The sequence below is a fragment of the Cupriavidus sp. GW822-FHT02D05 genome (genome assembly GCF_058802485.1).
The window spans coordinates 286,160-341,658 of the sequence record NZ_JBXAOE010000002.1 but is presented as its reverse complement, the minus strand read 5'-3'; the positions used below and the strand labels follow the sequence as shown (position 1 = coordinate 341,658).

At 66.7% G+C, this 55,499-nt stretch carries 53 protein-coding genes and 3 tRNA genes (1 of these 56 cut by a window edge); 32 read left to right on the top strand and 24 right to left on the bottom strand.

Annotated features, from left to right (window positions below):
- From cysS to AC1RQK_RS03955, 6 genes are all read left to right on the top strand, one after another.
- Positions 1–914 carry the 3' portion of a cysteine--tRNA ligase gene (gene cysS, locus AC1RQK_RS03980; protein ID WP_492807749.1) on the top strand. It extends 475 nt beyond the left edge of the window, so the window shows 914 of its 1,389 coding nt (coding positions 476–1,389); its start codon lies beyond the left edge, outside the window; it ends in the stop codon at positions 912–914.
- The gene (locus tag AC1RQK_RS03975) at positions 899–1,846 is read left to right on the top strand and encodes a DNA-3-methyladenine glycosylase family protein (RefSeq protein WP_492807748.1); all 948 of its coding nucleotides are present in this window, start codon (positions 899–901) and stop codon (positions 1,844–1,846) included. Before cysS ends, AC1RQK_RS03975 begins: the two co-directional genes overlap by 16 nt.
- A 114-nt stretch (positions 1,847–1,960) precedes the next feature.
- Positions 1,961–2,932, top strand: a complete 972-nt coding sequence (locus AC1RQK_RS03970; RefSeq protein ID WP_253932783.1) for an acetyl-CoA carboxylase carboxyltransferase subunit alpha — start codon at positions 1,961–1,963, stop codon at positions 2,930–2,932.
- On the top strand, positions 2,898–4,364 hold the full coding sequence (tilS, locus tag AC1RQK_RS03965; RefSeq protein WP_492807747.1) for a tRNA lysidine(34) synthetase TilS: 1,467 nt from the start codon (positions 2,898–2,900) through the stop codon (positions 4,362–4,364). The genes AC1RQK_RS03970 and tilS overlap by 35 nt, the downstream gene beginning before the upstream one ends.
- Positions 4,365–4,505: 141 nt before the next feature.
- A complete protein-coding gene (locus AC1RQK_RS03960; RefSeq protein WP_174422792.1) occupies positions 4,506–5,756 on the top strand; it encodes an aspartate kinase in 1,251 nt (416 codons plus the stop codon).
- A 150-nt stretch (positions 5,757–5,906) separates the two neighbouring features.
- Positions 5,907–6,000 (top strand) — tRNA-Ser (locus tag AC1RQK_RS03955).
- 313 nt (positions 6,001–6,313) lie between these two features.
- Here the strand turns inward: AC1RQK_RS03955 and AC1RQK_RS03950 are convergent.
- The 12 genes from AC1RQK_RS03950 to AC1RQK_RS03895 all read right to left on the bottom strand — a co-directional run bounded on the left by AC1RQK_RS03950 (position 6,314) and on the right by AC1RQK_RS03895 (position 20,007).
- Positions 6,314–7,477, bottom strand: a complete 1,164-nt coding sequence (locus AC1RQK_RS03950; RefSeq protein WP_492807864.1) for an FAD binding domain-containing protein — start codon at positions 7,475–7,477, stop codon at positions 6,314–6,316.
- Positions 7,478–7,545: 68 nt separating this feature from the next.
- Positions 7,546–9,810 (bottom strand): xanthine dehydrogenase family protein molybdopterin-binding subunit, encoded by a 2,265-nt coding sequence (locus tag AC1RQK_RS03945; protein WP_492807746.1) that lies wholly within the window; start codon positions 9,808–9,810, stop codon positions 7,546–7,548.
- Entirely contained in the window at positions 9,807–10,316 is a 510-nt protein-coding gene (locus AC1RQK_RS03940) for a (2Fe-2S)-binding protein (RefSeq protein ID WP_492372642.1), read from the bottom strand. Before AC1RQK_RS03940 ends, AC1RQK_RS03945 begins: the two co-directional genes overlap by 4 nt.
- Positions 10,313–11,593 (bottom strand): c-type cytochrome, encoded by a 1,281-nt coding sequence (locus AC1RQK_RS03935; protein WP_492372641.1) that lies wholly within the window; start codon positions 11,591–11,593, stop codon positions 10,313–10,315. Before AC1RQK_RS03935 ends, AC1RQK_RS03940 begins: the two co-directional genes overlap by 4 nt.
- Positions 11,594–11,861: 268 nt before the next feature.
- Positions 11,862–12,974, bottom strand: coding sequence for an alkene reductase (locus AC1RQK_RS03930; RefSeq protein ID WP_492372640.1), 1,113 nt, complete (start codon positions 12,972–12,974; stop codon positions 11,862–11,864).
- 184 nt (positions 12,975–13,158) lie between these two features.
- Positions 13,159–14,082, bottom strand: a complete 924-nt coding sequence (locus AC1RQK_RS03925; protein WP_492372639.1) for a LysR family transcriptional regulator — start codon at positions 14,080–14,082, stop codon at positions 13,159–13,161.
- A gap of 45 nt (positions 14,083–14,127) precedes the next feature.
- Complete coding sequence (locus AC1RQK_RS03920) at positions 14,128–14,811, bottom strand: TetR/AcrR family transcriptional regulator (RefSeq protein WP_492372638.1); 684 nt, start codon at positions 14,809–14,811, stop codon at positions 14,128–14,130.
- A 121-nt stretch (positions 14,812–14,932) separates the two neighbouring features.
- Positions 14,933–16,573 (bottom strand): cation/acetate symporter ActP, encoded by a 1,641-nt coding sequence (actP, locus tag AC1RQK_RS03915; RefSeq protein WP_492807742.1) that lies wholly within the window; start codon positions 16,571–16,573, stop codon positions 14,933–14,935.
- Positions 16,570–16,932: a DUF485 domain-containing protein gene (locus AC1RQK_RS03910; protein WP_492372636.1), complete on the bottom strand. Its 363-nt coding sequence runs from the start codon at positions 16,930–16,932 to the stop codon at positions 16,570–16,572. The genes actP and AC1RQK_RS03910 overlap by 4 nt, the downstream gene beginning before the upstream one ends.
- 49 nt (positions 16,933–16,981) lie before the next feature.
- Complete coding sequence (locus AC1RQK_RS03905) at positions 16,982–18,205, bottom strand: FAD binding domain-containing protein (RefSeq protein WP_492807740.1); 1,224 nt, start codon at positions 18,203–18,205, stop codon at positions 16,982–16,984.
- A gap of 2 nt (positions 18,206–18,207) precedes the next feature.
- Positions 18,208–18,696 carry a VOC family protein gene (locus tag AC1RQK_RS03900; protein WP_492372634.1) on the bottom strand — a complete coding sequence of 163 codons (489 nt, stop codon included), beginning with the start codon at positions 18,694–18,696 and terminating at the stop codon, positions 18,208–18,210.
- Positions 18,697–18,849: 153 nt separating this feature from the next.
- The gene (locus AC1RQK_RS03895; protein WP_492372633.1) at positions 18,850–20,007 is read right to left on the bottom strand and encodes an FAD binding domain-containing protein; all 1,158 of its coding nucleotides are present in this window, start codon (positions 20,005–20,007) and stop codon (positions 18,850–18,852) included.
- 226 nt (positions 20,008–20,233) lie between these two features.
- Here AC1RQK_RS03895 and AC1RQK_RS03890 point away from each other — a divergent pair, with 226 nt between their 5' ends.
- The 5 genes from AC1RQK_RS03890 (at position 20,234) to AC1RQK_RS03870 (ending at position 23,795) form a co-directional block, all read left to right on the top strand.
- On the top strand, positions 20,234–20,884 hold the full coding sequence (locus tag AC1RQK_RS03890; protein WP_492807739.1) for a DsbA family oxidoreductase: 651 nt from the start codon (positions 20,234–20,236) through the stop codon (positions 20,882–20,884).
- A gap of 59 nt (positions 20,885–20,943) precedes the next feature.
- The gene (locus AC1RQK_RS03885) at positions 20,944–21,585 is read left to right on the top strand and encodes a DsbA family protein (protein WP_492372631.1); all 642 of its coding nucleotides are present in this window, start codon (positions 20,944–20,946) and stop codon (positions 21,583–21,585) included.
- A gap of 193 nt (positions 21,586–21,778) precedes the next feature.
- A complete protein-coding gene (locus AC1RQK_RS03880) occupies positions 21,779–22,321 on the top strand; it encodes a gamma carbonic anhydrase family protein (RefSeq protein WP_492372630.1) in 543 nt (180 codons plus the stop codon).
- 152 nt (positions 22,322–22,473) lie between these two features.
- Positions 22,474–22,977: a hypothetical protein gene (locus AC1RQK_RS03875; protein WP_492807737.1), complete on the top strand. Its 504-nt coding sequence runs from the start codon at positions 22,474–22,476 to the stop codon at positions 22,975–22,977.
- A gap of 11 nt (positions 22,978–22,988) precedes the next feature.
- Complete coding sequence (locus AC1RQK_RS03870; protein WP_492807735.1) at positions 22,989–23,795, top strand: DUF2145 domain-containing protein; 807 nt, start codon at positions 22,989–22,991, stop codon at positions 23,793–23,795.
- A 21-nt stretch (positions 23,796–23,816) separates the two neighbouring features.
- Here AC1RQK_RS03870 and AC1RQK_RS03865 read toward each other — a convergent pair whose 3' ends face one another.
- From AC1RQK_RS03865 to wrbA, 3 genes are all read right to left on the bottom strand, one after another.
- Positions 23,817–25,238 carry an FAD-binding oxidoreductase gene (locus AC1RQK_RS03865; protein ID WP_492807733.1) on the bottom strand — a complete coding sequence of 474 codons (1,422 nt, stop codon included), beginning with the start codon at positions 25,236–25,238 and terminating at the stop codon, positions 23,817–23,819.
- 86 nt (positions 25,239–25,324) lie between these two features.
- Entirely contained in the window at positions 25,325–25,774 is a 450-nt protein-coding gene (locus AC1RQK_RS03860) for a DUF2069 domain-containing protein (protein ID WP_492372626.1), read from the bottom strand.
- Positions 25,771–26,376, bottom strand: a complete 606-nt coding sequence (gene wrbA, locus AC1RQK_RS03855; protein ID WP_043344989.1) for an NAD(P)H:quinone oxidoreductase — start codon at positions 26,374–26,376, stop codon at positions 25,771–25,773. The genes AC1RQK_RS03860 and wrbA overlap by 4 nt, the downstream gene beginning before the upstream one ends.
- 159 nt (positions 26,377–26,535) lie before the next feature.
- On the opposite strand from wrbA, the gene AC1RQK_RS03850 reads away from it, so the two are divergent.
- Complete coding sequence (locus AC1RQK_RS03850) at positions 26,536–27,882, top strand: YihY family inner membrane protein (protein WP_492807730.1); 1,347 nt, start codon at positions 26,536–26,538, stop codon at positions 27,880–27,882.
- Between the two features lie 13 nt (positions 27,883–27,895).
- Here AC1RQK_RS03850 and AC1RQK_RS03845 read toward each other — a convergent pair whose 3' ends face one another.
- The 3 genes from AC1RQK_RS03845 to AC1RQK_RS03835 all read right to left on the bottom strand — a co-directional run bounded on the left by AC1RQK_RS03845 (position 27,896) and on the right by AC1RQK_RS03835 (position 30,684).
- A complete protein-coding gene (locus AC1RQK_RS03845; RefSeq protein ID WP_492807728.1) occupies positions 27,896–28,213 on the bottom strand; it encodes an Mpo1-like protein in 318 nt (105 codons plus the stop codon).
- 336 nt (positions 28,214–28,549) lie between these two features.
- Entirely contained in the window at positions 28,550–29,374 is an 825-nt protein-coding gene (locus AC1RQK_RS03840) for an alpha/beta fold hydrolase (RefSeq protein WP_492374748.1), read from the bottom strand.
- Entirely contained in the window at positions 29,374–30,684 is a 1,311-nt protein-coding gene (locus AC1RQK_RS03835; RefSeq protein WP_183031501.1) for an O-acetylhomoserine aminocarboxypropyltransferase, read from the bottom strand. The genes AC1RQK_RS03840 and AC1RQK_RS03835 overlap by 1 nt, the downstream gene beginning before the upstream one ends.
- 202 nt (positions 30,685–30,886) lie before the next feature.
- Here AC1RQK_RS03835 and AC1RQK_RS03830 point away from each other — a divergent pair, with 202 nt between their 5' ends.
- The 5 genes from AC1RQK_RS03830 (at position 30,887) to AC1RQK_RS03810 (ending at position 36,571) form a co-directional block, all read left to right on the top strand.
- Positions 30,887–31,333 (top strand): CBS domain-containing protein, encoded by a 447-nt coding sequence (locus tag AC1RQK_RS03830; protein WP_174422769.1) that lies wholly within the window; start codon positions 30,887–30,889, stop codon positions 31,331–31,333.
- Between the two features lie 163 nt (positions 31,334–31,496).
- Positions 31,497–33,395, top strand: a complete 1,899-nt coding sequence (locus tag AC1RQK_RS03825) for an MFS transporter (protein WP_492374747.1) — start codon at positions 31,497–31,499, stop codon at positions 33,393–33,395.
- 22 nt (positions 33,396–33,417) lie between these two features.
- Complete coding sequence (locus tag AC1RQK_RS03820; protein ID WP_492374746.1) at positions 33,418–34,137, top strand: glutathione S-transferase C-terminal domain-containing protein; 720 nt, start codon at positions 33,418–33,420, stop codon at positions 34,135–34,137.
- Positions 34,138–34,224: 87 nt separating this feature from the next.
- Positions 34,225–35,343, top strand: coding sequence for a chorismate synthase (gene aroC / locus AC1RQK_RS03815; RefSeq protein ID WP_492807725.1), 1,119 nt, complete (start codon positions 34,225–34,227; stop codon positions 35,341–35,343).
- Position 35,344: 1 nt separating this feature from the next.
- Entirely contained in the window at positions 35,345–36,571 is a 1,227-nt protein-coding gene (locus tag AC1RQK_RS03810; protein WP_492807723.1) for an MFS transporter, read from the top strand.
- 30 nt (positions 36,572–36,601) lie between these two features.
- On the opposite strand, the gene AC1RQK_RS03805 is transcribed toward AC1RQK_RS03810, so the two are convergent.
- Complete coding sequence (locus tag AC1RQK_RS03805; protein WP_492374743.1) at positions 36,602–37,708, bottom strand: NAD(P)/FAD-dependent oxidoreductase; 1,107 nt, start codon at positions 37,706–37,708, stop codon at positions 36,602–36,604.
- 104 nt (positions 37,709–37,812) lie between these two features.
- Positions 37,813–38,511, bottom strand: a complete 699-nt coding sequence (locus AC1RQK_RS03800) for a FadR/GntR family transcriptional regulator (RefSeq protein WP_492374742.1) — start codon at positions 38,509–38,511, stop codon at positions 37,813–37,815.
- A gap of 305 nt (positions 38,512–38,816) precedes the next feature.
- Here AC1RQK_RS03800 and AC1RQK_RS03795 point away from each other — a divergent pair, with 305 nt between their 5' ends.
- Together AC1RQK_RS03795 and AC1RQK_RS03790 are read left to right on the top strand one after the other, a co-directional pair.
- The gene (locus AC1RQK_RS03795) at positions 38,817–39,707 is read left to right on the top strand and encodes a flagellar brake protein (protein ID WP_492374741.1); all 891 of its coding nucleotides are present in this window, start codon (positions 38,817–38,819) and stop codon (positions 39,705–39,707) included.
- 148 nt (positions 39,708–39,855) lie between these two features.
- On the top strand, positions 39,856–40,317 hold the full coding sequence (locus AC1RQK_RS03790; protein ID WP_492374740.1) for a hypothetical protein: 462 nt from the start codon (positions 39,856–39,858) through the stop codon (positions 40,315–40,317).
- Between the two features lie 53 nt (positions 40,318–40,370).
- Here the strand turns inward: AC1RQK_RS03790 and AC1RQK_RS03785 are convergent, their stop codons facing one another.
- On the bottom strand, positions 40,371–42,056 hold the full coding sequence (locus tag AC1RQK_RS03785) for an electron transfer flavoprotein-ubiquinone oxidoreductase (RefSeq protein WP_492374739.1): 1,686 nt from the start codon (positions 42,054–42,056) through the stop codon (positions 40,371–40,373).
- Positions 42,057–42,403: 347 nt separating this feature from the next.
- On the opposite strand from AC1RQK_RS03785, the gene AC1RQK_RS03780 reads away from it, so the two are divergent.
- From AC1RQK_RS03780 to AC1RQK_RS03755, 6 genes are all read left to right on the top strand, one after another.
- Positions 42,404–43,189, top strand: coding sequence for an SDR family oxidoreductase (locus tag AC1RQK_RS03780; RefSeq protein WP_043345010.1), 786 nt, complete (start codon positions 42,404–42,406; stop codon positions 43,187–43,189).
- A gap of 318 nt (positions 43,190–43,507) precedes the next feature.
- Positions 43,508–44,116, top strand: a complete 609-nt coding sequence (locus AC1RQK_RS03775; RefSeq protein WP_492374738.1) for a TRAP transporter small permease — start codon at positions 43,508–43,510, stop codon at positions 44,114–44,116.
- Positions 44,113–45,417: a TRAP transporter large permease gene (locus tag AC1RQK_RS03770; RefSeq protein ID WP_492374737.1), complete on the top strand. Its 1,305-nt coding sequence runs from the start codon at positions 44,113–44,115 to the stop codon at positions 45,415–45,417. Before AC1RQK_RS03775 ends, AC1RQK_RS03770 begins: the two co-directional genes overlap by 4 nt.
- 69 nt (positions 45,418–45,486) lie before the next feature.
- Positions 45,487–46,515 (top strand): DctP family TRAP transporter solute-binding subunit, encoded by a 1,029-nt coding sequence (locus AC1RQK_RS03765; RefSeq protein WP_492374736.1) that lies wholly within the window; start codon positions 45,487–45,489, stop codon positions 46,513–46,515.
- Between the two features lie 238 nt (positions 46,516–46,753).
- Positions 46,754–47,458: a DUF2968 domain-containing protein gene (locus AC1RQK_RS03760; RefSeq protein WP_174422757.1), complete on the top strand. Its 705-nt coding sequence runs from the start codon at positions 46,754–46,756 to the stop codon at positions 47,456–47,458.
- A 210-nt stretch (positions 47,459–47,668) separates the two neighbouring features.
- Positions 47,669–48,070, top strand: a complete 402-nt coding sequence (locus tag AC1RQK_RS03755) for an acyl-CoA thioesterase (protein WP_492374735.1) — start codon at positions 47,669–47,671, stop codon at positions 48,068–48,070.
- Between the two features lie 10 nt (positions 48,071–48,080).
- Here the strand turns inward: AC1RQK_RS03755 and AC1RQK_RS03750 are convergent, their stop codons facing one another.
- Positions 48,081–48,626 carry a PAS domain-containing protein gene (locus AC1RQK_RS03750; protein WP_492374734.1) on the bottom strand — a complete coding sequence of 182 codons (546 nt, stop codon included), beginning with the start codon at positions 48,624–48,626 and terminating at the stop codon, positions 48,081–48,083.
- 173 nt (positions 48,627–48,799) lie between these two features.
- Here AC1RQK_RS03750 and AC1RQK_RS03745 point away from each other — a divergent pair, with 173 nt between their 5' ends.
- Both AC1RQK_RS03745 and AC1RQK_RS03740 read left to right on the top strand, forming a co-directional pair.
- On the top strand, positions 48,800–49,501 hold the full coding sequence (locus AC1RQK_RS03745) for a CoA transferase subunit A (protein ID WP_492374733.1): 702 nt from the start codon (positions 48,800–48,802) through the stop codon (positions 49,499–49,501).
- An 11-nt stretch (positions 49,502–49,512) separates the two neighbouring features.
- A complete protein-coding gene (locus tag AC1RQK_RS03740) occupies positions 49,513–50,151 on the top strand; it encodes a CoA transferase subunit B (protein WP_150983922.1) in 639 nt (212 codons plus the stop codon).
- A gap of 73 nt (positions 50,152–50,224) precedes the next feature.
- Here AC1RQK_RS03740 and AC1RQK_RS03735 read toward each other — a convergent pair whose 3' ends face one another.
- Together AC1RQK_RS03735 and AC1RQK_RS03730 are read right to left on the bottom strand one after the other, a co-directional pair.
- A complete protein-coding gene (locus AC1RQK_RS03735) occupies positions 50,225–50,698 on the bottom strand; it encodes a DUF411 domain-containing protein (RefSeq protein ID WP_492374732.1) in 474 nt (157 codons plus the stop codon).
- A gap of 26 nt (positions 50,699–50,724) precedes the next feature.
- Positions 50,725–51,501 (bottom strand): 3-hydroxybutyrate dehydrogenase, encoded by a 777-nt coding sequence (locus AC1RQK_RS03730; protein WP_492807719.1) that lies wholly within the window; start codon positions 51,499–51,501, stop codon positions 50,725–50,727.
- Between the two features lie 202 nt (positions 51,502–51,703).
- On the opposite strand from AC1RQK_RS03730, the gene phaZc reads away from it, so the two are divergent.
- From phaZc to AC1RQK_RS03705, 5 genes are all read left to right on the top strand, one after another.
- Complete coding sequence (gene phaZc / locus AC1RQK_RS03725) at positions 51,704–52,591, top strand: 3-hydroxybutyrate-oligomer hydrolase PhaZc (RefSeq protein ID WP_492374730.1); 888 nt, start codon at positions 51,704–51,706, stop codon at positions 52,589–52,591.
- Positions 52,592–52,653: 62 nt separating this feature from the next.
- The gene (locus AC1RQK_RS03720) at positions 52,654–53,016 is read left to right on the top strand and encodes a RidA family protein (RefSeq protein ID WP_416048153.1); all 363 of its coding nucleotides are present in this window, start codon (positions 52,654–52,656) and stop codon (positions 53,014–53,016) included.
- A 15-nt stretch (positions 53,017–53,031) separates the two neighbouring features.
- Complete coding sequence (locus tag AC1RQK_RS03715) at positions 53,032–55,254, top strand: RelA/SpoT family protein (RefSeq protein ID WP_492374729.1); 2,223 nt, start codon at positions 53,032–53,034, stop codon at positions 55,252–55,254.
- Positions 55,255–55,275: 21 nt separating this feature from the next.
- A tRNA-Val gene (locus AC1RQK_RS03710) sits at positions 55,276–55,352 on the top strand.
- A gap of 69 nt (positions 55,353–55,421) precedes the next feature.
- Positions 55,422–55,498, top strand: a tRNA-Val gene (locus AC1RQK_RS03705).
- The last annotated feature ends 1 nt before the right edge of the window (position 55,499 follow it).

Genomic DNA, 55,499 nt, shown 5'->3' with positions numbered 1-55,499 from the left:
GCAAGTCGCTGGAGGACCTGCGCGCCGGCGAGCGCGTGGCCACCAACGAAGCCAAGCACGATCCGCTCGACTTCGTCCTGTGGAAGTCCGCCAAGGAAAGCGAGCCCGCCGAAAGCAAGTGGGATTCCAGGTGGGGCTCGGGCCGCCCGGGCTGGCATATCGAGTGCTCGGCGATGAGCTGCGCCTTGCTGGGCGAGCATTTCGACATCCACGGCGGCGGCGCCGACCTGCAGTTCCCGCACCACGAGAACGAGATCGCACAGTCCGAGGGCGCCAGCGGCAAGACGTTCGTCAACCTGTGGATGCACAACGGCTTCGTGCGCATCAATGACGAGAAGATGTCGAAGTCGCTCGGCAACTTCTTCACCATCCGCGACGTGCTGAAAGAGTATGACGCCGAGGTGGTGCGCTTCTTCATCCTGCGCGCGCACTACCGCAGCCCGCTGCACTACAGCAACGTCCACCTGGAAGACGCCCGTCACTCGCTGACGCGTCTGTACACGGCGCTCAAGGACGTGCAGCCCGATGTCCTGCCGCTGGACTGGGAAGAGGCGCATGCGCGGCGCTTTATCGACGCAATGGGCGATGACTTCAATACGCCGATCGCCATGGCCGTGCTGTTCGACCTGGCCAGTGAAGTCAATCGCACCGGCTCCAGCGCGATGGCGCGCCAGCTCAAGGGCCTGGCCGCCACGCTGGGCCTGCTCGGGCGCGACGCCCATGCGTTCCTGCAAGGCGGCAAGCCGGCCGATGGCCTGGAGCCGGAGCAGATCGAGGGGCTGATCGCGGCGCGCAAGCAGGCCAAGGCCGAGCGCAATTTTGCCGAAGCCGACCGCATCCGTGCCGAGCTGCTGGCGGGCGGCGTGGTTCTCGAGGACAAGCCCGGCGGTGCTACCGAGTGGAGGCGCGCTTGAACGCTGCCGTGCGCAAGACGGCGACGCCCGCGGCGCCGTCCAAGACTGCTGCGACCACCAAGGCCAAGCCCGCGGCCAAGCCGCCGGCGCCCGCGAAGCTGCCTGCAAAGCCGCCAAAGCCGCAGAAGGCAAGCCCGGCGGCGAACGTTGCCAGGCCTGTGAAAGCGCCCGCCAAGGCTGCCGGCAAGTCATCTGGCCCGGTGCTCAAGGCGGACGGCAAGCCCGCCCTCAAGATCGGCGCGCGCGCGGCCAAGGCGCCCGTGCTGCCGGAAGCCGAGGCGCTGCCCCTGCCGGTCGAAACGGTGGTGGATGCCGTGCGTCCGGCTTATTGGGACGAGGCCTGCGCCGACCTGATGAAGCGCGACCGCATCCTGCGCAAGATGATCCCCACCTACGGCCCCGCGCACCTGATCTCGCGCGGCGACCCGTTCATCACGCTGGCTCGCTCCGTGGTGGGCCAGCAGATCTCGGTGAAGGCCGCGCAGACAGTGTGGGAGCGGCTGGTGGCGGTTTGTCCCAAGCTCACGCCGGCGCAGATGCTCAAGGCGGGGCACGACAACCTGGCCGCCTGCGGCCTGTCGCGCCGCAAGGCGGAATACATCGTCGACCTTGCCGAGCATTTCAAGGCAGGGCGCGTGCATGTGAATAGCTGGACCGAGATGGATGACGAAGCCGTCATCGCGGAGCTGACGCAGATCCGCGGCATTGGCCGCTGGACCGCCGAAATGTTCCTGATGTTCAACCTGATGCGGCCCAATGTGCTGCCGCTCGATGACGTCGGCCTGATCAACGCCATCTCGGCAAATTATTTCAGTGGAGAGCCCGTCACGCGCAGCGAGGCGCGCGAGGTGGCGGCCAACTGGGAGCCCTGGCGCACCGTCGCCACCTGGTACATGTGGCGCAGTCTTGATCCCCTGCCTGTGACGTATTAGGCTGGAAGGCAGCAAAATTTGCATGGAAGTGCGCGAGACTGCATCCGCAGACTTGCGGTTTAGTGGGCGAATTCCGGTAGAATGCGCTCCTTCACAGACAGGTACGCGAGTCTCATGAAAACCACCTTCCTAGATTTTGAGCAGCCGATTGCCGAACTCGAGGCAAAGATCGAAGAACTGCGATTTGTGCAGGACGATTCGGCTGTCGATATCTCCGAAGAGATTTCGCGGCTGGCCGGCAAGAGCCAGCAGCTTACCAAGGACATCTACGCCAACCTGACCCCATGGCAGGTGGCACAGATCGCCCGGCATCCGCAACGTCCGTACACGCTGGACTATGTGCGGGAGATCTTCACCGACTTCCACGAACTGCACGGCGACCGCAGCTTTGCCGACGATCTGTCGATCGTGGGCGGCCTGGCCCGCTTCAACGGGCAGGCGTGCATGGTGATCGGTCACCAGAAGGGACGCGACACCAAAGAGCGCGCGATGCGCAACTTTGGCATGCCCAAGCCCGAGGGCTACCGCAAGGCCAAGCGCCTGATGGAGTTGGCCGACAAGTTCGGCCTGCCGATCTTCACCTTCGTTGACACGCCGGGTGCATTCCCCGGCATCGACGCGGAAGAGCGCGGCCAGTCCGAAGCCATCGGTCACAATCTCTACGTGATGGCCGGCCTCAAGGTGCCGCTGATCGCCACCATCATCGGCGAAGGCGGCTCCGGCGGCGCGCTGGCGATTGCCGTGGGTGATGTGGTGCAGATGCTGCAATTTGCCACCTACGCCGTGATCTCGCCGGAAGGCTGCGCTTCCATCCTGTGGAAGACCGCCGAGAAGGCGCCGGAAGCTGCCGAAGCCCTCGGCCTGACCGCGCACCGCCTCAAGGCGCTCAGCCTGATCGACAAGATCGTCAGCGAGCCGCTGGGCGGCGCGCACCGCGACGTCAAGGGCATGGCCGCCATGCTCAAGCGTTCGCTGGCGGATTCGCTGCGCCAGTTCCAGGGCATGAGCGTGAAGGAGCTGCAAGCGCGTCGCAACGAGCGTCTGCTGGCCTATGGCAAGTTCAAGGAAACCGGCGCACCGGGCTGACCCGTCCGCCGGCTTGACCGACAAGGTCGCACAGGCGCTTCAGGCCGGTGCGGCCTTTGTTGTTTCTGGCGACGGCGCACGGGCAGGCACGGTAGCGGTGGCACTCTCCGGCGGACGCGATTCGGTCGCGCTGCTGCACGCGCTGCGTGCAGCGGTGGTGGCGTCGTCGCTGCCGCTGCGCGTGGTGGCGCTGCATGTGCATCATGGCCTGCAGGCCGAGGCGGACCAGTGGGACGTGTTCTGCGCGACGCTGTGCGCCGACTGGCAACTGCCGTTCTACAGCCAGCGTGTCTCGGTCAGCCAGTGGCAGGGCGAAGGGCTGGAGGCGGCGGCGCGCCGCGCGCGCTACGCTGCGCTCGAAGCCATGTGTGACGAGGCCGGGGCGGAGTTGCTGCTGTTTGCCCATCACCTGGACGACCAGGTCGAGACGGTGCTGCTGCGCCTGTTCCGTGGCGCCGGGCTGGCCGGGCTTGGCGGCATGCCGCGCCTGCGCCGGCTCGGGGCAAGGCAGCAGATCGTCTTGCTGCGCCCGTGGCTCGAGGTCGGCCGCGACGACATCGATGCGTACTGCGCCGTGAATGCGCTCCCCTGGATCGACGACCCTTCCAATGACGATTCCCGATTCGCCCGCAACGCGCTGAGGCAGCATATGCCCGCGCTGGCCGCGGCGTTTCCCGCGTTGCGCGCCAATGTGGCGCAAGCCGCCGCACACCTGGCGCAGGCCAGCGAATTGCTCGACGCGCTGGCTACGCAATGGATGGCGGGGCTGGTGCGCACGCCGCGCGATGCCAGCACGCTGGCTGAACTCGATCTTGCCGGGCTGCGCGCGCTGCCGCCGGCCGAGGCCGACGCTGTGCTGCGGTTGTGGCTGCGCGAGCTTGGTACGCAGGCCCCGTCCACCGCGCGGCTGTCCGCCATGCGCGCGCAACTGATCGAGCATGAAGGCGGCGAGCCTGCCATCCAGCACGAGACCCTGATGTTGCATCGCTTCAGGGGCCGTGTGCTGGCCCGCCGCGCGGGGCCAGCCATCGAGTCTGAAGACCTGGCGCTGCACTGGCAGGGCGAGGCAGGCCTGGCCGTGCCTGCGTGGCAGGGTGAGCTGCGCTTTACGCGCGACGATACCTTCGGCCTGCCGGAAGCAGCGCTGCGCCGGCCCCTGCGCCTCGCCGCGCGCCAAGGCGGCGAGCGCATCGTGCTGCGTCCGGGCGGGCCCGCGCGCGCGCTCAAGCAGGCTTACCAGGAGGCTGGCGTGCCGATGGCGCGGCGCGCGCGGCTGCCGCTGTTGTGGTCGGGCGATCAGCTCGTGTTCGCGGCTGGCCTGGGCATGCACCGGCGCTGGCCGGATGCACCGGCCGCGCCGCGCTGGCGTGTCGAATGGGTCGAGTGGGTCGAGCCGGTTGCATCGCCCGGACAGGGCGCAGCCATCGGATAAGCCTCGGCAGGCTGCTTTCCGCCCGCAATATTCCTCGCGCGCCACTTGCCGTGGCCGTCGTCCGAGCCGCCCACACCTTGCCTTGGGGCTCCCCTTCGTGTATTTTCAAGGGTTTGCACAATCGCTGGTGTCGACAAACAGATGGCTCTCATCGTTCACAAATACGGTGGCACTTCGATGGGTTCTCCGGAACGCATCAAGAATGTCGCCAAGCGCGTTGCCAAATGGCATCGTGCAGGTCACCGCGTAGTCGTGGTGCCTTCGGCCATGTCAGGCGAGACCAATCGCTTGCTTGGCCTCGCCAAGGAAATTTCGGCGCAGCCGAGCCCGCGCGAGCTGGATATGCTGGCCGCCACCGGCGAGCAAGCCAGTTCCGCGTTGCTCGCGATTGCGCTGCAAAGCGAGGGCGTCGACGCGATCAGCTACACCGGCTGGCAAGTGCCGGTGAAGACCGACTCGTCCCATACCAAGGCCCGCATCGAGTCCATCGATGACGAGCGCATCCTGGCCGATCTCGACGCCGGGCGCGTGGTGGTGGTCACGGGCTTCCAGGGCATCGACGACAACGGCAACATCACCACGCTTGGCCGCGGTGGTTCCGATACCTCGGCCGTGGCGATCGCCGCCGCCATCGAGGCTGAGGAATGCCTGATCTACACCGACGTGGACGGGGTCTACACCACCGATCCGCGCGTGGTCGAAGACGCTCGCCGCCTGGACCAGATCACCTTCGAGGAAATGCTGGAAATGGCCAGCCTGGGCTCCAAGGTGCTGCAGATCCGGTCGGTGGAATTCGCCGGCAAGTACCGCGTGAAGACCCGCGTGCTGTCGTCGCTCACCGACCCCCTGATGCCCCTCGAGCAAGAAATGCACTCGGGCACGCTGATCACTTTTGAGGAAAATTCTGAAATGGAAGCAGCCGTCATCTCCGGCATCGCCTTTGCCCGTGACGAGGCGAAGATCACCGTCCTGGGCGTGCCCGACAAGCCCGGCATCGCATACCAGATCCTGGGCCCGGTAGCCGACGCCAACATCGACGTCGACATGATCATCCAGAACCAGTCCGTCGACGGCAAGACCGACTTCACCTTCACCGTGCCGCGCGGCGAATACCAGCGCGCGCTTGCCATCCTCAACGATGGCGTGAAGGCACATATCGGCGCCGCCAGCGTATCGGGCGACCCGAAGGTGTCGAAGGTCTCGGTAGTCGGCGTGGGCATGCGCTCGCACGTCGGCATCGCCAGCAAGATGTTCCGCACGCTGTCCGAAGAAGGCATCAACATCCAGATGATCTCCACCTCGGAAATCAAGATCTCGGTGCTGATCGACGAGAAGTACATGGAGCTCGCCGTGCGCGCGCTGCATAAGGTGTTCGAGCTGGATCAGGCGTGATCCATGCAAGGCAGGCCGCGCGCGGCCTGCGCTTCTAACGGGCTGTGCAAGTTTTTTCAATTAGTCATCGAATCACCGTTGACCAATTGAAATCTGACCGATAGAATACGCGCTTCGTTGTGTGGCCTCCCTCACACAACGGCAGATTTGGGAGACGTGGCCGAGAGGTCGAAGGCACTCCCCTGCTAAGGGAGCATCCGGGCCAAAACCTGGATCGAGGGTTCGAATCCCTCCGTCTCCGCCACTACATCGTATTGGCGGCGGAACCCCGGAAGATTGCGGTCTTCCGGGGTTTTGTTTTTTGTGCTCCCCGTTTCACTGCTCCCCCTTTCACTGCTGCTCCCGCGTGTGTACCTGACACAGACTGACCGGGAGCGAGCATGTACCTCACCCTCCGAGACGGCATCTACTACCTGCGCAAGCGCGCGCCGATGGACCGCATGGCGTCTATGGCAAGCGAGAGATCTTGCGCAGCCTTAGCGTCAAGGAGCGGGCCATCTACCGTGCATGAATCGATCGCACTGGTCCCGGCACGCTGAGCCGCGCTGCCGTGCCGGTCAGTCAGGCTGCATCACGCCCATGATGCGCCGGCCGAGCGAGATGCCCCACTGGGCCAGGCGTTTGTCATCGGCCCACTGGCTTCGATCCCACACCACGAGTGCGTCGTCGATACGCTCCCCGCCGGCCTGCAGTGCGCGCGCCAGGGCCACGGCATTGGCTGCCGCCTTGCCCGCGCCCGCGCCGGTATGTGGGCGCGCCACGAAGGCGGCATCGCCTAGCAGCACCGCGCGGCCAAAGCGCATGCGCGGTGCTGCGTAATCCTGGATCAGCTGCAGGAAGGGATCGGGGGTCGATGCGACCAGTGCCGCGAACACGGGCGCGAGGCTGTCCGCCGCAGCAAGCCGCAGCGCCTGGGCATCGGCATCCTTGACCGCGCCCGGGGGCAGCGAATGCGTGTGCTGGTGGCCATGGCGGTCCAGCAGCACGGCCGCCAGCGGTTCTCCCGCGGGCAGCGCGCGGTACCAGACCCAGTTCAGGCGCCGTTCGTTGCGCCGGGCCGATCCGTCCTCGCCGGGGATGAGGTAGGTCAGCATCTGGTGTCCCGGCTCGTCCTGGAAGGCGAAGGCATCGACCAGCAGCGACCTGGCCTGCTCGCCCAGCGCTGCCTCGGGCAGCACGCCGCGCCAGGCGACATAGCCGGCATAGGCGGGCGCATCGCCGGGCAGCAGTTGCTGCCGCACCGTGGACAGCGGTCCGTCGGCGCCGACCAGCAGATCCGCGTGCTCGGTGCGGCCCGAGGCAAAGCGGGCCGTCACACGATCGGCCTCGCGGTCCAGCGTGACCAGTTCCTCGCCCGCATGGATCATGCGCGGATCAAGCGCGCCTTTCATCAGCGCATAGAGTCCGTTCCAGGCGATTTGCGTCTGCGGCATGTCGATGCGGCGAACCACACCCTCGCGGTCCAGGAAGATGCGGTCCTTCGACGGCACGCCGAACTCTGGCGGGTGCGCGACTCCGGCGAAGGCCAGCGCGTCGAGCACGCCGGGCTGCAGCACGAGCCCGCCGCCGCGGCTGTCGAGCTGCTGCGGCGAGCGCTCGAAGACATCGACATCCCAGCCGATGGCGCGCAGGCAGATGGCGGTAAAGAGCCCGCCGAGCGAGCCGCCGATCACGATGGCGCGGTGAGGTCTGGACGTGGGCATGGTGGGCATGGTGGGCATGATGGTCATGGCGTTGAGGTTCAGGGGCCGGGCGCCGGTCAGCGCCCGGGGTCATGGCACGCAGCGCGCTACGGCGCGATTTCCCTGCGCAGCCGCTCGCCGCCCAGCGGCATGTCGCGCAGGCGCTTGCCGGTGGCATCGAACAGGGCGTTGCCGATGGCGCCCGCGGTGGGTCCCATCGCGGCTTCGGCCACGCCGAGGAACGGCGCGCCGGGGCGGTCGATCAGGTGCACGTTGACGGTGGTGGGCACGGCGGAGAAGCGCATGATCGGATAGGCACTCCAATCGAAGCTGCCGATGCCGCCGGTGTCAAAGCGCAGCTGCTCGTAAAGCGTCCAGCTCGCGGCCTGCAGGACGCCGCCCTCGATCTGGTTGCGCACGCCATCCGGATTGACGATCTGCCCGCAATCGACGGCCACCTCCGCATGCTCCAGGCGCACCAGTCCCGTGTCGCGCACCACCGAGATCTCCAGCGCGATCGCCATATAGCCCATCAGGTTCTTGTACCTGGCGAACGCGAAGCCGACGCCGTGGCCGGGCTTGCGGCCGCGCCGGGGCCAGCCGAACCTGGCGGCGGCAAGCTGGATCACGTCACGCGCGCGCGGGTCTTCCAGATGCCGCAGCCGGAACGCCACGGGGTCGGTGCTGGCCGCGGCGGCCAGTTCGTCCATGAAGCTCTCGATCGAGAAGACGTTCATGTGCGCGCCCAGCGAGCGCATCGCCGAGGTGCGCAGCGGCATGGTCGGCGAGAAGTGGTTGACGATGTGCGAGGCCGGGAGCTGGTAGAGCGGAATCGCGTTGCGGTCGCCGCCGCCTTCGGGCTGCAGCATCGGGACCGAGGGCGCGGGGACGAAGGGCCTGGCCAGCTGGGTGGCGGGCAGCAGCCGGCCCGCGTTGACCACGCGCTCGTTATGCGAGCTGCTCCACAGCGCGTAGTCCCAGTCGACGATATGGCCACCGGCGTCGAGCGAGGCCTGGACCTCGGTGACCATGGCCGGCGTGAAGTGGTCCCACAGGTTCTCCTGGTCACGCATCCATTGCACGCGCACCGGCTTTCCCGGCAGGGCGCGGGCCAGATAGGCGGCATGCGCGGCGGCGTCGTCGGCGCCGTTGTGCCCGTAGCATCCCGAGCCTTCCACGTGGATGCAGCGCAGCTTGTCCTTGGGCATCGACAGCATCTCGGCCAGGCCGTCGCGCAGCGGGTAGACGCCCTGGGAGTGGGTCCATACGGTCAGTACGCCGTCCTGCATCTGCGCGACGGCGCACGAGGGGCCGATCGATCCGTGCATCAGGTAGTGCTTGGAATAGCTGGCGGCCAGCGTCCTGGTGCCTGCCGGCACAGCGCTCCGCGTGTTGGCGATCTCGATGTGCTGCGTGGCGAGCTGCTTGAGCTGCGCGATCACGTCGGCGGGGCGGGGCAGCGCGCGCCCCTTGCTCCAGCGGCAGGCGGCGCCGAGCGCGCGCTGAGCCAGTACCGCCTGCCATTCTCCCGCGGCTACCACGGCGAGCAGGTTGCCGTCGCGCACGACGGCGATCACGCCGGGCATGGACTTGACCGCGGTCTCGTCGACCGACAACAGGGCAGCGTCATAGGCAGGCGGCAGCACCACGCGCGCATGCACCATGCCCGGCATGGCCAGGTCCTGGACATAGCTCGGCTTGCCGGTGACCTTGCCGGGAATGTCCAGCCGAGGCATCGGCGTGCCGATCACGGAGAACGACTTGGGGTCGCGCAGCGGCGAGGCGGGCGTTGCCGCGCGGTGCAGGTTCACCGTAGGCAGCAGTTCGCCGAACGACAGTGAGCGCCCGTCGGGGGCCGTGATGCGCGCATTGCCGACCGACAGCGACGCCGCATTGACACGCAGCTGCCGCGCGGCGGCGTCGGTCAGCAGCCCGCGCACCTGGGCCGCCGCGTTGAGCAGGGCGCTGCCGCTGTCGGCCATGGTGTGGCTGCCGGCGGTCAGCCCTTCGTCCGGCGAACGGCCGGTATCGGCGCTCAGGAAGGTGATCAGCGCGGGCGCCATCTGCAGTTCTTCCGCTGCCACCTGCAGCAGCGCGGTGCGCACACCAGTGCCCAGCTCGACCTTGCCGGTGTACACCGTGACCTGGTTGTCGGGGGCGATCCTGATCCAGGCGTCGAGATAGGGGTTGGTCTTCAGGCTGCCCGCCAGCGCCTGGTATTGCCGCGCGATCTGCACGGCCGCGCCCTCGTCGGCCAGCACGGTCTGCGCCATGGCCTCGCGTCCCGGCAGCAGCGTGAAGCCCACCACCAGCGAACCCGAGACCAGGAAGGTGCGGCGACCCAGGTCGATGTGGTCGTCATGGCCGCTCATCGCGCCCCCTCATTGCTGCTCTCGGCCTTGACCCCGCCCGGGCGCATGGCGCCAGGCGTGCCGGCCACGGCGCGGATGGCCGCCAGGATGCGCATATGGGTGCCGCACCGGCACAGGTTGGGTTCCATGTGCGCGCGCAGCTCGGCCTCGGTGGGATGCGCGTTGACCTCCAGCAGGGCCTGCGCGCGCATGATCATGCCAGCGATGCAGTAGCCGCATTGCGCCGCTTGGTGGTCGATGAACGCCTTCTGCAAGGGCCCCGGCCTGTCGGCGGTGCCCAGGCTCTCGATGGTGCGCACCGGCCGGGCGCCGATCGATGCCACCGGCATCAGGCACGAAAACACCGCGCGGTCGCCGACGATGACGGTGCAGGCGCCGCACTGGCCCAGGCCGCAGCCGAACTTGGCGCCGTGTAGGTGCAGCTCGTCGCGCAGGGCATAGAGCAGCGGCGTGGACGGATCGATGTCCAGCGCGTGGCTGGCGCCGTTGACGGTGAGCTTGATCATCTCGATTCGTCCCCTTTCCTGAGGTTGGCGATGGTGTCCTGCACGCCGGTCCACGGCGGCTGCCGGGTGTAGGTGGCGCGCAGGTAGGCCGCCAGGTCGGCAAGTTGCTGGTCGTCGAAGGCTTGCGCGAACGCTGGCATGTAGTGCATCGCGTCCTCGCCGTTCCACGCCACGCCTTGCAGCATCATCTGGATGGCGTTGCGCGGCGTGCTCGCGTTGACCGCGGAACTGGTGGCGAGGCTGGGCCGGGCCCCCACGCTTTGCATTGGCGAGCCGGGACCATGGCAGGCGGCGCACGCTCCGGTGAAGAGCGCCGCGCCGCGCGCGATGGCGGACTGGTCGGTCACGGCCGCCGACACCGGCACCACGGCGGGCGCGGATGCTGGCTTGCGCAGCGACATCAGATAGCTCGCAATGGCATCGACGTCCGCCTCTGGCACGGTGGCCAGTTCGAGCGTGACTGGCAGCATCGGCCCGGCTGCCGCGCCATGCGCCGCGGAGATGCCGGTGCGCAGGTATGTGCTTAGCTGCGCCTTGGTCCAGGGCACGGGCCCGCCCGCCAGGCGATTCAGCGGTGGCGCTTCCCAGTTGTCCACCACGCCGCCGGCGAAGGCGCGGCCCGGTTTTTCCCCGCCGATCGCATTGAGCGGAGAGTGGCAGGCGGCGCAGTGGCCAAGTCCGTCCACCAGCAGGCGGCCGCGGTTCCAGGCTTCATCCTGCGCTGGATCGTGTTGTGCTTCACCGGGTCGAAGGAACAGCACGTTCCAGAAGGCGACCAGGGGCCGGAAGTTGAGCGGGAAGATCAGTGCATTGGCGGGCGGCCTGGCAGTTACGGGCTCGCGCCGCATCAGGTAGGCATAGGCCGCCTCGATCTCGCGGTCCGACATCCTGGTGAAGTGGATGTACGGAAACGCCGGATAGAGCTGGTGGCCGTCGCGCGCGATGCCGCGCCGCATGGCACGCATGAAGGCGTCCAACGACCAGTTGCCGATGCCGGTTTGCGCATCGGGCGTGATGTTGGTCGAGTAGATGGTGCCGAACGGCGTGACCAGCGGCAGGCCGCCGGCGAAGGGCTGGCCGCCCTTGGCCGTATGGCATACCGCGCAGTCGCCGAGCGCGACCACGCGGGCGCCCTCCAGTGTCAGCGCCCGCTCGAAGGAAGCCGGCGCGGGCGCGGCGATCGGCGCGATGGCCGGCTCCCACATGATGCCGGCGGCAGCCAGCAGGGCAACAGCCGCTGCCCCTGCCGCAGCGAGAAGGATGGGCCGGCGTTTCATGCCTGGCCTGCCGGGAGTCGATGCCGGTTCATTGCGGGAATCCTTGTGTCGATAGAGGCCCGCGGTGCGCATTCCATGCATCGGGACCTCTGGCAGCGGCGGGAAGGCGCGGCTCAACTCGCATGGTAGGAGCCGTGTCGACCGGCAACAATCAGACGAGTGGTCTGTGACGCCCAAACCAAAGTATGAGAGGGGGGGCTAGCGCGATGGCGCGGCGGGCGGTGCTCGACCCGGCCGAGCACGCCGATCGCCTGCCGGCTACCCGCATTCACGCCGCGGCCGGGTAATCGGTGTAGCCTCCGGCACCGCCGCCGAAGAATGACGTGGCATCTGGCGCGTTCAGGGGCAGGCCGCCGCGCAGCCGGGCGGGCAGATCGGGATTGGCGATGAACGGGCGGCCGAAGGCGATGATGTCGGCGCGGCCGCTGGCGAGCGCGTGTTCGGCGCTGTCGCGGCCGTAGCCGCCCGCCAGCATCAGCACGCCGCGGTAGGCCGCGCGCAGTTGCCGGATGATCGCGTCCCAGCGGGGATCGGCGTGCTCCTCCTTGACGGTGCCGACCATGGCCGGCTCCACCAGGTGCAGGTAGGCCAGGCCCCGGGTGTCGAGCTGGCGCACGATATAGCCGAAGGTCTCTTCAGGCGATGCATCTCCCATGCCCATGAAGCGCCCCATGGGCGTCAGCCGCACGGCAACGCGCGCGGGCCCCACCTCCGCCGCGATCGCGTCCACCACCTCCAGCAGCAGCCGTGCCCTGTTCTCGATGCTGCCACCGTAGGCGTCGTCGCGCTGGTTGCTGTTGGAGTTGATGAACTGGTCGAGCAGGTAGCCGTTGCCGGCGTGGATCTCCACGCCGTCCATGCCGGCAGCCATGGCGTTGCGCGCGGCGTGCCGGTAGTCGGACACGATATCGTGGATGCCGTCCAGGGTCAGCGCCTGTGGCACTGGCACGTCGCCCCAGGCGCCGTTGCCCTGCGCGTCGATAATGAAGGTCTTGCCGGGGACGGGCAGGGCGCTGGGCGCCACTGGCAGCGCGCCGCCGGGCTGGAATACCGGGTGCGAGACGCGGCCGACGTGCCACAGTTGCATGAAGATGATGCCGCCTTGCCCATGCACGGCGTCGCTGACCGCCTGCCATCCCTGGATTTGCGCCTCGCTATGGATGCCCGGTGTCCAGGCGTAGCCCTGTCCCTGCTGCGAGATCTGCGTGGCTTCGGTGACGATCAGCGCCGCGCCGGCACGCTGCCGGTAGTACTCGACATTCATGCCGGTGGGCACGTTGCCGGGCTGGCCGGCACGCGAGCGCGTCAGCGGCGCCATGGCAACGCGATGCGCCAGGGTATGGTTGCCGAGGCGAACGGGGGTGAAGAGATGGTGGGTCACGATGGTTCTCCGTCAGGTGCGATGGGTCGGTCGGCGGCAGCAGGCTTGCCTTTGCGCCGCGCTGGCTGTCTCGAAAAGAGATGACCTGAAGGTTAGGTGCTAACCCGTCGCCGGAGAATCGGGCCACCGCGCAACGTTGCGTTGCGCTGGCGGCAAGGGGAAAGGAGAAAGCGGCAAGGGGGCGTCAGGCGCCCGCTTCGTTCCGGCCGGTCGGCCCGGGAATCCGCGAGAGAAAGTCGAGGAAGGCGGCGATGCGCCGCGAGCCGCGCTGGTTGGGCAGGTAGAGCGCGGTGATGGCCGAACTGGCGCGGTTGGGGTTGACGGTCCAGTCTTCCAGGAGTGCGGTCAGCCGCCCGCTCTGGATATCGTCGTCGACCAGCCAGTCGGGCAGCAGCGCGATGCCGCCGTCGGCCAGCGCCAGTTCGCGTAGCACTTCGGCGTTGTTGCTCTTGAAGGTGCCCGGAACGGGCACCTGGACTTCCTCGGTGCCGCGCAGCAAGGTCCACATCTGCTGGCCCGCGCCGTACGTGAAGCGCAGGCACGCGTGCCCGGCGAGCTCCGCCGGCGCGGTGGGGATGCCGCGCTGCTGCAGATAGCCAGGACTTGCCACCACCCTGCGCCGGAACGTGCCGATCTGACGCGCCACCACTTCATCGAGCGACGCGGCGCTGCCCAGGCGGATGGATAGATCGATGCGTTCGCCAAGCAGGTCGACAATCTCGTCGGTCAGCGTGACTTCCAGTTCCAGCTTTGGATACTGCGCGATCAGGCTGCCGAGGAACGGCGCGATGCAGCGGCGCCCGAACGCCACCGGCAGCGACACGCGAAGCTGGCCCACCGGCGTATCGCCACGGTCGGCGATCAGCGCATCGGCTTCCGCCACCGCGTCGAGGATCTTGCGCGCCCGCTGGTAGTAGGCCGCGCCGGCCTCGGACACCGTTACCTGTCGTGTCGACCGGTTCAGCAGCACGGTGCCCAGCTCCTCCTCCAGGCTGTCCATCATACGGGTCACCGATGACGTGGCCAGGTTGACCCGCCGCGCGGCGGACGAGAACCCCTTGGCGTCGACGGTCTCGACGAACAGCTTCAATGCCAGCAGCTTGTCCATAGGTAAGACTCCAGCGGTAATGGTGTCGTCTATCCCTGCGGGGGATCAGTTGCCGGGCTTGTCGGGCGCACGCAGGGAACGCATGACGGCAGGCGCGCCGTGGAGAAACATGTCTACCTTGCGGCGGATCACGGCGTTGATGTCCGCGGGCACCTTGAGGCCATAGACCCATTTGCGCACGCCGAGATAGAAGATGGCCGCGTGCAGGCCCCAGATCATCTCGACCTCGGCCTCCAGCTCGGCCGCATTGCGCGGCTCCGGGATGCCGTACGCGGCGCGCACTTCGGCCAGCACGGGCAGGAAGACCTTGCTGCGCAGCTTGTTGAGGTACTTGTTGTTGATGCCTTCGCGCGTGAGGCCGGCAAAGATGAAGACCCGGATCCATTCCTCGCGCAGGATCACGGACGCATAGTCGAGGTAGAACGCATACAGCCGTTCGGTCAGCGGCGTAGCGCGATCGGCGATCTGGCGTTCCCAGTCGGGCCGCCATTGGAACACTTCGCTGTAGACCCGGTCGATCAGCGCCTCCTTGCTGGAGAAGTAGCGGTACAGCAAGGGCTGGGTGACGCCAATCTGCTTGGCGAGATCGCGCGTGCTGCCGGAGAATCCGTTGCGCGTGAAGTGCTCGATGGCCTTCTGCACGATCTGCTGCTCCCGCTCTTCGGGGAGCAGCCGTTTTGCGGTCTTGGCCGGGGCAGGGGTCTGCGTCGGCGTTGTGTCTCGTTTCATTCGTTCACCTGTGACCGGCACGTCCCGTGCGGAGCGTTTGCGGCATTGTACCAATCGGGTGATAAATTGTGAGGCGCGGGCGGGCTGCCGGCAGTGGGGCCGGCAGCACAGGACACGGGACCTACTGCGGCTTGATCAGCCCAAGCTCACAATCGACCAGCTGATTGTTGAAGGCGCCGCGTTCGCGCGCACCGCGCGCGGACCGGTCGGTGACCGAGAACACGTAAATGCCGGCAAAGGCCACCAGCATGGAGAACAGCGCCGGATACTCGTAGGGGTAGATGGCGCTCGCATGGCCAAGCACCTGCACCCATACGGTCGGGCTCAGCACCGTCAGCACCACCGCGGTTAGCAAGCCGAGAGAGCCGCCCACCACAGCGCCCCGCGTGGTCAGTCCGCGCCAGTAGATCGACAGCAGCAGCACCGGGAAATTCGAGCTGGCGGCGATCGAAAAGGTCAGGCTGACGATAAAGGCAATGGTTTGCTTCTCGAACAGGATGCCAAGCAGGATGGACAGTACGCCCAGCACCAGCGTGGTCATCCGGGAGACGCGCATCTCCTCCTTGTCGGTGGCGTTGCCCTGGCGCAGAACCTTGGCATAGAGGTCGTGCGAGATGGCGGAGGAACCCGCCAGCGTCAGCCCCGCCACCACGGCCAGGATGGTCGAGAACGCTACCGCGCAGATGAAGCCGAGGAAGAGGTTGCCGCCGACGGCATGGGCCAGGTGCACGGCCACCATGTTGACGCCGCCGATCACCGCGCCAGCGGGCGTGTGGTAGGCCGGATCGCTGGCCACCAGCGCGATGGTGCCGAAGCCGATGATGATGATCAGCGCGTAGCCGATGCCGACGATGCCGGTGGCGTACAGGATGCTCTTGCGTGCCGCCTTGACGTCGCCGACGGTGAAGAAGCGCATCAGGATATGCGGCAGGCCGGCGGTGCCGAAGATCAGTGCCAGGCCGAGCGATACCGCCGAGACGGGATCGGAGACCAGACCGCCCGGGCGCATGATGGCCGCATGCTTGCCGTGGGCCTCGATGGCCTGCCCGAACAGCGCATTCAGGCTGAAGCCGAAGCGGCTCATGACCATGAATGCCATGAAGGCGGCGCCGGCCAGCAGCAGCACTGCCTTGATGATCTGGATCCAGGTGGTGGCCAGCATGCCGCCGAAGAACACATAGACCACCATCAGCACGCCGACCAGCACCACCGCCGCCGTGTAGCTGAAGCCGAACAGCAGCTCCACCAGCTTGCCGGCCCCCACCATCTGCGACACCAGGTACAGCAGCACGATGACGATGGAACTGGACGCGGAGAACGCGCGGATGGGGCGCTGCTGCAGGCGGTATGAGACCACGTCCGCCAGCGTGAAGCGGCCCAGGTTGCGCAGTGGCTCGGCGATCAGGAACAGGATGATCGGCCAGCTGGCGAGAAAGCCGATGGAGTAGATCAGGCCGTCGTAGCCGCTGGTAAAGACCAGCGCGGAGATGCCCAGCAGGGAGGCCGCCGACATGTAGTCGCCGGCAATGGCCCAGCCGTTCTGCAGGGCGGTGATCTTGCCGCCGGCTGCATAGTGGTCGGCCACGCTGTGGTTGCTCCTGGCCGCCCAGCGCGTGACCACGAGCGTGGCGGCGACGAACATCAGGAACATGGCGATGGCGATGACGTTCATGCCCTGGCCCACCGAGCTCGACGCCGCAAAGGCTGGCAACGCGGTGAGCAACAGGGCAGCGCCGATGGCGCAGAGGTTGGCTTGCTTCATTTTGCTGCCCCTTGCTTGATTTCGCTGATCCGCTGGTCATACACGGTGTTGGTGCGATGCACGTACACCGCAACCAGCAGGAAGGTCAGCGCGAACATGCCGAAGCCCACGGGAATGCCCACGCTCATGGGCTGGCCCAGGGTCAGCTGGCGGCCCAGCAGCGCGGGCCGGAAGGCGAGCGTGAGGATGTAGCCGAAGTACACCGCCAGCATGATGGCGGTCAGGGCCCACGCGAACCTGCGCCGCGCGCGCACCAGGGACTGGAATGCCGGATTGGCGAGCAGGGGATTCGGTGGGGGCGCAGCGGGCGCGGCGCTTTCGCGGGCGGCTGCGGCAAAGGTGGGGGCGGTGTGTTCCAAGGTTGTCTCCGTTGGGGGCGGTTGGTCTGGCGGGAGGGCGGCGGCGCGCTCAGAAGCGCGTCGATACCGCCGTCTCGCGCATCACGGCTTCCGGCGTGCGATAGCGCTCGGCCATCTGGCGGTCGGTCTCGTTCTTGAGCTGCGCCTGCATATAGGCGCCGAGGTGGCGCGCGTGCTGGACGATGGCCGCGCCCACCTGCACGCGCTCGTCGCTGTAGCTTTCCAGTGCGGCACTGACGCTGTCATGCGCTTGCAGGGCCTTGACCAGCGAGATGGCGTCGCCCGCGGCCTTGGTCACACCCATGCCGCAGTGCGGGCGCGCCACGAAGGCGGCGTCGCCGAGCAGCGCCACGCGGCCGAAGGCCATGCGCGGCACCTCAAGGTCAAAGATGGGCTGGAACAGCGGCTGCGCGGCCTTGGTCACGACCTCGCCGAACTGGGGCGCCAGGTTGGCCAGCGCGGCTTCCTCCATGCTGGCAAGCACGTCCGGGCGGATCAGCCCCGGCGGGATGCCGCCGGACCAGCGCTTGCCGCTGGCGTCGGTCAGCAGGTCGGGCAGGTCCACGTCTTCGCTGGTGGCGCGGTACCACACGAAGTTGTAGCGGCGCTCGCCAACCCGGGTGCTGTTGCCCTGGCCCGCCACCGGGTAGCCGAGGATCTGCTCGCGCGGCGGCAGGCAGAAGGCGAACTTCTCGAACAGCATGTCGCGCGTGGCTTCGCTCAGGCTCGTTTCGTCCACCAGGCCGCGCCAGGCGATGTAGCCAGCGTACTGGAGCCGGGACTCGGGCAACAGGCACTCGCGCAGCGCGGAGCGGAAACCGTCCGCGGCGATGACAAGATCGGCGTGATGGATCGAGCCGTCGTCCAGCATCACCACGGCGCGGCCGGGCTCGCTGCGCACCGACACCACATTGGCGCCCGTACGGTAGGTGCCCCCGGTGAAGGCGGAGCGCAGCACGTGGTACATCTTGCCCCATGCCGTCAACGTTTGCGGCAGCTCACGCTGCGACAGCACGCTGCCGTCCTGGCCCAGCGTCAGCCGGGACTTCACCTGCACGCCGATGGAATCGTCCACCTCGACCCCGGCGGCGGCCAGGACCTCGAACAATTCCGGATGCGTGACGATGCCCGCGCCGCGTCCGGCAAGGGCTTCGGGAACGCGCTCGCATACCTCCACTTCCCACCCGGCGCGGGCGAGCAGGTTGGCCGCGAACAGTCCGCCCAGCGAGCCGCCCACGATGATGGCCTTCGGCCGTGTCGATAGGGTCGTCATGATCAGTCTCCTGCCACTTCGGGGTGGGGCGCGCGCGCGCCGTTGCCCGGGATTTCAAGGCCCGCCACCTCGGCGGCGGGGTAGTTCAGTTCGATGGTGACGCCGGAAGGGTCCTCGATGAACACCTGGTGCAGGCCCAGGCTGGGGACGGTGCGGTCGCGCCACGGGATGCCCTCGGCTGCCAGCTTCGCCCACATCTGCGCCACGCCGGTGGCCAGGAACGCAATGTGGTCGAGGGCGCCGGTGCCAGCCGCCGAGGGGGCGCGGTCGCCGAGGTAGGCGGACAGTCCGCCGGGGTTGCCAGGGTCGGCACCGATGATGTGGACTGTGCCGAAATCACCTTCGTCCCCGCCCATGTACAGCCAGGCGCCGGGGAAATCGAAGGGCGGGCGATAGCCTCGCCTGAATCCGAGAATGCGTTCGTAGAAGGCGCAGGATTGCTCGAGGTCCGTGGTGCGGATCGAGAAGTGTGCGAGTTTGCGGATGGTCATGGGTGCCTCTGCTATTGATCGATCGATTAGTGATCGTGTGATAAATTGTAGGTCGGCTGCGTGGAACGGCCAAGAGCAAAAAAGGGGAGTACTTACCCTGATCGGCGGAGTGCATGCCGGCTGCGCCACTTCTTCGCGGCGCAGCCCTGTGCCTTAGTGCAGTGCGATCCCCATGATGCGGTTGCCCATGCGAATGCCCCACTGGGTCATCTGCTCGCCTTGTGCGTGTTCACCCTGCTGCCAGCGCTGCAGCGCCTGGTCCGGGTCGGCCGTGCCGTCGAGCGCCTTGGCCAGCGCCACGGCATTGGCTGCGGCCTTGGCGGTGCTGCCGGCGGTATGGGGGCGGGGAATGAAGGCGGCATCGCCGGTCAGCAGCACGCGGCCGAACACCATGCGTGGCACCTGCAGGTCCTGGATGGCCTGGACGAAGATCTGATCGGTGTTATCGATCAGCGCGCGGAACGAGGGGTTGGCGCGCGCGGCCGCGGTCTGGCGAAACCAACGCTCTTGCTCAGCCGACAACATGCCCGGCGGGATCGAATGGCCGCGGCGTTTTCCGTCGCGATCGGTGAGCACGGCATCGAGCGCAGCGCCGGGCTCGGCCTTCAGGTACCAGAGCCAGTTGAAGCGGCGCCGTCCGGGCGCCGTGGCGCCGTCGGCGCCGGGCACCATGTACTGCAGCATCATCGAGTCGCGGTCTTGCTGGAACACGAAGTTCTCGTGCAGCAGCGGCCTGGCCGATTCGGGCAGAAGGCCCTCGTCGACCAGGCCACGCCAGACGACATAGCCGGCATAGGCGGGGGCGACGCCGGGCAGCACGATCCCGCGCACGGTAGAGCCGGCGCCGTCGGCACCGACCAGCAGCTCGCCGCACGCCTGGCGTCCATCGGCAAACGTGGCGCAAACGCCGTGCTCGTCCTGCGCGATAGCGGTGAGCGCGGCACCGCGATGATAGTGCGCCGCCGGGAAATGATCGAGCAGGGTGGAATACAGCGTGTTCCACGAGGTCTGTGTCTGCGGCATGCGCTGGCGGTGGAGCACGTGGCCGCCTTGGTCCAGGAACAGCCGGTCGTGCGAGCGCACACCCAGCGCGCCGTGCGCGGCGATGCCGGCGAACGAGAACGCCCGCAGCACCTCCGGCTGCAGGACAATGCCGCCGCCACGGCTGTCGAGGTCCGATGCCGAACGCTCGAACACGTCGACCTGCCAGCCCACGGCACGCAGCGCGGTGGCCGTGAACAGGCCGCCCAGCGAGCCGCCTATGACCAGGGCCTTGCGCGGGCCGACGGAGGATGCGTCATTGGTGTTCATGTGTGGCTCCAGAGTGCGAGTGGATGCGTTGCATCGTAGAAGCGCCCGGGTCCGCAGAGAATGCTTGGCGGGGGCAAAGCAGTTTTGCGTGGGCGGCAACGGGGTGGCGCACTCGCCGCGCGAACCCAGCGTTGCGCCGCCGGCAACGCAGGTTTGCGCCGGCATGCCATTCCGCTGATGCGGGCCGCCGTCTACGCTGGCTGCATCACTCACGCAAGGAGCCGTCATGAAACCCATCGACACCCAGATCACCTATGACTTCATTTGCCCGTGGTGCTGGATCGGCCATCGCAACCTGAAGGCCGCCATCGGGCGCATGTCGACCGAGGCCGCCCTCGCGATTTCCTATGTGCCCTACGAACTCAACCCGGACATGCCGGTGGAAGGCGCGGACCGCAAGGCCTACCGTAGCGCGAAATTTGGCAGCTGGGCCCGCTCGCAGTCCATGGACGCAGAGGTGACGACGATGGGCCGGCGCACCGGACTGGATTTCAACTATGACCTGATCACGGTCACGCCCAATACCCGGCTTGCGCACCGGCTGATGGCATTCGCCCAACAGAACGGCGACGCAGCCATGGCGGAGGCGTTGTTCGATGCCATCTTCGCTGCGTACTTCTCCCGCGGCGAGCACATCGGCCTGATCGATGTACTCGTGCCGCTGGCCGTATCGGCCGGCTTCGATGCGCAAGCTGTGCGCAATCACCTGTCTGGCACCGACGGCGAAGCGCAGATCGTGGCGGCGCAGGCGAAGGCGCTGCGCGAGGGGGTCCGCTCCGTGCCCACGATCCGGATCGGCAACGCCGTCATCGCTGGGGCGCAGCCGCCTTCGATCATGGAGAAGGCGTTGCAGGCGGGCGTGGCCGAGGCCATTTGATCGTGAACATGCAGCACGCGCACCGGGCGGCTGCCGCAGAGAATCTGGAGAACACAGACATGAACAAGCAAGCGACGCTTCATTACGTCTACGACCCGTTTTGCGGATGGTGCTATGGGCTTGCGCCGCTCGTGTCGGCAGCCGACGAAGCCGGCCTGAGGGTGGTGCCGCACAGCGGCGGCATGCTGGCGGGAGAGCGGGCGCAGAACATGTCCGCCGAATGGCGCGATTTCGTTCGCCCTCACGAGGAGCGCATCACCGCGCTCAGCGGGCAGCCTTTCAGCGAGACGTACCAGCAGGGCACGCAGTTCGACTACGATGTCAGGCTGGATTCCGGCCCGCCCACCGCGGCGATGCTGGCCGCCGAAGCCGTCGCCGGAGCAGGGCTGAAGATGCTGGAGCGCCTTCAGGTTGCGTACTATCGCGAAGGACGCCCGATCGCCGAGCGCAAGGAACTGATCCAGATTGCCGACGAACTGGGGCTCGATGCTGCGTCGTTCGCAAACGCCTACGACCAGGCGAGCGCGATGCTGCCGGACCATTTCGAGCAGACCCAGGCGCTACTCGAGGAGATCGGCGGCCGTGGCTACCCGGCGCTGGCCATCGAGCAGGACGGCAAGATCTCGAGACTGCGCCTGGGTCGGTATTTCGGGAAGCCGGAGTTGTTCAAGAAGGCAATGGGGGAGGCTTTGGCGCAATGAGTGCGTGCTTCGGCGCAATTCGGGCTGTTTGATGACACCTTGCCCACGCGAATCACGCGGCGCTGCGCTGTGCTGCAGGGCAGCCAGCCGGCGGATTAGAATGCTCGCACCGGCGCGCTCCACGCTGACCCGGCGCCATCCGGGCGCCGCAGCGCGCGCTTGATTGGCGACTTTCCGTATCCAGGCTTTCATCGTGACCATTCGCAGCTTCCAGGGCAAGGCCCCCCAACTCGGCGACCGCGCGTTCGTCGACCCCAGTGCCGTCGTGATCGGCGACGTAGAGATCGGCGCGGACAGCTCCGTCTGGCCGCTGGTGACCATTCGTGGCGACATGCACCGCATTCGCATCGGCGCGCGCACCAGCGTGCAGGACGGCAGCGTGCTGCACATCACGCATGCCGGGCCGTTCAATCCCGATGGCTTTGCGCTCACCATCGGCGACGACGTGACGATCGGCCACAAGGCGCTGCTGCATGGCTGCACGGTAGGCAGCCGCATCCTGATCGGCATGGGCACCATCGTGATGGACGGCGCGGTGATCGAGGATGAAGTGATCCTCGGCGCCGGCAGCCTGGTGCCTCCCGGCAAGGTGCTCAAGAGCGGGCATCTCTATGTCGGCAGCCCGGCGAAAGAGGCAAGGGCGCTGACGGAGAAGGAGCTTGGCTTCTTTCGCTATACGGCGGCCAATTACGTCAAGCTGAAGGACCAGCACGTGGCGGCATTGAAGGGCGGCTGACGGGTTGCCTGCCTGGTTCGCGGGGATATCCCGGCCGCTATTGTCCAGGATCGCCGCGACTTCCAGGTCGCAGCCCAGCGCCAGGCAGACGCCATTGCCTGTGAGGGCTTTGCCTTTACAATAGAAGATCACATTTCCGAGAAAAAAGAACAATGAACTTCTATGAAGGCAAGGTATCGGTGCGAACGATCTCTGCATTGCTGGTCATCGTTGGCGCGTCGCTCTGTGTAGCGCCGGCCAGTGCGCAGTCCACGGAAAATATGGGCGGGTCGGAGCAAATGTCCGTTGGCACGCTGTCGATCCTCGCCGCGCCTGTCGTCAGCGTGGCCGGCAGCACCGGTGGCGCGGGCCCGGTGGAGGGTTCCTTGCTGGCGGGCATGGGCAGTGCCTTTGTCGTTTCCGGCATTGCGCAGGGCGGGAAGGATACCGTCGAGGTGATCCTCGACTCGGTCAGCACCGCGGGCAAGGCCTCGGTCAAGGTCGCCAAGAGCGGGTTCGAGAAACTGGGCGTGTCGGTGGGCGCCACCGTGAACGCCGTGGCCGATTCGACCGGCACCGTGCTGGTGGTGTCAGGCAAGGTGCTCGCCTTCATTCCCAATACGATCGGTGAGGCGTTGCTTTATCGCGAGCGGGTTCCCACGGCCGCGAAGCCGTGAAGGGGCGCGCCATGATCTTGAACCGGATGGGGCGCACCGGCGCCTTGCTCGCCTTGCTGCTGGTTCCGCTGCTGGCGTCGGCGGGGCAGAGCTGCGAAGACACGCCGCTCAGCACGCAGACGCTGCGCCAGGCCATGGCCACGGCGCAAAAGGTGACGGCGGAGATGGAGCGGCGCCAGGACAACGTGGCGCTGGTGGGGCGGGTGGGGCAGGACCTGTCCAGCTATGGGCTGAAATACAGCCACGTCGGCATCATCTACCGCAACCCGGCGGACGCGCGTTGGCGCATTGCCCATTTGCTCAATAGCTGTGGCACCGCGCAGTCGGATCTGTGGTACGAGGGCGTCGGCAATTTCTTCCTCGACGATATGTTCTCGTACGATGCCGTCCTGATCGTCCCTCCCAAGCAGATCGCCGATCGCCTGCTGCCGCGCCTGCAGGATGGCGCAGCCCTGCGCTCGGTTCACGACGTCAACTACAGCCTGGTATCGTACCCATTCTCCACGCAGTACCAGAACTCCAACACCTGGGTGCTGGAAACGCTGGCAGCCGTGGAAGCCAGGGACGCCAAGATCGTCAATCGCGAGCAGGCGCAGGCCTGGCTCAAGCTGGCCGGTTACCAGCCGTCCGAGATGAAGATCGGTACGTTCAAGCGCCTGGGTGGCCGCGTGTTCAAGGCCAACGTGGCCTTTGACGATCATCCCACTGAACTGCGCTTCTCCGACCGCATCAGGACCGTCACCGTCGATTCCGTGATGCGATTCCTGGCGGACCGCAACGAGGGCTGGCAGGTCGTGGAAATTCCGGCAGCGCGCTAAGCCACCGGCGCGCGTTTCCCGTCAGATCACCTTGCCCGGATTCATCAACCCCTGGGGATCGAGCGCCTGCTTGATCGCCCGCATCATCGCCAGCTCCACGCCGCTCTTGTAGCGGCGGTTTTCCTCGCGCTTGAGCTGGCCCAGCCCATGCTCGGCGGAGATCGAGCCGCGGTGGGCGTGCACGCTGTCATGCACGATCAGGTTGATGGCTTCCGAGTTGCCGAGGAAGGCATCGTGGCTTTCGCCCACGGGCGGCGACACGTTGTAGTGCAGGTTGCCGTCGCCGAGATGGCCGAAGGTGACCATGCGCGCGCCGGGGAAGGCATGCTGGATCAGGGCGTCGGTGGTGTCGATGAAGTCGGCGATGCGCGAGATCGGCACGGCGATGTCGTGCTTGATGTTCTTGCCATCGTCGACCTGGGCGAGCGGGATATGTTCGCGCAGGTTCCAGAAGTCGCGTGACTGCTGCACGGATTCGGCGACTACCGCGTCTTGCACCACGCCGGCTTCGAAGGCAGTTTCCATCAGCGCTTCGAAGATCGCGCGCGCATGGTCTTCGCTTTCGTTGTCGGACAGTTCCAGCAGCACGACTTGGGGGTGCGGGCGGTCGAACGGATAGCGCAGTTGCGGGTAATGCGTGGTGACCAGCGACAGGCACCGCTCGGACATCAGCTCGAAGCCGGTCAGCATGGCGCCTGCGCGCTGCTGGGCGATGGCCAGCAGGGCCAGCGCAGCGCGCGGGTTGGCCACGGCTGCCAGCGCGGTGACGCGAGCGCGCGGCAGCGGGTAGAGCTTCATCACAGCGGCGGTGATGATGCCGAGCGTGCCTTCCGCCCCGATGAACAGGTCGCGCAGGTCGTAGCCGGTGTTGTCCTTGCGCAGGCCGCGCAGGCCGTCCCAGATCTCGCCGGCAGGCGTTACCACCTCCAGCCCCAGGCAAAGCTCACGCGTATTGCCATAGCGCAGCACGGCGGTGCCGCCGGCGTTGGTGGAGAGGTTGCCGCCGATGGTGCAACTGCCTTCCGCGGCCAGGCTCAGCGGGAACAGCCGCCCGTGCTCGCGCGCGGTGTCCTGCAACTGCTGCAGGATCACGCCGGCTTCCACGGTGATGGTGTTGTTGAGCGGGTCCACCTGCCGCACGCGGTTCAGGCGTTGCAGCGAAATCACCACCGAAGCCTGGTCCGCCTGCGGCGTGGCGCCGCCGCATAGCCCCGTATTGCCGCCTTGCGGCACCACGGCGAGCTTGTGTGCGTGGCAGGCGTGCACGGCGGCGGCGACTTCTTCCGCCGAGCCCGGCCGCAGCACCGCCACTGCCTCGCCCGTGTAGCGCTTGCGCCAGTCGGTCAGGTAGGGGGCTTGATCGGCGGCGTCGGTCAGCACGTGCTGCTCACCGAGCGCGGCGCGGCACAGGGCAAGGAAGGAATCGAGGTGCGAGGCGTTCATGGCGGTGGGTCCGGGAGGGCGGCCGCTGTGAGGGCGGCCGCGCTGAGATGGATCGGTGCGGGCTGATGGCAAGCTCGCCGGCGTGGTCATTTGCCGGGCTTGGCCGGCTGCAGGGCCTTGGCGCGGCGCTTGTAAGGGCGCAGGTAGAGGATGGTGCCGAAGAAGAACAGCAGCGTTAGCGCCACCTCGGTCCACGCCAGCGTGGAAGATGGGGCGCGGTCGCTGGTGGCACGCACGATGCCTTCGGTGAAGAACAGCAGGATCAGCATCGACGACCACTGCATGGTGTAGCGGTTGCGGGTCAGCACGCCGCGCAGCGGCAGCAGCAGGGGCAGGAACTTGAGGATCAGCCAGGAGCCGCCCGGACGCAGCGGCGCCAGGAACCATTCCCAGGCGATGCACAGCACGATCAGCGCAATCAAGCTGCCGGCGCTCAGGCGCCAGAGGGCGGCATTGTGCAGCGCGCCGTCGCTGGCGTTGGCGGCGGACGGGGCCGTGGCGTGCGACGCGTCCGGGACTTTCGGGGCGGCGCTCATGCGCGGCTCCCGCCAGCCAGGCGCAGCGCAGTCTCGGCCAGGCGCTTGCCCATGGCGCGCGCGAGCGCGGCTTCCTCCTCGGACACCGGCGCGCTGTTGTCCACGCGCGCGTGGTGGCTTGGGCCGTAGGGCGTGCCGCCACCGGTGGTGGTCATCAGCGCGCTTTCCGAATAAGGCAGGCCCATGACCAGCATGCCGTGATGCAGCAGGGGCAACATCATGGACAGCAAGGTGGTTTCCTGGCCCCCGTGCAGGCTGCCGGTGGCGGTGAACACACAGGCGGGCTTGCCGGTGAGGGCGCCGGACAGCCACTGGGCCACCGTGCCATCGAGGAAGTACTTCATCGGCGCGGCCATGTTGCCGAAGCGCGTGGGGCTACCCAGGGCCAGGCCCGCGCATTCCTCGAGGTCGCGCAGTTCCGCGTAGGGCGGGCCTTGCGGGGGGATATCCGGGGCGGTGGCTTCGCTCACCGTCGAGACCGGCGGCACCGTGCGCAGGCGCGCCTGGGCGCCGGGCACGCTGTCGATGCCGGTGGCGATGAGTTCGGCCAGCTTGCGGGTGCTGCCGTGGCGGCTGTAGTAGAGGACTAGGAGTTCGGTCATGGACGGGGCTACGGCGCCTGACGGTGTAACCGGGGAGGCGCCAGGATGGAGCGGTCCCGGGAGGCAGGCCGGGTTTGTGCCTTGCGCGGCGCGCGAGGGCAATGCGCGTATTATAGTTGCGGCCTCGCCACGGAATCCCGGTAAGGAGTTTGCCCCCGCATGTTTGCCGCCCGCATCGTTCGCCTGCGCAGGGAATGGAATCTGCAAAAACTACGCGCGCTCACGCGCTACGCGCTGCGCCGCGCTGGCGAAGGCCGCTTGCCGCAGGTCGCGGCCAGCCTGACATTCACCACGGTACTGGCGGTGGTGCCGGTGCTGACGGTGGCCTTCGCCTTGCTGGCGGCCTTCCCGGTGTTCCGCGAGTTTCGCAGCGCGACCGAATCCTTCCTGTTCCAGAACCTGATTCCTGGCAACGTCAGTAATTCCATCACCAGCTACCTTGGCCAGTTCGCCAAGAATGCCAAGGGCCTGACGGCGGTGGGCCTGGGTGGCTTGATGGTGACTTCGGTGCTCACCATGCTGACGGTGGAGGACGCGCTCAATGCGATCTGGCGGGTCAAGCAGCGCCGCCCGCTGGCGCAGCGCGTGCTGGTGTTCTGGGCCGTGCTGACGCTGGGCCCCGTGCTGATCGGTGCCAGCCTGTCGATCAGCTCCTACCTGATCTCGGTCTCGGCTGGTTATGTCGGCACCATGCCGTTTGGGCTGGGGCTGGTGGTCGGCCTGACGCCGGTGCTGCTGTCGGCGGTCGCTTTTGCCTTCCTCTACACGGCCGTGCCCAACGCCAACGTGGAGTGGCGCGACGCGATCGCCGCCGGGCTGGTGGCAGCGCTGGCCTTCGAGCTGGCCAAACGCGGCTTCGGCTACTTCGTCACCCATATCCCGACTTACACCGCGGTCTACGGCACCTTTGCCGCGCTGCCGATCTTCCTGCTGTGGATCTACCTGAGCTGGCTGGTGACGCTGCTGGGTGCCACCATCGCCGCCAACCTGCCGGTGATCCGGCAGGGCTACTGGCGCCGCCGCACCTTTGCCGGCAGCGAGTTCTTCGACGCGCTGGGCGTGCTCTACCTGCTCTATCGGGCGCGGGACGAAGTGCCGCGCAGCGTCGGCGAGCTCGACCTGGGGCGCAAGCTGCGGGTGGAGGCGGACTACCTGGCTGGCCTGCTCGGCAAGCTCAAGGGGATGCATCTGGTCGGCAGGCTGGCGCAGGATCGCGGCCAGGCGCACTGGGCGCTGCTGTGCGATCCGGGCCAGGTGACGCTGCGCACGCTGCACGACCGGCTGGTGCTGAACCTGCCGCGCTTGCCGCGCACGGCGCTGGCGCAGCAGTTGCAGGGCGCCGATGCGCTCAAGCAGGTGCTGGACAACCCGCGCCTGGACCAGCCGCTGGATGCGGTGTTCCGCCGGCAGCAACAGGAGGATGGCCCGGCGGTCCAGGAACGCTCAGCCGATCCCGCGCGGCGCACCCTGGAGGTGGTGCCGCCCGGCTGGCACGGCCAGGTCTGATGGCAGCGCGGGCCTAGAAGGGAATCCTGCCGCGCCAGATATCGCCGTACATCACCCAGTCGCCCATCAGGCTGTAGAGCGGATGGCGGAAGGTGGCGGGCCGGTTTTTCTCGAAGACGAAATGGCCGACCCAGGCGAAGGCATAGCCGGACACGGTGGCCGCTGCCAGCCACCACCAGTTGCCGCTGAGCAGGAGTGCGAGCAGGCACAGCAATGCCACGGTGGAGCCGGCGAAATGCAGGCGGCGACAGGTGGGGTCGCGGTGCTCGTTCAGGTAGAAGGGGTAGAAGGCGGCGAAATTCTCGAACTCACGGGGGTGGGCCTGGGGCATGGCGGGGGCCTGTGGGGTGTTCGGGGGCTTTTAGTTTAGGTGGGGGGGGACTGTAACTGCAACTGCTTACCGTCAAAGGCAACTGCGGTTTCACCACCCCTGCGGGGCGGCGACCTACTTTCTTGTCTTGCCAAAAAAGTAGGCAAAGAAGGCGCGCCGGTGTACGGCCTGGGCACACCTTGACGGCTCACTTCGCATCGCGCTTGGGTGTTTCCCGCCCCTTAGGGCGGGAAACACGGCTACCACAGTTGGTTGATCTTGCGGCTGGTTGGCTCCCCTCTCCCACTTGTGGGAGAGCAGCCGGGGAGAGGGCGGGCGCTCGCTACGCCGCCGCCTTCAAGCTGCCGCTACCACTTTGCGCGCAAACGCCGCCAGCGCGTCCAGTACCTCATCCGGCCTTTCCCCCATCAGCGCGTGCCCGCAGGGCACCGTGACCGTGCTGGCCGATGCCATCCTGGCGGCGAGCGCCTGGGCGGCCTTGGGCGAGGTCATCATGTCCTTGCTGCCGCTGATGAACAGGGCGGGACAGCGCACGGCGGCCACCGCGGCGTCGCCGTTGGCGTAGGCGTTGCAGGCGGAGAAGTCGTTGTGGAAGACGTGGCCTTCAGGGTTGCGTTGTGCCACGCGTTCCATCAGGCGCTGGCTGCCGCCTTGCATCCACGAGCCCGGTCCCGGCGAGGAGGGCTTGTTGGCGAGGCTGGAGTGCGACCACGCGTTGACCATGGCGATGGCCTGGTCCACGCGGTTGAGCGAGGCGTCGAGCAGGGCGTCGGCAACCTTCATCGGATAGGCCGTGGCAAGCAGGGCGATGCCGCGCACCGCGTCAGGGTGGCGGGCGGCCGTTTCCAGGGCGATCAGCGAGCCCATGCTGTGCCCGAAGACCAGCGCGGGGGCGCTTACTCCGGCCGCGCGCACCAGTTCGATCACCCAGTCGGCCATGGCCTCGACCGTCTTGAGGGGCATGCCCTCGCTGCGGTTGTGGCCGGGCAGGTCCACCGCCAGCACGCTGAAGCCGTGATTGGCGAACCAGCGCGTCTGCAGAGCCCAGACGCTGTGGTCGTTCTGCGCGCCGTGCACGAACACGGCACAGGGCAGGGCGGGGTCGAAGGGTTTGCCGCCGGTGTAGGCGTAGGCCTTGTGGCCTGCGATCGTCAGTTCCATCAGGCTTGCCCTCCCTTGGCGCTCATGGCTTTCTCGGCTGCCTTGAGGCCGCGCTTGAGGTCGTCGATGAGGTCGTCCGGGTCTTCCAGTCCGACCGATAGACGGATGGTGCCTTCGCTGATGCCGGCGGCCTGCAGCGCCGCGGCGTCCATGCGGAAGTGGGTGGTGGAGGCCGGGTGGATCACCAGCGAGCGGGCATCGCCCACATTGGCCAGGTGCGAGAACAGCGCCAAGCTTTCGATGAAGCGCTGGCCCGCGGCACGGTTGCCCTTGAGGTTGAAGCTGAACACGGCGCCCGCGCCGCGCGGCAGCAGGCGCTTGGCGAGTTCGTAGTCCGGGTGGGATTCCAGCTCCGGATAGGCGACCGACTCGACCATCGGGTGCGACACCAGGAACTGCACCACGCGGCGCGCGTTGTCCACATGGCGGGCCATGCGCAGCGGCAGCGTCTCGATGCCCTGGAGCAGTTGCCAGGCGGCCATCGGGCTCAGGCAGGCGCCGAAGTCGCGCAGGCCTTCGCGGCGCGCGCGCAGCAGGAACGGCGCCACCGTGCTCTCCTCGGTGAAGACCATGTTGTGGAAGCCAGCATAGGGTTCCGACAGCTCCGGGAAGCGCCCGGAGGCTTCGAAGTCGAAGGTGCCGCCTTCCGCCAGCACGCCGCCGATGGTGGTGCCATGGCCGCCCAGGAACTTGGTGGCCGAGTGATAGAGCAGGCCGGCGCCCAGGTCGAAGGGCTTGAGCAGGTAGGGCGTGGTGAAGGTGGAGTCGACCAGCAGCGGGATACCGTTGTCCTGGCCGAGTTGCGCCAGGGTCGGGATGTCGAGCACGTCCAGCCCGGGGTTGCCCAGGGTCTCGCCGAACAGCAGCTTGGTCTCGGGCCGGATGGCAGCGCGCCAGGCGTCGATGTCGCGCGCCTGCACGAAGGTGGTCTCGATGCCGAAGCGGCGCAGCGTGTAGTGCAGCAGGTTGTGCGAGCCGCCATACAGGGCGCTGGACGCCACGATGTGCGAGCCCGCGCCCATCAGCGTCGCCACCGCCAGATGCAGCGCGGCCTGGCCCGAAGCCACGCCGATCGCGCCGGCGCCGTTCTCCAGGGCGGCGATGCGCTCCTCGAAGACGGCGACCGTCGGATTGGAGATGCGGGAGTAGACGTGGCCCGCGCGTTCCATATTGAACAGCGAGGCGGCGTGCTCGCTGTCTTTAAAGACGAAGGATGTCGTCAGGTGGATGGGCGTGGCCCGCGCCCCCGTGGCGGGGTCGGGAGCGGCGCCAGCATGCAGCGCCAGGGTGTCGAAACGGGTACCGGACATGGCTTCAAGGGCTAGAGTTGTCTCCGGATCGCATCGTAGCATCCGCTGCTGCCGGGGGCACGGCAAATAGCCTTGGCGGCCCCGGCGGCGGCCCGTGCTTTACTTGGGCGGCTGGTTTCGGCTAGGATCGGCGCATCAGGCCATGCCGGCGGCGGCAGGTAATAAACAGCAAAACAGCAGATTCAGAGAAGCGGAGACCATCATGAAAGTCAGCGACATCCTGCAGATCAAGGGCAACACGCTCTATACGGTGAAGCCGGAAACGTCACTGCTGCTGGCGGTCAACATCATGGCAGAGCACGATATCGGCTCGCTGGTGGTGATGGAATACGGCGACCTGGTCGGCATGCTGACCTTCCGCGAGATCATCAAGACGCTCTCCGCCAACGGGGGCAACGTCGGCACCACCAGCCTGCGCAAGGTCATGGACGACGCGCCGCTGACCTGCACCATGGAGACGGACGTCAATGAAGTCCGCCGCATGATGCTGGAGCGCCACACCCGTTACCTGCCGGTGCTGGACAACCGGACGCTGATGGGCGTGATTTCGTTTTACGACGTGGCCAAGGCCGTGGTGGAAGAGCAGAGCTTCGAGAACCGCATGCTCAAGGCCTACATCCGCGACTGGCCGGAAGAAAAGAGCGATTGAGCCGCCCATGGCGCGAGAGGCGCCACGTAGCGGCGGCCGGGTTGGGCCGATCGAGGCGCTGCGGGCTGTGCACCCTCCTGGGGCGCGCCCATAGTCCGTACAAGTGGTAAATGCCGCGCAACGACGCGGCATCTTTTTGAGCCGACTGCGACATGAGCGCTACATGAGCCAACAAAACCAATTCCGTCTGCTCCGCACGCGCCGCTTCGCGCCCTTCTTCTGGACCCAGTTCCTGGGCGCCATGAACGACAACCTGTTCAAGGTCGCCTTCACCTCGCTGGTCACCTACCATACGGCCCTGTTCGACGGTGTTGACGCCAAGAGCGCGGCGTTCCTGATCTCAGCCATCTTTATCGCACCGTTCGTGCTGTTCTCGGCCACCAGCGGCCAGATCGCCGACAAGATCGAGAAGTCCCGGCTGATCCGGCTGGTGAAGACGCTGGAAATCGCCATCATGCTGCTGGGGCTGGCGGGTTTTGCCATGCATAGCGCGCCCTTGCTCTACACGGGCACCTTCCTGATGGGGTTGCACTCGACGCTGTTTGGCCCGGTCAAGTTCGCTTACCTGCCGCAGCACCTGGACGAGACCGAGCTGGTGGGCGGCAACGGCCTGGTGGAGATGGGCACCTTCGTGGCCATCCTGCTCGGTACCCTGCTTGGCGGCGAACTGGCCGGCCTGACCCATGGCGAGAAGATCGTGGGGCCGTTCTATGTCGGCGCAGCTTGCGTGGTGCTGGCGCTGGCCGGCCGCATGGTGTCCGCGCGCGTGCCGGACTCGCCGGCGCCGCAACCTGACCTGCGCATCAACTGGAACCCGTTTACCGAGACCTGGCGTAACCTCAAGCTGGCGCGCACCGACCGCACGGTGTTCCTGAGCTTGCTGGGGATTTCCTGGCTCTGGTTTTTGGGCGCGACCTTCCTCACCTCGTTTTTCAGCTTTGCCAAGGACGTGCTGGGCGGCGACCAGAACGTGGTGACGCTGCTGCTGGCGGTGTTCTCGCTGGGCATCGGCACCGGCTCGCTGCTGTGCGAGCGGCTGTCCGGTCGGCATGTCGAGATCGGCCTGGTGCCGTTCGGCTCGATTGGCATGACGGTGTTCGCGGTCGACCTGTTCTTTGCCAGCAACGGCGAGCAGCACAGCGAACTGTCCGGGCTGGCCGGCTTTGCCGCCGACCCGCGCCACTGGCGCGTGCTGATCGACCTGTTCCTGCTGGCGATGTTCGGCGGCTTCTACAGCGTGCCGCTGTACGCGCTGATCCAGAGTCGCTGCGCGCCGACGCACCGGGCCCGCATCATCGCCGCCAACAACATCCTCAACAGCTTCTTCATGATCGGCTCCTCGCTGCTGGCGGTGGTGCTGACCCAGGCCGGCTTCAGCATTCCGCAGCTGTTCCTGGTGGTGGGGCTGCTCAACGCGATGGTTGCCATCTACATCTACTCGCTGGTGCCGGAGTTCCTGCTGCGCTTCATTGCCTGGATCCTGGTGCATACGGTGTATCGCCTGAAGCGCGTCAACGCCGAGCACATTCCGGCCGAGGGCGCGGCGGTGCTGGTGTGCAACCACGTCAGCTTTGCCGATGCGGTGGTGCTGATGGCCGCCAGCCCGCGGCCGGTGCGCTTCTTGATGGATCACCGCATCTTCAAGGTGCCGCTGATGTCGTGGTTCTTCCGCCAGGCCAAGGCGATCCCGATCGCGCCGGCGCACGAGGACCCGGTCATGCTGGAGCGTGCCTACGATGAAGTCGCGCGGGCGCTGGCCGGCGGCGACCTGGTCTGCATCTTCCCGGAGGGCAAGATCACGGCCACCGGCGAGCTCAATCCTTTCAAGCAGGGCGTGCAGCAGATCATCCGGCGCACCCCCGTGCCGGTCGTGCCGATGGCGCTGCGCGGGCTGTGGGGCAGCTTTTTCTCCCGCAAGGGCGGCAATGCCATGTCCCGGCCATTCCGGCGCGGCATCCTGAATCGGCTGGAACTGGTCGTGGGCGACCCGATCGCGCCGGAACTGGCCACGCCGGAGGGCTTGCAGCAGGTGGTGCAGGGCTTGCGCGGCGAGTGGCGCTAACGATAAGCGGGAGGCGGCAACCATGATCACGCTTTACACCTTCGGGCCGGCCTTCGGCCTGCCAGACGCCAGCCCTTTCGTCACCAAGGCCGACATGCTGCTCAAGCTCGCGGGACTGCCGTATCGCGCCGCGCAGGGCGGCCTGCGGCGCGCGCCCAAGGGCAAGCTGCCCTATCTCGACGACGAGGGCCGCGTGGTGGCGGACTCCACGCTGATCCGCTGGCACCTGGAGAAGACCTACCACATCGACTTCGATGAAGGGCTGACGCGGTCCCAGCGTGGCACGGCCTGGGCGGTCGAGAAGATGCTGGAAGATAACTTCTACTGGGCTGTGGCCGATGCGCGCTGGAACCACGACGCCAATTTTGCCCGGGGCCCGGCGACGTTCTTCCGCGCCGTGCCCTGGCCGGTGCGCGGGCTGGCGATGCGTTTTGTGCGCTCGAAGATCCGCCGCATCCTGTGGACGCAGGGGCTCGGGCGCCATAGCCCGGCCGATCTGGCCGCGATAGCCAGCCGCGATGTGGCGGCCGTGGCCGATGTGCTGGGTGGCCAGCCCTACCTGATGGGCGACAAGCCTTGCGGCGCCGACGCCACGGTCTTCGCCTTCATGGCCGGCGCGCTGTGCCCGCTGTTCGACACGCCGATCCGCACCGCCGCCGAATCCCACCCCAGCCTGGTGGCCTACGTGGCGCGGATGCGGGAGCGCTTCTATCCGGACCTGCAGGCGGCGCCCGCGCCCTGAGCGCGAGCCGGGGAGGGCCGCAAGGGCGGCAAAAGCCTTACAATGTAGCCCGTTCCCCAATTCTCACGCCCTGCGCGGCCTCCCATCATGTCCGGCAATACTCTCGGCCTGCTCTTCACTGTCACCACTTTCGGCGAATCGCACGGGCCGGCCATCGGCGCGGTGGTGGATGGCTGTCCGCCGGGCATGTCCCTGACCGAGGCCGACATCCAGCTGGACCTGGATCGCCGCAAGCCCGGCACCTCGCGCCACGTCACGCAGCGCCAGGAGCCCGACCAGGTCGAGATCCTGTCCGGCGTGTTCGAGGGCAAGACCACCGGCACGCCGATCTGCCTGCTGATCCGCAACACCGACCAACGCAGCAAGGACTACGGCAATATCGTCGAGACCTTCCGCCCGGGCCACGCCGACTACACCTACTGGCAGAAGTACGGCATCCGCGACTATCGCGGCGGCGGCCGCTCGTCGGCCCGCCTGACGGCACCGGTGGTGGCAGCGGCGGCCGTGGCCAGGAAGTGGCTGCGCGAGCAGTATGGCACCGAGATCCGGGGCTATATGTCGCAGCTGGGCGAAGTCCGCGTGCCGTTCGTGGACTGGGCGGAAGTGCCGGAGAATCCCTTCTTTGCCCCCAATGCGGAGATCGTGCCGGAGCTGGAAACCTATATGGACGCGCTGCGCCGCGACGGCGACTCCGTCGGCGCGCGCATCGAGGTGGTGGCGAGCCATGTGCCGGTGGGCCTGGGCGAGCCGCTGTTCGACAAGCTCGATGCCGATATCGCGCATGCCATGATGGGCATCAACGCCGTCAAGGGCGTGGAGATCGGCGCGGGGTTTGAGAGCGTGAGCCAGCGTGGCAGCGTGCATGGCGACTCGCTCAGCGCCGAAGGCTTCCGTGGCAATAACGCCGGCGGCGTGCTTGGCGGCATCTCGACCGGCCAGGACGTCACCGTCTCGCTGGCAATCAAGCCCACCTCCAGCATCCGCACCCCGCGCGAATCCATCGACAAGGCAGGCCAGCCCACCACGGTGGAAACCTTCGGCCGCCACGATCCCTGCGTGGGCATCCGCGCCACCCCCATCGCCGAAGCCATGCTGGCGCTGGTGCTGATGGACCATGCGCTGCGCCACCGTGCCCAGTGCGGCGACGTCAAGGTCGATACCCCGCGCATTCCCGCCCAGTCGCCGCAGTCCGGCCCGTCGCGCTGAGTTGGCGCAGGCGGAACAACACGCCCGCGCCGCGGGTGCCGGGCGCGTCTCCGAGACGCGCTTTGGCCTGTTTTATCTTGGCTACTACGGCTACGTCGGCGTCATCTCCCCCTATGTGAGCCTGTTCTTCGCCGGGCGCGGTTTCTCCCCGGTGCAGATTGGCGTGCTGATGGCCTGCTTCCAGGTCAGCCGCATCGTCGGCCCGTATTTCTGGGGCTGGCTGTCCGACGTGATGCATACCCGCGTGCGCCTGCTGCGCCTGGCCGCCGTGACATCCTTGCTGGCGTTCCTGATGGTGCCCGGCGTCACCAGCTACGGCGCAATGATGGCGATGATGATCGGGCTGAACCTGATCACCAGCGCCATGTCTCCGCTGGGCGACGCGCTCACCATCTCCACGCTGCGCCGCTACGGCGCCTTCGATTACCGCTACGGGCGCATCCGCATGTTCGGCTCGGCCGGCTTTATCGCGGCCGTGCTGATGGGTGGGGCGCTGTTCGAGCACTACGGCATGGAGGTGTTCCCGTGGCTGGCGAGCGCCATGCTGGCGCTGTTCCTGGTGGTGGTGTTCGGCATGCGCGATGCGCCCGAGGACGGGCCGCGCGTCAAGCCGCCGCCGGCGCTGCCGCTGCTGCGCCGTCCCGATGTGAGCTGGTTCTTCGGCTCGGCGTTCCTGATGATGTTCGCCCACGCCGCGCTGTACGTGTTCTATTCGCTGTACCTGGAGCAGCTTGGCTACAGCAAGTTCGCCATCGGCGTGATGTGGACCATCGGCGTGGTGGCCGAGATCGTTTTCTTCTTTTACCAGGGGCGGTTGTTCGCAAGCGTACCTTTGCGCACCATCCTGGCCGGCACCTTCGTGCTGGCCGCGATCCGCTTTGGCCTGACCGGCTACTTCGCCCAATTGTCATGGCTGATGGCGCTGGTGCAGGTCCTGCACGCGGCCACCTTCGGCGCGCACCATAGCGCCAGCCTGAAACGCCTGCAGCGCTGGTTCGCGGGGCCCTTGCAGGGGCGTGGCCAGGCGCTTTACACCGGCCTTTCCTACGGCCTTGGCGGCACCTGCGGCGGGCTGGCGATGGGGTGGACCTGGAAGGCGCTCGGGCCCGCGCACACATTCGGGCTGGCGGCACTAGCGGCGGCGGGCGGCGCACTGTGCGCGTTCATGACGTTCCGTACGGAGGCGGCGTCCGACGCCAAGGCGGATGCCGCCACGGCCGGGCGCTGACGCGCGCCGGCATTTGGATCGTTCAGGGCTTCACAGCAGGCTTGCCACGTGCTCGGCCAGCGCCAGCGACGAGGTCAGCCCGGGCGACTCGATGCCGAACAGGTTGACCAGCCCCGGCACACCATGGGTGGCTGGGCCATCAATGCGGAAATCCGCCGCGGGCTCGCCCGGCCCGCTGATCTTGGGGCGGATGCCGGCATAGCCCGGCTGCAGCGCGCCGTCGGCCAGTCCCGGCCAGTAATTGCGCACTTCACCGTAAAAGCTGTCGGCATCGGCCGGGTCCACGCCGTACTCGATCTCGTCGATCCAGCGCACATTGGGGCCGAAGCGCGCCTGGCCGCCCAGGTCGATCGTCAGGTGCACGCCCAGGCCGGCGGCCTCCGGCACCGGGTAGATCAGGCGCGAGAAGGGGGCGCGCCCGGCCAGTGTGAAGTAGCAGCCTTTGGCGTAGTACTGCGGTGGAATATGTGCGGCAGGCATGCCTTCGATGCTGCGCGCCAGCGCCGGCGCGGTCAGGCCGGCCGAGTTGATCACGGTGCGGGCCAGCAGCGTGGTGCCGTCCGCCTCGTCCTGGCTGCCCACGTCGAGGCGGATGCCATCCGGCATCACGGCGCCGCCGGCCACGGGCGACTGCACCGCCAGCATGGCGCCGGCGTTCTCGGCGTCGCCCAGCAAGGCCAGCATCAGGCCATGGCTGTCGACGATGCCGGTGGACGCAGAGAGCAGGGCGGCGCGGCATTGCAGGTTTGGCTCCAGCGCCTGCGCCTCGGCCTGGCTGAGCAACTGCAGGTCATGCACGCCATTGGCCGCGGCTTTGGCCCTGATGCCTTCCAGCGTGGCGACCTGGGCCTCGGTGGTGGCTACGATCAGCTTGCCGCAGCGCTGGTGCTGGATGTGGTGCGAGGCGCAGTAGTCGTACAGCATGGCCTTGCCGCGCACGCACATCGCGGCCTTGAGCGAGCCGGCCGGATAGTAGATGCCGGCGTGGATCACTTCGCTGTTGCGCGCGCTGGTGATGGTGCCGAAGGCGTTCTCGGCTTCCAGGATGATGACTTCGCGGCCCTGCATGGCCAGTTGTCTCGCCACGGCCAGGCCCACTACGCCCGCGCCGATTACCACGCAATCTACTTGTTCCATTGTCGTTCTCTGCTGATGCGGCCGGCGCCTGTCAGGCGGTACGTGCCGCGGGTCCCTGGATTGTGTTGTGCCGTGGATAGGCCCTGCGCTCTGCGCGCCAGGGCTTAACGCAAAGTCAGCCCCATGCGCTTGGCTGCCGCGCCGAGGTGCCTGCGTGCGGCCTGCCGCGCCGCGCTGGCGTTGCCGGCGGCAATGGCCTGCACCAGCGCGGTGTGCTCGCTATCCGCGCCCTGCGAGCCGCCGCGAAAGCGGGCGGCGTTTTCCCAGGCGGTTTGCCGCGCCGCCAGCATGTGCTGGCCAACAAAATCGGTCAGGCCGGTGAAGCAGGGGTTGTGCGCGGCCTGCGCGATGGCGTGGTGGAACGCCACGTCGGCGGCTGCGGCGCTGGTGAAATCTTCGGCGTGCTCGCGCATCGCGGCCAGCGCGGCGTGGATGGCTTGCAGGTCCTCGTCGGTGCGGCGCAGCGCGGCCATTTCGGCGCAGGCGCATTCCACCACCATGCGCAACTCGAATAGCTGGGCCGGGGTCGGACCGCCTTGCAGTTCGGGGGCCATGCGCCATACCTGCCCGCCGGGCGTGTCCGATACATAGGCACCCGAGCCTTTGCGCGTGACCAGCAGCCCGTCCGCCTTCAGTTGTGCAATGGCCTCCCGGACGATGGGGCGGCTCACGCCAAAAGTCTCGCCAAGGGCGGCTTCGGCCGGGAGCCGGGCGCCGGCGGCAAAGCGGCCCGCTGCGATGTCGGCGCGCAGGGCGTCGGCGATACGTGCGGCAAGCGAGGCGGGGCGGCTTAGGATGGTCATCGATTAATATGTAAGGCTGTCAGACAGATTGTGGCGAGATTTTGCGAGGAAAGCGAGACGGCGTCAAGGCATGCCTGCCCCCTTGGCTGTCCGATTGTTCTCAAGGTTTTCCAGGAATGCGCCGATAGCAAACTGGATGGGATGCGCTATTCACTTGGTACATCGCGGCGCCTTGAGGCAGCCGCGCCAGCCGCTCTGTGCACTGAGCGCCTCGCTAGGTGGTGGCCGGGACGACCGTTTCTGCGTTCCCGTAGCCGCCGTTGGATCTGCCACGCCCGCTGCCCGGGCGTTCACCGGTGCTAACCATGATTGCACTCACCCCTAACGATCTCCCCGTCGGCCAGCCCTTGCCTTGGTCCTTGCTGGACGAGGCAGGCAATCTCGTGCTCGGCAGCGGCAGCGTGATTCCCGAGGACCGCGACGTCGCCCTGGTGTTTCGCCATGGCACTGTGTGCCGGCCGGAGGACGAGCCGGGCGAACCGGGCGAGCCGATGGACAGCGGGCGGCTGGCCAGTGCGGGGCCGCTTGGCCTGCAGGTGGGCACGCTGCTTCAGGTCAAATCGCCGGGGCAGACCGGGCGCGCCGCGGCCAGCCGGCTGATCGGATTTGTCGAGCAGGGCCTGTTCGTGACCTGGCCGCAGCTCGGCGGGAAGGAACTGCAGCTCAAGCCCGGCGAGACGGTGTTGCTGCGCGGCTTTTCCGGTCACGCCATCCTCAGTTTCGAGTCGACGGTGACCGCCATCTGCCGCAGTCCATTCCGCTACCTGGTCTTGTCGGCGCCGGCCGAGCCGCAGCAGATGCCGGTGCGCAAGGCGACCCGCGTGCTGACGCGGCTGGCGGCTTACCTTGTGGATCCCGGCAGCACGGACGATGAGGCTGCGGCACAGCACCAGCCTGCCCGCCTGGTGTTGCTGACCGACCTGAGCACTGGCGGCGCGCAGATCCAGATCGCCGGCGCAGTGCCGGCGCCCGGTGCGCCGGTACGCTTGTGCTTCCATCTGCGCACCGCCGCGCTGGACAGCGAGATCATGGTCGACGGGGTGGTGCGCAACGCGTTGCCTGCCGAGGGCGATGTGGAGTTTCCCACGTTCGGCGTTGTGTTCGAAGCCCTAGGCGAGCGCGAGCTGACGCTGCTCCAGTGCTTTATCTATGAGCAGTTGCTGGCCAATGCCAGCATGCAGGTCACCGCCGCGTGAGAGGGGGCGGCGTCTGGAGTCATCCTGCTAACACGGATTCTTGCCCGAATCACGCTTCCCGTCTCTACTGTCCCCTGCGAGAAGATCCGGCACGGCATGCTGGCATTGTGGCGGGCCGGTATCCCGATGCCTGCCACAAGGAGACATCATGAAGCGTTTATCCCGCCTTGGCGCGCAATTGCGCGCGCCCATCCTGGCAGCCCTGCTAGCCATTGCCATGCCAGCCATGGCTGATATCGCGCAGGGCGGCAGCCAGGCGAGTGCTTTGTCGATGGACGAACGCGCGCTGGGACTGGAAGATTTTTCGAGTGGAACCAAGCCAGTTAGTGCCGACGCCGGTGCCGACGGCACACGCCTGCTGGTCGGGATGTCGCCCCTGGACGTGGCCTCGGCCACCGCCCTCGGCAAGCCGCGCGAGGCGGGCGGCATGACGGACGTGGTGCTGGCCCTGATCGACGGGATCGGGCAGGTGCCGCTTGCTGGCCCGGCACTCATCACGCTGATTGCGGGCGTGGCTGATGTGATTGGCTGGTATCAGAGCGTGGCCGACGACAAGCCGCTCTACCATGATTCACTGACGTCGCCCGCAACGTCGAGCCCGCAGGTCTGAGCCCAAAAAAACGGCACCGAACCCGGTGCCGTTGTTCTTGCCATGCGGCTAAGTTACATGCCCACGTAGTTCGGGCCGCCGCCGCCTTCCGGCGTCACCCATACGATATTCTGGGTGGGATCCTTGATGTCGCAGGTCTTGCAGTGCACGCAGTTCTGCGCGTTGATCTGCAGGCGTTCCTTGCCGTCGTCATTCTGCACGAACTCGTACACACCGGCTGGGCAGTAGCGGCTTTCGGGGCCGGCAAACTTGTCCCAGTTGACATTGACTGGGACGCTTGCGTCCTTGAGCGTCAAGTGGGCCGGCTGGTTTTCCTCATGGTTGGTGTTGCTGATGAACACCGAGCTGAGGCGATCGAAGGTGAGCTTGCCGTCCGGCTTCGGGTAAACGATCTGCGGGCACTCGGCGGCTGGCTTGAGGTAGACGTGGTCCGGCTTCTCGCGGTGGATGGTCCAGGGCGGGTTGCGGATGCCCAGCTTGGGCAGCAGCCATTGCTCGATGCCGGTCATCAGCGTGGCGGTGGTGCGGCCCTTCTTGAACCACTGCTTGAAGTTTTTTGCCTGCAGCAGTTCCTTGTGCAGCCAGCTGTTCTCGAAGGCGGTCGGGTAGGCCGTCAGTTCGTCGTGCTGGCGGTTGGCCTGCAGCGCATCATAGGCGGCTTCGGCGGCCATCATGCCGGTCTTGATGGCAGCGTGGCTGCCCTTGATGCGCGAGGCGTTCAGGTAACCGGCGTCGCAGCCGACCAGGGCGCCACCCGGGAACACGGTCTTGGGCAGCGACAGCAGGCCGCCGGCCGTAATGGCGCGCGCGCCGTAGCTGATGCGCTTGCCACCTTCGAAATACGTGCGGATTTCCGGGTGCGTCTTGAAGCGCTGGAACTCCTCGAACGGGGAAAGCCAGGGGTTGGTGTAGTCCAGGCCCACCACGAAGCCCACAGCGACCTTGTTGTCTTCCATGTGGTACAGGAAGGAGCCGCCGTAGGTGGCCGGGTCCAGCGGCCAGCCGGCGGTGTGCACCACCAGGCCTGGCTGGTGCTTGGCGGGATCGATCTCCCACAGCTCTTTCAGGCCGATACCGTAGCTTTGCGGATCCTTGCCGTCATCGAGCTTGTACTTGGCGATCAGTTGCTTGCCCAAGTGGCCGCGCGACCCTTCGGCGAAGATGGTGTACTTGGCGTGCAGCTCCATGCCGAGCTGGAAATTCTCGGTCGGCTCGCCTTCCTTGTTGATGCCCATGTTGCCGGTGGCCACGCCCTTGACCGAGCCGTCGTCGTTGTAGAGCACCTCGGCGGCCGGGAAGCCCGGGAAGATCTCGACGCCCAGGCCTTCGGCCTGTTGCCCCAGCCAGCGCGTGAAGTTGGACAGGCTGACGATGTAGTTGCCGTGGTTGTGGAAGCACTCCGGCAGCAGGGCGGACGGCGTGGCCTTGGAACCGGTTTCGTTGAGGAACAGGAACTTGTCTTCAGCGACCGGTTGGTTCAGCGGGGCGCCGAGTTCCTTCCAGTTGGGGATCAACTCATTGAGCGCAACCGGGTCCATGATGGCGCCGGACAGGATGTGGGCGCCCGGCTCGGAGCCTTTTTCCAGCACGCAGACATTGACCTCGGTGCCTTTCTCCTGGGCGAGCTGCTTCAGGCGGATGGCGGTTGCCAGGCCGGCGGGGCCGCCGCCAACGATGACGACGTCGTATTCCATGGCCTCGCGGGGGCCGTACTGCTCCAGGAGCTGTTGCTGATTCATTGTCTCTAACCCTCTATTCTTGGCAACTTGCGCGCAATTGTGGGAAATGCCGTGTTCGGTGGTACCGGGGATGCGATGATCGGGCGGAACTTGGGGCAAGGGCGGGGCGGCGCACTCGCCAAATCGTGGCGGCCATGCGCGTTTTTCCTCTTTCCCTTTGTGGCCCGAGTTCTTAGAATCTCCGGCATTGTCCGGGACTCGCCATGGTCAGGCAAGATTTTTTTTGGAACGACCGTTCTTTTTTTTGATATGCTGCCTTCGGTTTCAGCAGGCAGATTTCGCGAGGAGCTCCCGTAGGCCGTGGCCATGGCAGGCGGCGCCGGGGGCTCCCGAACATAGAGGCCATTATGGGTTTGTCGATCAATCTGGAAGGCAAGGTCGCGCTGGTGACAGGCGCTTCGAGCGGTCTGGGCACGCGGTTTGCCCATGTCCTGGCGAGTGCCGGCGCCAAGGTCATCCTGGCGTCGCGGCGTACCGAGCGGCTCAAGGAGCTGCGTGCCGCGATCGAGGCCGAGGGCGGCAGCGCGCACGTGGTGCAGCTCGACGTGACCGACCACGACAGCGTGCGCTCCGCGGTGGCGCATGCCGAGACCGAGGCCGGGGCGATCGACATCCTGGTCAATAACTCGGGCGTCTCCACCACCCAGCGCCTGACCGACGTCACCCCCGACGACTTCGATTTCGTCTTCGACACCAATACCCGGGGCGCTTTCTTCGTGGCGCAGGAAGTGGCCAAGCGCATGATTGCGCGCGCCAAGGGCGCCGAGAAGAACGGCAATCCGCTGCCGCAGTCGCGTATCGTCAATATCGCGTCGGTCGCCGGGCTCAAGGTGCTCTCGCAAATCGGCGTGTACTGCATGAGCAAGGCCGCGGTGGTGCACATGACCAAGTCGATGGCGCTGGAGTGGGCGCGCCATGGCATCAACGTCAACGCCATCTGCCCCGGTTATATCGACACCGATATCAATCACCACCATTGGGACACCGACGCCGGCCAGAAGCTGGTCCAGATGCTGCCCCGCAAGCGCGTGGGCAAGCCCGAGGACCTGGACGGCCTGTTGTTGCTGCTGGCGTCCGACCAGTCGGCATTCATCAACGGCGCAATCATTACCGCCGACGACGGCATGGTATAGCCGCCAGAAGGGGCGGCGCGCGCTTGCGTGCGCCTGCCGGCAGGTTGGCCCTGGCCCGCGCCAAAAGCGGCGGCGGGGCGTGCGATTCCCGGTCCCTGGGCTTATCCGGTCCCTTTGGGCACCCTGCGGAATCGATGGCCTGCCGGATTCCCACGGCCAGAAGATTGCCTGTTGGCGCGGCATGGAGCAAAAGTTCCCGCGCGCTCGGCAAGTCTTGGCATAATCCGCCATGTCTTGAGATTAAGTCTTTACATAATTCAAAGAGAAAATCCGTGTGCAGCCAGCGGCGCCGCGCGGACCGGACCGGAGGCCGGGGAGATGCAAGCAGATCGGGAGGGGCGGCGCGATGCCGACCCAAAACACGTCACGGCCATGCCGGACGAGACTGGCGCCAGCCAGCAAGGGGACAGCGGCTTCAAGGTATCGCCGCGAATTGAAGACTGGGTTGGCGTGATCGTCATGGTGCTGCTGGTGTGCATCACCTTCGCCAACGTGGTGGTCCGTTATTTCACCGATGAATCGTTTGCCTGGACCGAGGAATTCTCGGTCTTCCTGATGATCGTGCTGGCCCTGGTGGCAGGCAGCGCGGCCGTGGCGCGCGACCGCAATATCCGCATTGAATTCTTTTTCGATCGTGGCAGCGCGGCGCGGCAGCGGCGCCTGGCGGTGCTGTCGGCGGTGGCCGTTGCAGTCATGTTCATCGCGCTGGCGGTGCTGGGCGCTCGCGTGGCGTGGGACGAATACACGTTTGGTGAGACCTCGCCGGGCATTGGCGTGCCGAGCTGGTGGTACTCCGTCTGGCTGCCGGTGCTGTCCGCCGCCATCGCGCTGCGGGCGCTCGGCGTAGCGGTGCGCAACCTGCGCGCGCTCAAGGCCCTGCATGCCGAGCGGGTTGCCGGCGCAGCAGCTTCGGAGTCCACGCCATGACCCTCATTGCCATTATCCTGTTCGTGGTGTTCCTGGGCTTGATGATGCTGGGCGTGCCGATCGGCGTGTCGCTGGGGCTTGGCGGCCTGGTGGCGATCGGGCTGTCCAACGTGGACACCCAGATGTTCGGCCTGCTGGCCGTGCCGCAGAATTTCTACGCCGGCCTGGGCAAGTACCCGCTGCTGGCGATCCCGATGTTCGTGCTGGTCGGCTCGATCTTCGACCGTTCCGGCGTGGCGCAGCGGCTGGTGACCTTCGCCATTGCCATTGTCGGGCGCGGTCCGGGCATGCTGCCGCTGGTGGCCATCCTGGTTGCCATGTTCCTGGGCGGCATCTCCGGCTCCGGCCCGGCCAATGCGGCCGCGGTGGGTGGCGTGATGATTGCTGCGATGTCGCGGGCCGGCTATCCCGGCGCGTACAGCGCGGCCGTGGTCGGCGCTGCCGCCGCAACCGACATCCTGATTCCGCCGTCCGTTGCCTTCATCATCTACAGCGTGCTGGTGCCCGGCGCCTCGGTGCCGGCGCTGTTCGCCGCCGGCATGATCCCCGGCATCCTGGCCGGCGTGGCGCTGATCGTGCCGGCCGTCTGGCTGGCGCGCAAGCACAATATGGGCGCCATCGAGGCCGGCCTGCCGCGTCCCCCGTTCTGGAAGAGCCTGCGCGAAGCGGCCTGGGGCCTGGTCGCGCCGTTCCTGATCCTGGGCGGCATGCGCGCGGGCTGGTTCACGCCGACCGAAGCCGCCGTGGTGGCGGTGGTGTACGGCCTGTTCGTTGGCATGGTGATCTACCGCAGCATCGGCATGCGCGACCTGTTCGTGATCTTCCAGGAGGCGGCGGAGACTTCCGCGGTGATCCTGCTGGTGGTGGCGCTGGCCGGCATCTTTGCCTACGCGCTGTCCACGCTGGGCGTGATCGATCCGCTGGCCAATGCCATTGCGCATTCCGGGCTGGGCGAATACGGCGTGCTGGCGCTGATCGTGGCCTTGCTGATGACGGTGGGGATGTTCCTCGACGGCATCTCGATCTTCCTGATCTTCGTGCCGCTGCTGCTGCCGATCGCCAATGCCTTTCACTGGAACCCGGTTTGGTTCGGGGTGGTGCTGACGCTCAAGGTCGCGCTTGGCCAGTTCACGCCGCCGCTGGCGGTGAACCTGATGGTTTCGTGCCGGATCGCGCGCGTGCGCATGGAAGAGACCGTGCCCTGGGTGGTGTGGATGCTGCTGGCGATGTTCGTCGCCATGCTGCTGGTGCTGGCCTTCCCGCCGCTGGCGACCTGGTTGCCTGACTACCTGGGTTATTGAGTTATTCGAGGTGTTGACATTCTCGTTGCCCATAAGAAACACACAACAGATCCTGAGAGGAGAGAACGCATGAAACGTCGTGCCCTGATGCTGTCGCTGGCAGCCACCATCGCCGCTGCCGCCCTCGCGCCCGCTGGCGCCATGGCGCAGAGCTACAAAGCCGAGTACAAGATGTCGCTGGTGCTCGGCCCGGCCTTCCCGTGGGGCAAGGGCGGCGAGATCTGGGCCGACCTGGTGCGCCAGCGCACCAGCGGCCGCATCAACATCAAGCTGTACCCGGGTACCTCGCTGGTGGCCGGCGACCAGACCCGTGAGTTCTCGGCGATCCGCCAGGGCGTGATCGACATGGCGGTGGGCTCGACCATCAACTGGTCGCCGCAGGTCAAGGAGCTGAACCTGTTCTCGTTGCCGTTCCTGATGCCTGACTACAAGGCACTGGACGCCCTCACGCAAGGCGAGGTCGGCAAGTCGATCTTCGCGACCCTGGACAAGTCCGGTGTGGTGCCGCTGGCCTGGGGCGAGAACGGCTTTCGTGAAGTCTCCAACTCCAAGCGCGAAATCCGCAAGCCGGAAGACCTGAAAGGCATGAAGCTGCGTGTGGTGGGCTCGCCGCTGTATATCGAGACCTTCAACGCGCTCGGTGCCAACCCGACCCAGATGAGCTGGGCCGACGCGCAGCCGGCCATGGCCTCGGGCGCGGTGGATGGCCAGGAAAATCCGCAATCGGTGTTCGCCGCCGCCAAGCTCTACACGGTGGGCCAGAAGTACGTGACCACCTGGGGCTACGTGGCTGACCCGCTGATCTTCGTGGTCAACAAGCAGATCTGGGAAAGCTGGACGCCGGCCGACCGCGAGATCGTCAAGCAAGCCGCCATCGACGCCGGCAAGCAGGAAACGGCGCTGGCCCGCAAGGGCCTGGTCGAGGCGGGCGCACCGGCCTGGAAGGATATGGAGGCCCACGGTGTGAAGGTGGCGCAACTGACGCCGGCTGAGCACGATGCCTTCCGCAAGGCCACGGCCAAGGTCTATGACAAGTGGAAGAAGCAGATTGGCGTGGACCTCGTGAGCAAGGCAGAAACCTCGATCGCCAAGCGTTAAGCGGCGCGCAGTTGCAGTAGCGTGGGGTGGCGCCAACGCCTCCCCACGCGCCAGTGGGGCTGTTGCGGGAATGGCAACGCCAATCCCGCAATGGTTACAAAACGCGGTCCCTGCTGGGAAGCTTGTTACAATCCGCGGTCGGTGAGGTGCGCGCTGCGCATCATTGCCGTCGGGTAGTGCCGCATGATGCACCCCGATTTCCTGAACCGTATTTCGTCCCTGTCCCAGCCGGAACGCCATGTTGAATAATTCCTGCCGCGCCCCCTTGCTAGCCAGTCTGATTGGCCTGGCCTTGTCGCTGTCCGCCTCCGGTGTCGTGGCGGCGGCCGAGCCCGTGCCGATGTCGGTGGCCCCGGCGCCGCTGACCGCTTCGGGCAGCATGCCGCAGGCCTCGCCGGCTTCCCTGGGGTTGGTGTCGGAGCTGCAGAAGCGCCTGCGTGACAGGTCGGTGCGCGAGCTGCGCACCAGCTACAACGGCGACTACGGCACCACGCTGATGCTTGCTGACGATCAGGTGGTTTGCTATGTGGCGCTGTTTTACCAGAAGAATCTCTGGCGGGTTTTCCGCTTCGAATCGATTGGGGCGGCGGAACAGGCTTACCGCCAGGTAACGCAGCAGAGCGCGGTCTGGGCTGATGACGATATCCGCCGCCAGGTGCTGGCATCGCAAAAACGCGCGTTTGACAAGGCACTGCAAGAAACCGAGGCGCGTGCCAATGCGCTCAATGAAGACGTGCGCGTGATGCAGGCGCAGCGCCAGCGTATCGCCGAAGAGCAGAAGGCGGCGCGCATCGAGGTGCAAAGCGCGGAAATCGAGAGCCGTGCCTCCCGTATCCGCCTGGAGCAGCTGCAGCAGCAGATCCGCCGCATGGAATCGTCCCTGACGGATTCCGGCCTCGCCATGCCCGGCGCGGCGGGCAGCGATCGCCCTGTGCGCCGCTAAGCCATCGTTCTCCTGGTTTTGCCTATCATGCCGGCGGCGTCCGTCGCCAGCATGAACTTGCCTCAACGTCTGAACGCAGATTCGGATTGGTCCGAGATGAGCATGCTTGGCTGATCGAAGGCCAAGGCAGCCGTCCTCCCGATGTGCCGATGCGTGAACCGTCGCTTTCGCCGATGGAAGCGACCGGCTCCCGGTGTTACGCTCACGCGGATGAAACCCGTATTCACTCTGCGCATGCCCATCCGTTGGGGCGACATGGACGCCATGGGCCATGTCAACAACACGGTCTACTTCCGTTACCTGGAACAGGCGCGCATTGCCTGGTTCGAGTCGCTGGGACATGGCGGCAAGGACCCCAGCGGTTGCGGGCCAGTCATCATCAACGCCCACATGAGTTTCCTGAAGCAGTTGCGCTATCCCGGGGATATCGAGTGCCGGATGTTTGCGGGCGACCTGGGGCGCACGAGCTTCGAGACCCGCATGGAGATCCGCCGCATCGACCAGCCGGACGTGGTGTACGCGCAAGGCGGCGCCAAGGTGGTCTGGTGCGACTACGAGGCCGAAAAATCAGTGCCCGTGCCGCCGGCAATCCGGGCGCTGATGATGGAGTAGGGCGCCGCCCTTAGTGGTTGACCAGGCGTTGCACCAGGTCGACCGAGGTATGGGCGCCGTACTTCTTCATCAGCCTGGCCCGGTAGATGTCCACCGTGCGGGGGCTGATGGAGAGCAGCTTGCCGATCTGCTTGCTGGTCTTGCCATCCACCAGTTGCGCGGCGATATCGCGTTCGCGCGCCGTCAGCTCGGCGGTGACCGGGCGCTTCTGCGATAGGTCTTCGAAGGTCCAGATGCCGGCGCCCAAGGGCTGCAGGCGGTCCAGCGAGCGCCCGGTGACGTGGCACCAGAACAGGTCGCCGCCGGCGCGCTTCATGATGCGCTCGTCGGAGTAGGAGCCTTTGGCGTTCATGATCGGCACGATGCGCGCGCCGGTACGCTCGAACTCGTCTGCGGTGGGATAGAGCACCTGGAACGATTCGCCGATCAGGGCGGCCCGGGTGGTGCCAAAGATGCGGCAGAGCTCGTCGTTGCAGTCCTCGATCATGCGCTCGCGCGACAGCACGAGGCCGACTGGGGCGAGCTGGAAGGCGGTCTGGTAGTCGATAGCGGGCATTTGCTTATGTAATTGTACGTATTGGCGCGGGATGCGACGCTTGCGTATGCTGTCGGACGGTTGGCAACTGGACGATCTCCGTCCGATTGTACCGTTACAATTTCCCTGCGTGACTCGCCGGCATCACCTGGAGGCGGGCGCAATGACAGGAAATCACCGAGGAAGGAGCAAACATGAACAAGGTCTACGCCAGCGCCGCGGAGGCGCTCGCGGGCGTCGTTCGCGACGGCCAGACGATCGCGGTTGGCGGTTTCGGTCTGTGCGGCATCCCGGAGGCGCTGATTGCCGCGCTGCGCGACAGCGGCGCCAAGCAACTCACCTGCATCTCGAACAACGCTGGCGTTGACGGTTTCGGCCTGGGCCTGCTGCTCGCCACACGCCAGATCAAGAAGATGATTTCGTCGTACGTGGGTGAGAACAAGGAGTTCGAGCGCCAGTACCTGGCCGGCGAACTCGAACTGGAATTCACCCCGCAGGGCACGCTGGCCGAGAAGCTGCGCGCCGGCGGCTCGGGCATCCCGGCCTTCTTCACCAAGACCGGCGTGGGCACCATCGTGGCCGACGGCAAGGAAATCCGCGAGTTCGATGGCCAGCAGTACGTGATGGAACGCGCGCTGACCGCTGACGTGGCCCTGGTCAAGGCGTACAAGGCGGACCGCGCCGGCAACCTGGTGTTCCGCCGCACCGCGCGCAACTTCAACCCGATGTGCGCGATGGCCGGCAAGGTCACCGTCGTCGAGGTCGAGCACCTGGTCGATACCGGCACGCTGGATCCGGATGAGGTCCACACCCCGGGCATCTTCGTGCAGCGCATCGTGCTGAACGCCAACCCCGAGAAACGCATCGAGCAGCGCACCGTGCGTGCCGCGGGCTAAGGAGAATCATCATGGCATGGACACGTGACGAAATGGCGGCGCGCGCCGCGAGCGAACTGCAGGACGGCTTCTATGTGAACCTGGGCATCGGCCTGCCGACGCTGGTGGCCAACCACGTGCCGCAAGGCATGGAAGTCTGGCTGCAATCCGAGAACGGCCTGCTGGGCATCGGCCCGTTCCCGACCGAGGCCGAGGTCGACGCTGACATGATCAACGCCGGCAAGCAGACCGTGACGACCCTGCCGGGCTCGTCGATCTTCTCCTCGGCGGATTCCTTCGCGATGATTCGCGGCGGCCATATCAACCTGGCTATCCTTGGCGCCATGCAGGTCAGCGAGAAGGGCGACCTGGCCAACTGGATGATCCCGGGCAAGATGGTCAAGGGCATGGGCGGCGCGATGGACCTGGTGGCTGGTGTCGGCCGCGTGGTGGTCCTGATGGAACACACCGCCAAGAAGAAGGACGGCAGCGAGGACATCAAGATCCTGGCGTCGTGCGCGCTGCCGCTGACCGGCGTGGGCGTGGTCAATCGCATCATCACGGACCTTGGCGTGATCGACGTGACCGAAGCCGGCTTGAAGCTGGTGGAGACCGCGCCGGGCGTGAGCCGCGAAGAGATCCAGAGCAAGACGGGCGCTCCGCTGCTCTGATACGCGCTGTCGCAATGAAAAAAACCCCGCGAGCTCGCGTTCGCGGGGTTTTTTATTCTCAGCGCCGGGGGCTTCAGGTGCTGCGCTTGTTGTAGCTGGCGAAGACCGATGCGCCGCCATCCGCGCGGACCAGCAGGACATCGAACGGGTCCTTGCGCTTACCCTGTTCCATGCCTGGCGAGCCAACTGGCATGGCGGGCACGGCCAGGCCCACGGCCTTGGGCTTGCTGGCTACCAGCCGCCTGATGTCGGCGGCCGGCACATGCCCCTCGATCGCATAGCCTGCGATGCGGCCGGTATGGCAGGAGCCGAAGCGCTCTGGCATGCCGAAGCGGGCGCGATAGACGCCGGTGTCTTCCACGTCGCGCACGGTCACGGCAATGCCATTCGCGCGCAGGTGCTCGACCCAGCCCTCGCAGCAGCCGCATTGCGGGCTCTTGTACACCTCGATGGCGAGCGGGGCGGCAGCGGCGCTGGCACCGGCGCGCAGCCCCAGCGAGGCGGCGGCGCCCAGGGTCAGGGCGCGCAGAACGTGGCGTCGCTGCATGCTCCGTGCCTTTGTGTTCATTGCGCTCATTGCGCCACCCAACCGCCATCCATGTTCCAGGCCACGCCGCGCACCTGGCGGGCCGCGTCGCTGGCCAGGAACACGGCCAGCGCGCCGAGTTCGTCGGGCGTGACGAACTGGCCGGAAGGCTGCTTCTCGATCACCAACTCGTGCTTGGCCTGCTCCACGGGAATGCCGTCCTTCTGCGCGCGCGCTTCCACCTGCTTTTGCACCAGCGGCGTCAGCACCCAGCCCGGGCAGATCGCATTGGCGGTCACGCCGGTCTGGGCGGTTTCCAGCGCGGTGACCTTGGTCAGGCCGACGATGCCGTGCTTGGCGGCTACGTAGGCGGATTTTTGCGCGGAGGCCACCAGCCCGTGGGCGGAGGCGATATTGATGATGCGGCCCCAGTCCTTGCGCCTCATGCCAGGCAGGGCGAGGCGGGTGGTGTGGAAGGCGGAGGTCAGGTTGATGGCGATGATCGCGTCCCAGCGCTCGGGCGGGAAGTCCTCGATATTGGCCACGTACTGGATGCCGGCATTGTTGACGAGGATGTCGGCGCCGCCGAATTCCGCGTCGGCGTAGCGCATCATGTCTTCGATCTCGGCGGACTTGCTCATGTCCGCGCCGTGGTAGCCCACGCGAATGCCCGCGCCGGCCTGCGCGATCTCGCGCTCGGCGGCTTGCGCATCGCCGAAGCCGTTGACGATGATGTTGGCGCCCTGGGCGGCCAGTGCCTGTGCGATGCCGAGCCCGATACCGCTGGTGGAACCCGTGACCAGTGCCGTCTTGCCTTTAAGCATGTTTGCCCTTTCGTCGGAGTGCTTTGCACGTTGGAGTTGGACTGCGCGAGGGACCCGTCGCGCGCCAGCGGCAAAGGCATGGCGGCGAGAACCCCGATGCTGTGGCATTGTAACTGCTGCAGCGTACAATCCAGCTTTGCCCAACCCGGGCGCCACCATGCCGGCGGCGCCGTTCTCGCTACCGTATTGCCAGGGAGTTCAGATGTCGTCAGTCAGTCCGCGCCTCGGCTTCGTCCAGTGCATCAGCCCGGCGGGCCTTCACCGCATGGCCTATCACGAATGGGGCGATCCCACCAATCCCCGGGTGCTGATGTGCGTGCATGGCCTGACGCGCACCGGCCGTGACTTTGACACGGTGGCCGCCGCCTTGTGCGGCGAGTACCGCGTGGTGTGCCCCGACGTGGTCGGGCGCGGCCGCTCGGACTGGCTCGCGGACCCGCGCCGCTACGTGGTGCCGCAGTACGTGTCCGATATGGTCACCCTGATCGCTCGGCTCAATGTCGAGCAGGTCGACTGGTTCGGCACCTCGATGGGCGGGCTGATCGGCATGGGGCTGGCTGGCCTGCCCAAGTCGCCGGTGCGCAAGCTGCTGCTCAACGACGTGGGCCCGCGCATCGCCGCCTCGGCGGTGGAGCGGATCGGTGCCTACCTAGGCCTGCCGGTGCGCTTCAAGACCTTCGAGGAAGGCCTCGCCTACCTCCAGACCATCAGCGCGTCTTTTGGCCGGCACACGCCCGAGCAATGGCGCGAGCTCAATGGCGCCATCCTCAAGCCGGTGCAGGGCGCCGAAGGCCTGGAATGGGGCTTGCATTACGATCCGGCGATGGCGCTGCCGTTCCGCGAGACCACGCCCGAGCAGGTGAGCGCAGGCGAGGCGGCGCTGTGGCAGATGTTCGAGGCCATCCAGGCGCCCACGCTGGTGGTGCGCGGCGCGCAGTCCGATCTGCTCACGCGCGAGACGGTGGCGGAGATGGTGGCGCGCGGGCGCAACGTGACTTCTGTGGAAGTGCCGGATGTGGGGCATGCCCCGACGTTCATCGATCCCGCGCAAGTGGCCATCGCCAAGCAGTTTTTCCTGGGCGCGGGCTGAAGCGAGAGGCGCTGCCCGGTCCCGATGATTTTGATGTTTTACCCGACGACTAAAGTATTGCCATGAGTACCAATGAACTGAAGCGCGCCCACGTGGGCAAGCGCCTGTCCGAATACGCGATCTACAACGGCGTGGTCTACCTCGCCGGCCAGGTGCCGGAAGTCGATCCCGGCGCGGACCTGCGTGGCCAGACCGGCGAGGTGCTGGGCCATATCGAGCGCCTCTTGAACGAAGCGGGCAGCGACAAGAGCCGGATTCTCTCGTGCCAGATCTTCCTCACCGACGTCGACCAGATCGGCATCATGAACGAAGTCTGGGACGCGTGGGTGGTGCAGGGCCATACGCCCCCGCGCGCCACCGTGGAGGCTCGCCTGGCCAATCCGCAGTACCTGATCGAAGTGGTGGTCACCGCCGCGCTCAAGTGAGACTGGGGCAGCGAGATGGTGACGTCGACTGACCTGACCGGGCAGATTGCCGGCACGCCCGATGCCGGGCTGGTGGAGCGCGCCCTGGCGTTCGTGCGCGAGCGTGGCAGCGCTGCGTTGCTGCCCACGGGCGAAACCGTGCTCTCGCATGCCGAGGGCATGCTGCGCATTCTCGACGGCCTGCGCGTCGACGATGCCGCGCGCGCGGCGGCCTGCCTGTTTGCGCTGGCCGCGTTCGTACCTGGCAGCGAGGCGGAAATCGAGCCGCTCTTCGGCGAAGAAGTAGCGGGGCTGGTCAAGGGTGTGCGGCAGTTGTTGCGTATCGGCGCGATCGCGGTGGGCCACAGCGGCGCGCCCGAAACCACCAAGGATGAAATCGCCGCGCGCCAGGAGCAGGTGGAGGCGCTGCGCAAGATGCTGCTGGCCTTCGCGCAGGACATCCGCGTGGTGCTGGTACGCCTCGCCTCGCGGCTGCAGACGCTGCGCTGGCTGGCGCAGGTCAAGGCGCAGCCGCTGCCGGGGGTCGCGCGCGAAACGCTGGACATCTACGCGCCGCTGGCCAACCGGCTCGGGATCTGGCAGATGAAGTGGGAGCTGGAGGACCTGGCATTCCGCTTCGAGCAGCCCGACACCTACAAGCGCATCGCGCGGCTGCTCGACGAAAAACGCATCGAGCGCGAAGGCTATATCGCCAGCGCCATCGCGCGGCTGCAGTCCGAGCTGGCATCGGCCGAGATCCGAGCCGAGGTGAGCGGGCGGCCCAAGCATATCTACAGCATCTGGAAGAAGATGCGTGGCAAGGAGCTCGACTTTGCCGATCTCTACGACGTGCGCGCCTTCCGCGTGATCGTTGACGACATCAAGGATTGCTACACCGTGCTGGGCATCGTGCACCATATCTGGCAGCCGATCCCGCGTGAGTTCGACGACTACATTTCCCGGCCCAAATCGAACGGCTACAAGTCGCTGCACACGGTGGTGATCGGCGACGACGGGCGCGCCTTCGAGGTGCAGATCCGCACCCAGGAGATGCATCACTTCGCCGAGTACGGCGTGGCCGCGCACTGGCGCTACAAGGAAGCGGGCAGCAAGGGCTATAGCGGCCAGTTCTCCGCCAGCGAACGCTACGACGAGAAGATCGCGTGGCTGCGCCAGCTGCTGGCGTGGAAGGACGACGCCGATCATTCGGTTGCGCACGACGAGTCGCCCTGGGAGCAGCTCAAGCACGCGGCCATCGACGACCACATCTATGTACTGACGCCGCAGGCGCGCGTGGTGGCGTTGCCGCAGGGCGCTACGCCGGTGGATTTCGCGTACTACCTGCATACGGACCTGGGCCATCGCTGCCGCGGCGCACGTGTGGACGGCACCATGGTGCCGCTGAACACGCCGCTGAAGAACGGCCAGACGGTGGACATCATCGCCGTCAAGCAGGGCGGCCCGTCACGCGACTGGCTCAACGCGGAACTAGGCTACCTGGCCAGCCCGCGTGCGCGCGCCAAGGTGCGCGCCTGGTTCAATGCGCTGGATTCGCAAGAGACCATGTCGCAAGGCCGCGCGCTGATCGACAAGACCTTGCAGCGCGAGGGCAAGACCGCTGTCAACCTGGATGACCTTGCCGCGCGCCTGGGCTTCAAGACGCCGGACGACCTGTTCGCCGCGGTTGCCAAGGATGAGTTCAGCCTGCGCCATGTGGAGCAGGCGCTGCGGCACCCCGAGGGCGAAGCCGCGGTGGTGCAGAGCGAGGAAGAGGCCGTCACCAAGAAGAGCCGCGCCACCAGCGTGGCGCGTGGCGCCAAGAGCGGTGTGCTGGTGGTGGGCGTGGATTCGCTGCTCACGCAGATGTCCAAATGCTGCAAGCCGGCGCCGCCGGACGAGATCGTGGGCTTTGTCACGCGCGGGCGCGGCGTCTCGATCCATCGCCGCACCTGCCACACCTTCGGGCAGCTCTCGGCGCGTGCGCCGGAGCGCGTGATCCATACCGAGTGGGGCAAGCGCAGCGATGCCGTCTATCCGGTGGACATCCACGTGGAGGCGATCGACCGGCAAGGGCTGCTGCGTGACATCTCCGAAGTGCTGTCGCGCGAGAAGATCAACGTCACCGGCGTGAAGACGCTGTCGAGCAAAGGCGTCGCGCGGATGCAGTTCACCGCCGAGGTTGCCGAGGCCACGCAGTTGCAGCGCGCACTCGGTTTGATCGAAGATGTGGTGGGGGTCTTGCAAGCGAAAAGAAAGTGATGCTATACTTTCGTTCTCCGTAGGCTCGTAGCTCAGCTGGTTAGAGCACCACCTTGACATGGTGGGGGTCGTTGGTTCGAGTCCAATCGAGCCTACCAACGAACAAGCAGTAAGACGTAGGCGCAGTGCAGCAAGCGCATACAGCGGTTAGTTTCAAGTAGTACCATAGGCTCGTAGCTCAGCTGGTTAGAGCACCACCTTGACATGGTGGGGGTCGTTGGTTCGAGTCCAATCGAGCCTACCAA

Coding starts and splice junctions, on each gene's coding strand:
- AC1RQK_RS03755 (WP_492374735.1), top strand. CDS start 47,669: ATGAAACCCGTATTCACTCTGCGCATGCCCATCCGTTGGGGCGACATG.
- wrbA (WP_043344989.1), bottom strand. CDS start 26,376: ATGACCGAACTCCTAGTCCTCTACTACAGCCGCCACGGCAGCACCCGC.
- AC1RQK_RS03870 (WP_492807735.1), top strand. CDS start 22,989: ATGATCTTGAACCGGATGGGGCGCACCGGCGCCTTGCTCGCCTTGCTG.
- AC1RQK_RS03945 (WP_492807746.1), bottom strand. CDS start 9,810: ATGAGCGGCCATGACGACCACATCGACCTGGGTCGCCGCACCTTCCTG.
- AC1RQK_RS03805 (WP_492374743.1), bottom strand. CDS start 37,708: ATGGAACAAGTAGATTGCGTGGTAATCGGCGCGGGCGTAGTGGGCCTG.
- phaZc (WP_492374730.1), top strand. CDS start 51,704: ATGTCGTCAGTCAGTCCGCGCCTCGGCTTCGTCCAGTGCATCAGCCCG.
- AC1RQK_RS03785 (WP_492374739.1), bottom strand. CDS start 42,056: ATGAATCAGCAACAGCTCCTGGAGCAGTACGGCCCCCGCGAGGCCATG.
- AC1RQK_RS03715 (WP_492374729.1), top strand. CDS start 53,032: ATGGTGACGTCGACTGACCTGACCGGGCAGATTGCCGGCACGCCCGAT.
- AC1RQK_RS03835 (WP_183031501.1), bottom strand. CDS start 30,684: ATGTCCGGTACCCGTTTCGACACCCTGGCGCTGCATGCTGGCGCCGCT.
- AC1RQK_RS03750 (WP_492374734.1), bottom strand. CDS start 48,626: ATGCCCGCTATCGACTACCAGACCGCCTTCCAGCTCGCCCCAGTCGGC.
- AC1RQK_RS03890 (WP_492807739.1), top strand. CDS start 20,234: ATGAAACCCATCGACACCCAGATCACCTATGACTTCATTTGCCCGTGG.
- AC1RQK_RS03885 (WP_492372631.1), top strand. CDS start 20,944: ATGAACAAGCAAGCGACGCTTCATTACGTCTACGACCCGTTTTGCGGA.
- AC1RQK_RS03970 (WP_253932783.1), top strand. CDS start 1,961: ATGAAAACCACCTTCCTAGATTTTGAGCAGCCGATTGCCGAACTCGAG.
- AC1RQK_RS03770 (WP_492374737.1), top strand. CDS start 44,113: ATGACCCTCATTGCCATTATCCTGTTCGTGGTGTTCCTGGGCTTGATG.
- AC1RQK_RS03760 (WP_174422757.1), top strand. CDS start 46,754: ATGTTGAATAATTCCTGCCGCGCCCCCTTGCTAGCCAGTCTGATTGGC.
- AC1RQK_RS03960 (WP_174422792.1), top strand. CDS start 4,506: ATGGCTCTCATCGTTCACAAATACGGTGGCACTTCGATGGGTTCTCCG.
- AC1RQK_RS03735 (WP_492374732.1), bottom strand. CDS start 50,698: ATGCAGCGACGCCACGTTCTGCGCGCCCTGACCCTGGGCGCCGCCGCC.
- AC1RQK_RS03745 (WP_492374733.1), top strand. CDS start 48,800: ATGAACAAGGTCTACGCCAGCGCCGCGGAGGCGCTCGCGGGCGTCGTT.
- AC1RQK_RS03875 (WP_492807737.1), top strand. CDS start 22,474: ATGAACTTCTATGAAGGCAAGGTATCGGTGCGAACGATCTCTGCATTG.
- AC1RQK_RS03850 (WP_492807730.1), top strand. CDS start 26,536: ATGTTTGCCGCCCGCATCGTTCGCCTGCGCAGGGAATGGAATCTGCAA.
- AC1RQK_RS03825 (WP_492374747.1), top strand. CDS start 31,497: ATGAGCCAACAAAACCAATTCCGTCTGCTCCGCACGCGCCGCTTCGCG.
- tilS (WP_492807747.1), top strand. CDS start 2,898: ATGGCAAGTTCAAGGAAACCGGCGCACCGGGCTGACCCGTCCGCCGGC.
- AC1RQK_RS03865 (WP_492807733.1), bottom strand. CDS start 25,238: ATGAACGCCTCGCACCTCGATTCCTTCCTTGCCCTGTGCCGCGCCGCG.
- AC1RQK_RS03830 (WP_174422769.1), top strand. CDS start 30,887: ATGAAAGTCAGCGACATCCTGCAGATCAAGGGCAACACGCTCTATACG.
- AC1RQK_RS03730 (WP_492807719.1), bottom strand. CDS start 51,501: ATGCTTAAAGGCAAGACGGCACTGGTCACGGGTTCCACCAGCGGTATC.
- AC1RQK_RS03895 (WP_492372633.1), bottom strand. CDS start 20,007: ATGAACACCAATGACGCATCCTCCGTCGGCCCGCGCAAGGCCCTGGTC.
- AC1RQK_RS03775 (WP_492374738.1), top strand. CDS start 43,508: ATGCAAGCAGATCGGGAGGGGCGGCGCGATGCCGACCCAAAACACGTC.
- AC1RQK_RS03935 (WP_492372641.1), bottom strand. CDS start 11,593: ATGAAACGCCGGCCCATCCTTCTCGCTGCGGCAGGGGCAGCGGCTGTT.
- aroC (WP_492807725.1), top strand. CDS start 34,225: ATGTCCGGCAATACTCTCGGCCTGCTCTTCACTGTCACCACTTTCGGC.
- AC1RQK_RS03780 (WP_043345010.1), top strand. CDS start 42,404: ATGGGTTTGTCGATCAATCTGGAAGGCAAGGTCGCGCTGGTGACAGGC.
- AC1RQK_RS03800 (WP_492374742.1), bottom strand. CDS start 38,511: ATGACCATCCTAAGCCGCCCCGCCTCGCTTGCCGCACGTATCGCCGAC.
- AC1RQK_RS03860 (WP_492372626.1), bottom strand. CDS start 25,774: ATGAGCGCCGCCCCGAAAGTCCCGGACGCGTCGCACGCCACGGCCCCG.
- actP (WP_492807742.1), bottom strand. CDS start 16,573: ATGAAGCAAGCCAACCTCTGCGCCATCGGCGCTGCCCTGTTGCTCACC.
- AC1RQK_RS03795 (WP_492374741.1), top strand. CDS start 38,817: ATGATTGCACTCACCCCTAACGATCTCCCCGTCGGCCAGCCCTTGCCT.
- AC1RQK_RS03950 (WP_492807864.1), bottom strand. CDS start 7,477: ATGCCCACCATGCCCACCATGCCCACGTCCAGACCTCACCGCGCCATC.
- AC1RQK_RS03740 (WP_150983922.1), top strand. CDS start 49,513: ATGGCATGGACACGTGACGAAATGGCGGCGCGCGCCGCGAGCGAACTG.
- AC1RQK_RS03840 (WP_492374748.1), bottom strand. CDS start 29,374: ATGGAACTGACGATCGCAGGCCACAAGGCCTACGCCTACACCGGCGGC.
- AC1RQK_RS03765 (WP_492374736.1), top strand. CDS start 45,487: ATGAAACGTCGTGCCCTGATGCTGTCGCTGGCAGCCACCATCGCCGCT.
- AC1RQK_RS03920 (WP_492372638.1), bottom strand. CDS start 14,811: ATGAAACGAGACACAACGCCGACGCAGACCCCTGCCCCGGCCAAGACC.
- AC1RQK_RS03720 (WP_416048153.1), top strand. CDS start 52,654: ATGAGTACCAATGAACTGAAGCGCGCCCACGTGGGCAAGCGCCTGTCC.
- AC1RQK_RS03790 (WP_492374740.1), top strand. CDS start 39,856: ATGAAGCGTTTATCCCGCCTTGGCGCGCAATTGCGCGCGCCCATCCTG.
- AC1RQK_RS03925 (WP_492372639.1), bottom strand. CDS start 14,082: ATGGACAAGCTGCTGGCATTGAAGCTGTTCGTCGAGACCGTCGACGCC.
- AC1RQK_RS03820 (WP_492374746.1), top strand. CDS start 33,418: ATGATCACGCTTTACACCTTCGGGCCGGCCTTCGGCCTGCCAGACGCC.
- AC1RQK_RS03940 (WP_492372642.1), bottom strand. CDS start 10,316: ATGATCAAGCTCACCGTCAACGGCGCCAGCCACGCGCTGGACATCGAT.
- AC1RQK_RS03900 (WP_492372634.1), bottom strand. CDS start 18,696: ATGACCATCCGCAAACTCGCACACTTCTCGATCCGCACCACGGACCTC.
- AC1RQK_RS03845 (WP_492807728.1), bottom strand. CDS start 28,213: ATGCCCCAGGCCCACCCCCGTGAGTTCGAGAATTTCGCCGCCTTCTAC.
- AC1RQK_RS03905 (WP_492807740.1), bottom strand. CDS start 18,205: ATGACGACCCTATCGACACGGCCGAAGGCCATCATCGTGGGCGGCTCG.